This window comes from Massilimicrobiota sp. An105 (assembly GCF_002161155.1).
Lineage (GTDB): Bacteria > Bacillota_I > Bacilli_A > Erysipelotrichales > Coprobacillaceae > Allocoprobacillus > Allocoprobacillus merdigallinarum.
Genome location: NZ_NFLY01000015.1, coordinates 1 through 54,981 on the forward strand (window position 1 = coordinate 1; position 54,981 = coordinate 54,981).

The 54,981-nt window shown below is 30.3% G+C and carries 62 protein-coding genes; 40 read left to right on the forward strand and 22 right to left on the reverse strand.

Annotated features, from left to right (window positions below; translation table 11 throughout):
• The first annotated feature begins 125 nt into the window (after window positions 1–125).
• On the forward strand, window positions 126–1,592 hold the full coding sequence (locus B5E48_RS05695; protein WP_479684560.1) for an IS1182 family transposase: 1,467 nt from the start codon (window positions 126–128) through the stop codon (window positions 1,590–1,592).
• A gap of 143 nt (window positions 1,593–1,735) precedes the next feature.
• On the opposite strand, the gene B5E48_RS05700 is transcribed toward B5E48_RS05695, so the two are convergent.
• Entirely contained in the window at window positions 1,736–2,404 is a 669-nt protein-coding gene (locus B5E48_RS05700) for a MurR/RpiR family transcriptional regulator (protein ID WP_087304392.1), read from the reverse strand.
• A gap of 53 nt (window positions 2,405–2,457) precedes the next feature.
• Between B5E48_RS05700 and B5E48_RS05705 the strand changes: the two genes are divergently transcribed.
• Together B5E48_RS05705 and B5E48_RS05710 are read left to right on the forward strand one after the other, a co-directional pair.
• Window positions 2,458–3,069: an AAA family ATPase gene (locus B5E48_RS05705; RefSeq protein ID WP_087243606.1), complete on the forward strand. Its 612-nt coding sequence runs from the start codon at window positions 2,458–2,460 to the stop codon at window positions 3,067–3,069.
• Between the two features lie 15 nt (window positions 3,070–3,084).
• Complete coding sequence (locus B5E48_RS05710) at window positions 3,085–4,371, forward strand: PTS sugar transporter subunit IIC (protein WP_087304393.1); 1,287 nt, start codon at window positions 3,085–3,087, stop codon at window positions 4,369–4,371.
• Window positions 4,372–4,432: 61 nt separating this feature from the next.
• Here the strand turns inward: B5E48_RS05710 and B5E48_RS05715 are convergent, their stop codons facing one another.
• Window positions 4,433–4,954 carry a TetR/AcrR family transcriptional regulator gene (locus tag B5E48_RS05715; protein ID WP_087243608.1) on the reverse strand — a complete coding sequence of 174 codons (522 nt, stop codon included), beginning with the start codon at window positions 4,952–4,954 and terminating at the stop codon, window positions 4,433–4,435.
• Window positions 4,955–5,073: 119 nt separating this feature from the next.
• Here B5E48_RS05715 and B5E48_RS05720 point away from each other — a divergent pair, with 119 nt between their 5' ends.
• From B5E48_RS05720 to B5E48_RS05735, 4 genes are all read left to right on the forward strand, one after another.
• Window positions 5,074–5,943, forward strand: coding sequence for an SDR family oxidoreductase (locus B5E48_RS05720; RefSeq protein ID WP_087304394.1), 870 nt, complete (start codon window positions 5,074–5,076; stop codon window positions 5,941–5,943).
• A gap of 78 nt (window positions 5,944–6,021) precedes the next feature.
• A complete protein-coding gene (locus B5E48_RS05725; RefSeq protein WP_087304395.1) occupies window positions 6,022–6,762 on the forward strand; it encodes a MurR/RpiR family transcriptional regulator in 741 nt (246 codons plus the stop codon).
• Between the two features lie 69 nt (window positions 6,763–6,831).
• Entirely contained in the window at window positions 6,832–7,506 is a 675-nt protein-coding gene (locus B5E48_RS05730; RefSeq protein WP_087243611.1) for a DUF6198 family protein, read from the forward strand.
• Between the two features lie 13 nt (window positions 7,507–7,519).
• Window positions 7,520–8,941, forward strand: a complete 1,422-nt coding sequence (locus tag B5E48_RS05735; RefSeq protein WP_087304396.1) for a 6-phospho-beta-glucosidase — start codon at window positions 7,520–7,522, stop codon at window positions 8,939–8,941.
• Between the two features lie 26 nt (window positions 8,942–8,967).
• On the opposite strand, the gene B5E48_RS05740 is transcribed toward B5E48_RS05735, so the two are convergent.
• Complete coding sequence (locus tag B5E48_RS05740) at window positions 8,968–9,588, reverse strand: hypothetical protein (protein ID WP_087304397.1); 621 nt, start codon at window positions 9,586–9,588, stop codon at window positions 8,968–8,970.
• A gap of 140 nt (window positions 9,589–9,728) precedes the next feature.
• On the opposite strand from B5E48_RS05740, the gene B5E48_RS05745 reads away from it, so the two are divergent.
• From B5E48_RS05745 to B5E48_RS05755, 3 genes are all read left to right on the forward strand, one after another.
• Window positions 9,729–10,283 carry an ECF transporter S component gene (locus tag B5E48_RS05745; protein WP_087243614.1) on the forward strand — a complete coding sequence of 185 codons (555 nt, stop codon included), beginning with the start codon at window positions 9,729–9,731 and terminating at the stop codon, window positions 10,281–10,283.
• Window positions 10,252–10,674, forward strand: a complete 423-nt coding sequence (locus tag B5E48_RS05750; RefSeq protein ID WP_087243615.1) for a DUF1893 domain-containing protein — start codon at window positions 10,252–10,254, stop codon at window positions 10,672–10,674. Before B5E48_RS05745 ends, B5E48_RS05750 begins: the two co-directional genes overlap by 32 nt.
• A 159-nt stretch (window positions 10,675–10,833) precedes the next feature.
• Complete coding sequence (locus tag B5E48_RS05755; RefSeq protein ID WP_087304398.1) at window positions 10,834–12,471, forward strand: glycoside hydrolase family 2 protein; 1,638 nt, start codon at window positions 10,834–10,836, stop codon at window positions 12,469–12,471.
• Window positions 12,472–12,477: 6 nt separating this feature from the next.
• On the opposite strand, the gene B5E48_RS05760 is transcribed toward B5E48_RS05755, so the two are convergent.
• Together B5E48_RS05760 and B5E48_RS05765 are read right to left on the reverse strand one after the other, a co-directional pair.
• Window positions 12,478–12,945 (reverse strand): Rrf2 family transcriptional regulator, encoded by a 468-nt coding sequence (locus B5E48_RS05760; protein WP_087304399.1) that lies wholly within the window; start codon window positions 12,943–12,945, stop codon window positions 12,478–12,480.
• A 66-nt stretch (window positions 12,946–13,011) separates the two neighbouring features.
• The gene (locus B5E48_RS05765; RefSeq protein WP_087297644.1) at window positions 13,012–13,464 is read right to left on the reverse strand and encodes a GNAT family N-acetyltransferase; all 453 of its coding nucleotides are present in this window, start codon (window positions 13,462–13,464) and stop codon (window positions 13,012–13,014) included.
• Window positions 13,465–13,538: 74 nt separating this feature from the next.
• On the opposite strand from B5E48_RS05765, the gene B5E48_RS05770 reads away from it, so the two are divergent.
• From B5E48_RS05770 to B5E48_RS05780, 3 genes are all read left to right on the forward strand, one after another.
• A complete protein-coding gene (locus tag B5E48_RS05770; RefSeq protein WP_087304400.1) occupies window positions 13,539–14,102 on the forward strand; it encodes a GNAT family N-acetyltransferase in 564 nt (187 codons plus the stop codon).
• 111 nt (window positions 14,103–14,213) lie between these two features.
• Window positions 14,214–14,441 carry a helix-turn-helix transcriptional regulator gene (locus tag B5E48_RS05775; RefSeq protein ID WP_087243620.1) on the forward strand — a complete coding sequence of 76 codons (228 nt, stop codon included), beginning with the start codon at window positions 14,214–14,216 and terminating at the stop codon, window positions 14,439–14,441.
• A complete protein-coding gene (locus B5E48_RS05780; protein WP_087243621.1) occupies window positions 14,428–14,835 on the forward strand; it encodes a hypothetical protein in 408 nt (135 codons plus the stop codon). The genes B5E48_RS05775 and B5E48_RS05780 overlap by 14 nt, the downstream gene beginning before the upstream one ends.
• Before the next feature lie 13 nt (window positions 14,836–14,848).
• Here B5E48_RS05780 and B5E48_RS05785 read toward each other — a convergent pair whose 3' ends face one another.
• Entirely contained in the window at window positions 14,849–15,583 is a 735-nt protein-coding gene (locus tag B5E48_RS05785) for a nucleoside/nucleotide kinase family protein (RefSeq protein WP_087304401.1), read from the reverse strand.
• A gap of 8 nt (window positions 15,584–15,591) precedes the next feature.
• On the reverse strand, window positions 15,592–16,173 hold the full coding sequence (locus B5E48_RS05790) for a hypothetical protein (protein WP_087304402.1): 582 nt from the start codon (window positions 16,171–16,173) through the stop codon (window positions 15,592–15,594).
• A gap of 89 nt (window positions 16,174–16,262) precedes the next feature.
• On the opposite strand from B5E48_RS05790, the gene B5E48_RS05795 reads away from it, so the two are divergent.
• From B5E48_RS05795 to B5E48_RS05815, 5 genes are all read left to right on the forward strand, one after another.
• Complete coding sequence (locus B5E48_RS05795) at window positions 16,263–16,814, forward strand: SOS response-associated peptidase (RefSeq protein WP_087304403.1); 552 nt, start codon at window positions 16,263–16,265, stop codon at window positions 16,812–16,814.
• A 60-nt stretch (window positions 16,815–16,874) separates the two neighbouring features.
• A complete protein-coding gene (gene bcp, locus B5E48_RS05800; protein ID WP_087304404.1) occupies window positions 16,875–17,339 on the forward strand; it encodes a thioredoxin-dependent thiol peroxidase in 465 nt (154 codons plus the stop codon).
• A 75-nt stretch (window positions 17,340–17,414) separates the two neighbouring features.
• Window positions 17,415–18,233: a Cof-type HAD-IIB family hydrolase gene (locus B5E48_RS05805; protein WP_087304405.1), complete on the forward strand. Its 819-nt coding sequence runs from the start codon at window positions 17,415–17,417 to the stop codon at window positions 18,231–18,233.
• Window positions 18,227–18,403 (forward strand): TIGR04076 family protein, encoded by a 177-nt coding sequence (locus tag B5E48_RS05810; protein WP_087304406.1) that lies wholly within the window; start codon window positions 18,227–18,229, stop codon window positions 18,401–18,403. Before B5E48_RS05805 ends, B5E48_RS05810 begins: the two co-directional genes overlap by 7 nt.
• A 111-nt stretch (window positions 18,404–18,514) precedes the next feature.
• Window positions 18,515–18,778, forward strand: a complete 264-nt coding sequence (locus tag B5E48_RS05815) for a hypothetical protein (RefSeq protein ID WP_087243630.1) — start codon at window positions 18,515–18,517, stop codon at window positions 18,776–18,778.
• A 62-nt stretch (window positions 18,779–18,840) separates the two neighbouring features.
• Here the strand turns inward: B5E48_RS05815 and B5E48_RS05820 are convergent, their stop codons facing one another.
• The 9 genes from B5E48_RS05820 to B5E48_RS05860 form a co-directional block, all read right to left on the reverse strand.
• Window positions 18,841–19,701, reverse strand: coding sequence for a YitT family protein (locus B5E48_RS05820; RefSeq protein WP_087243631.1), 861 nt, complete (start codon window positions 19,699–19,701; stop codon window positions 18,841–18,843).
• Between the two features lies 1 nt (window position 19,702).
• Entirely contained in the window at window positions 19,703–21,100 is a 1,398-nt protein-coding gene (locus B5E48_RS05825; RefSeq protein WP_087243632.1) for an amidohydrolase, read from the reverse strand.
• A gap of 12 nt (window positions 21,101–21,112) precedes the next feature.
• Window positions 21,113–22,027: an AEC family transporter gene (locus B5E48_RS05830; protein ID WP_087304407.1), complete on the reverse strand. Its 915-nt coding sequence runs from the start codon at window positions 22,025–22,027 to the stop codon at window positions 21,113–21,115.
• Window positions 22,024–23,172, reverse strand: coding sequence for a M20/M25/M40 family metallo-hydrolase (locus B5E48_RS05835; RefSeq protein ID WP_087243634.1), 1,149 nt, complete (start codon window positions 23,170–23,172; stop codon window positions 22,024–22,026). Before B5E48_RS05835 ends, B5E48_RS05830 begins: the two co-directional genes overlap by 4 nt.
• 10 nt (window positions 23,173–23,182) lie before the next feature.
• Entirely contained in the window at window positions 23,183–23,674 is a 492-nt protein-coding gene (locus B5E48_RS05840; protein WP_087243635.1) for an RDD family protein, read from the reverse strand.
• Between the two features lie 48 nt (window positions 23,675–23,722).
• Complete coding sequence (locus B5E48_RS05845) at window positions 23,723–25,009, reverse strand: PTS sugar transporter subunit IIC (RefSeq protein WP_087243636.1); 1,287 nt, start codon at window positions 25,007–25,009, stop codon at window positions 23,723–23,725.
• A 17-nt stretch (window positions 25,010–25,026) separates the two neighbouring features.
• Entirely contained in the window at window positions 25,027–26,433 is a 1,407-nt protein-coding gene (locus B5E48_RS05850) for a 6-phospho-beta-glucosidase (protein WP_087304408.1), read from the reverse strand.
• A gap of 121 nt (window positions 26,434–26,554) precedes the next feature.
• Entirely contained in the window at window positions 26,555–27,448 is an 894-nt protein-coding gene (locus tag B5E48_RS05855) for a MurR/RpiR family transcriptional regulator (RefSeq protein ID WP_087243638.1), read from the reverse strand.
• Window positions 27,449–27,599: 151 nt separating this feature from the next.
• Window positions 27,600–28,925, reverse strand: a complete 1,326-nt coding sequence (locus B5E48_RS05860; protein ID WP_087243639.1) for an ATP-binding protein — start codon at window positions 28,923–28,925, stop codon at window positions 27,600–27,602.
• Window positions 28,926–29,378: 453 nt separating this feature from the next.
• Here B5E48_RS05860 and B5E48_RS05865 point away from each other — a divergent pair, with 453 nt between their 5' ends.
• From B5E48_RS05865 to B5E48_RS05875, 3 genes are all read left to right on the forward strand, one after another.
• Window positions 29,379–30,377, forward strand: coding sequence for an LTA glycolipid anchor biosynthesis glycosyltransferase, IagA/BgsA family (locus B5E48_RS05865; RefSeq protein ID WP_087304409.1), 999 nt, complete (start codon window positions 29,379–29,381; stop codon window positions 30,375–30,377).
• Between the two features lie 82 nt (window positions 30,378–30,459).
• A complete protein-coding gene (locus B5E48_RS05870) occupies window positions 30,460–31,281 on the forward strand; it encodes a Cof-type HAD-IIB family hydrolase (RefSeq protein WP_087304410.1) in 822 nt (273 codons plus the stop codon).
• The gene (locus B5E48_RS05875) at window positions 31,275–32,432 is read left to right on the forward strand and encodes a trans-sulfuration enzyme family protein (RefSeq protein ID WP_087304411.1); all 1,158 of its coding nucleotides are present in this window, start codon (window positions 31,275–31,277) and stop codon (window positions 32,430–32,432) included. The genes B5E48_RS05870 and B5E48_RS05875 overlap by 7 nt, the downstream gene beginning before the upstream one ends.
• Window positions 32,433–32,498: 66 nt before the next feature.
• On the opposite strand, the gene B5E48_RS05880 is transcribed toward B5E48_RS05875, so the two are convergent.
• Window positions 32,499–33,302: an MBL fold metallo-hydrolase gene (locus B5E48_RS05880; protein WP_087304412.1), complete on the reverse strand. Its 804-nt coding sequence runs from the start codon at window positions 33,300–33,302 to the stop codon at window positions 32,499–32,501.
• A gap of 125 nt (window positions 33,303–33,427) precedes the next feature.
• Between B5E48_RS05880 and B5E48_RS05885 the strand changes: the two genes are divergently transcribed.
• The 5 genes from B5E48_RS05885 (at window position 33,428) to B5E48_RS05905 (ending at window position 37,570) form a co-directional block, all read left to right on the forward strand.
• Window positions 33,428–34,231 (forward strand): Cof-type HAD-IIB family hydrolase, encoded by an 804-nt coding sequence (locus B5E48_RS05885; RefSeq protein WP_087304413.1) that lies wholly within the window; start codon window positions 33,428–33,430, stop codon window positions 34,229–34,231.
• Window positions 34,231–35,043 (forward strand): alpha/beta hydrolase, encoded by an 813-nt coding sequence (locus B5E48_RS05890; RefSeq protein ID WP_087304414.1) that lies wholly within the window; start codon window positions 34,231–34,233, stop codon window positions 35,041–35,043. Before B5E48_RS05885 ends, B5E48_RS05890 begins: the two co-directional genes overlap by 1 nt.
• Before the next feature lie 85 nt (window positions 35,044–35,128).
• The gene (locus B5E48_RS05895; RefSeq protein WP_087243646.1) at window positions 35,129–36,250 is read left to right on the forward strand and encodes an aldo/keto reductase; all 1,122 of its coding nucleotides are present in this window, start codon (window positions 35,129–35,131) and stop codon (window positions 36,248–36,250) included.
• 136 nt (window positions 36,251–36,386) lie between these two features.
• Window positions 36,387–37,082, forward strand: coding sequence for a gamma-glutamyl-gamma-aminobutyrate hydrolase family protein (locus B5E48_RS05900; protein WP_087304415.1), 696 nt, complete (start codon window positions 36,387–36,389; stop codon window positions 37,080–37,082).
• 92 nt (window positions 37,083–37,174) lie between these two features.
• Window positions 37,175–37,570 carry a cupin domain-containing protein gene (locus B5E48_RS05905; protein WP_087304416.1) on the forward strand — a complete coding sequence of 132 codons (396 nt, stop codon included), beginning with the start codon at window positions 37,175–37,177 and terminating at the stop codon, window positions 37,568–37,570.
• A gap of 58 nt (window positions 37,571–37,628) precedes the next feature.
• On the opposite strand, the gene B5E48_RS05910 is transcribed toward B5E48_RS05905, so the two are convergent.
• Window positions 37,629–38,468, reverse strand: coding sequence for a LysR family transcriptional regulator (locus tag B5E48_RS05910; protein ID WP_087304417.1), 840 nt, complete (start codon window positions 38,466–38,468; stop codon window positions 37,629–37,631).
• Between the two features lie 102 nt (window positions 38,469–38,570).
• Between B5E48_RS05910 and B5E48_RS05915 the strand changes: the two genes are divergently transcribed.
• The 6 genes from B5E48_RS05915 to B5E48_RS05940 all read left to right on the forward strand — a co-directional run bounded on the left by B5E48_RS05915 (window position 38,571) and on the right by B5E48_RS05940 (window position 43,683).
• The gene (locus tag B5E48_RS05915; RefSeq protein ID WP_087304418.1) at window positions 38,571–39,344 is read left to right on the forward strand and encodes an EFR1 family ferrodoxin; all 774 of its coding nucleotides are present in this window, start codon (window positions 38,571–38,573) and stop codon (window positions 39,342–39,344) included.
• Window positions 39,341–39,922: a histidine phosphatase family protein gene (locus B5E48_RS05920; RefSeq protein WP_087243651.1), complete on the forward strand. Its 582-nt coding sequence runs from the start codon at window positions 39,341–39,343 to the stop codon at window positions 39,920–39,922. The genes B5E48_RS05915 and B5E48_RS05920 overlap by 4 nt, the downstream gene beginning before the upstream one ends.
• 10 nt (window positions 39,923–39,932) lie before the next feature.
• Window positions 39,933–41,303, forward strand: a complete 1,371-nt coding sequence (locus B5E48_RS05925; RefSeq protein WP_087304419.1) for an MATE family efflux transporter — start codon at window positions 39,933–39,935, stop codon at window positions 41,301–41,303.
• 577 nt (window positions 41,304–41,880) lie between these two features.
• Entirely contained in the window at window positions 41,881–42,075 is a 195-nt protein-coding gene (locus B5E48_RS13795) for a DUF362 domain-containing protein (RefSeq protein ID WP_206407323.1), read from the forward strand.
• Window positions 42,072–42,941, forward strand: a complete 870-nt coding sequence (locus tag B5E48_RS05935) for an SIR2 family NAD-dependent protein deacylase (RefSeq protein WP_087304420.1) — start codon at window positions 42,072–42,074, stop codon at window positions 42,939–42,941. The genes B5E48_RS13795 and B5E48_RS05935 overlap by 4 nt, the downstream gene beginning before the upstream one ends.
• On the forward strand, window positions 42,928–43,683 hold the full coding sequence (locus tag B5E48_RS05940; RefSeq protein ID WP_087304421.1) for a protein-ADP-ribose hydrolase: 756 nt from the start codon (window positions 42,928–42,930) through the stop codon (window positions 43,681–43,683). The genes B5E48_RS05935 and B5E48_RS05940 overlap by 14 nt, the downstream gene beginning before the upstream one ends.
• A gap of 85 nt (window positions 43,684–43,768) precedes the next feature.
• On the opposite strand, the gene B5E48_RS05945 is transcribed toward B5E48_RS05940, so the two are convergent.
• Window positions 43,769–44,242 (reverse strand): glutathione peroxidase, encoded by a 474-nt coding sequence (locus tag B5E48_RS05945; RefSeq protein ID WP_087297615.1) that lies wholly within the window; start codon window positions 44,240–44,242, stop codon window positions 43,769–43,771.
• Between the two features lie 135 nt (window positions 44,243–44,377).
• On the opposite strand from B5E48_RS05945, the gene B5E48_RS05950 reads away from it, so the two are divergent.
• The 4 genes from B5E48_RS05950 to B5E48_RS05965 all read left to right on the forward strand — a co-directional run bounded on the left by B5E48_RS05950 (window position 44,378) and on the right by B5E48_RS05965 (window position 48,717).
• Window positions 44,378–44,836 (forward strand): MarR family winged helix-turn-helix transcriptional regulator, encoded by a 459-nt coding sequence (locus B5E48_RS05950; RefSeq protein WP_241146934.1) that lies wholly within the window; start codon window positions 44,378–44,380, stop codon window positions 44,834–44,836.
• Window positions 44,829–46,178, forward strand: coding sequence for an MATE family efflux transporter (locus B5E48_RS05955; protein ID WP_087304422.1), 1,350 nt, complete (start codon window positions 44,829–44,831; stop codon window positions 46,176–46,178). Before B5E48_RS05950 ends, B5E48_RS05955 begins: the two co-directional genes overlap by 8 nt.
• Before the next feature lie 59 nt (window positions 46,179–46,237).
• Window positions 46,238–46,888, forward strand: coding sequence for an HAD family hydrolase (locus B5E48_RS05960; protein WP_087304423.1), 651 nt, complete (start codon window positions 46,238–46,240; stop codon window positions 46,886–46,888).
• A 476-nt stretch (window positions 46,889–47,364) separates the two neighbouring features.
• Window positions 47,365–48,717 (forward strand): ATP-binding protein, encoded by a 1,353-nt coding sequence (locus B5E48_RS05965; RefSeq protein WP_087304424.1) that lies wholly within the window; start codon window positions 47,365–47,367, stop codon window positions 48,715–48,717.
• A gap of 160 nt (window positions 48,718–48,877) precedes the next feature.
• Here the strand turns inward: B5E48_RS05965 and B5E48_RS05970 are convergent, their stop codons facing one another.
• Window positions 48,878–49,048, reverse strand: coding sequence for an HAD hydrolase family protein (locus B5E48_RS05970; RefSeq protein ID WP_087243710.1), 171 nt, complete (start codon window positions 49,046–49,048; stop codon window positions 48,878–48,880).
• A 266-nt stretch (window positions 49,049–49,314) separates the two neighbouring features.
• On the reverse strand, window positions 49,315–50,070 hold the full coding sequence (locus tag B5E48_RS05975) for an HAD-IIB family hydrolase (RefSeq protein ID WP_158097262.1): 756 nt from the start codon (window positions 50,068–50,070) through the stop codon (window positions 49,315–49,317).
• A gap of 121 nt (window positions 50,071–50,191) precedes the next feature.
• On the opposite strand from B5E48_RS05975, the gene B5E48_RS05980 reads away from it, so the two are divergent.
• The 4 genes from B5E48_RS05980 to B5E48_RS05995 all read left to right on the forward strand — a co-directional run bounded on the left by B5E48_RS05980 (window position 50,192) and on the right by B5E48_RS05995 (window position 54,497).
• Entirely contained in the window at window positions 50,192–51,508 is a 1,317-nt protein-coding gene (locus tag B5E48_RS05980; protein ID WP_087304426.1) for a glycoside hydrolase family 32 protein, read from the forward strand.
• Window positions 51,509–51,660: 152 nt separating this feature from the next.
• Window positions 51,661–52,353, forward strand: coding sequence for an ABC transporter ATP-binding protein (locus B5E48_RS05985; RefSeq protein WP_087243664.1), 693 nt, complete (start codon window positions 51,661–51,663; stop codon window positions 52,351–52,353).
• Between the two features lies 1 nt (window position 52,354).
• The gene (locus B5E48_RS05990) at window positions 52,355–53,917 is read left to right on the forward strand and encodes a putative ABC exporter domain-containing protein (RefSeq protein ID WP_087297609.1); all 1,563 of its coding nucleotides are present in this window, start codon (window positions 52,355–52,357) and stop codon (window positions 53,915–53,917) included.
• The gene (locus B5E48_RS05995) at window positions 53,910–54,497 is read left to right on the forward strand and encodes a putative immunity protein (RefSeq protein ID WP_206407324.1); all 588 of its coding nucleotides are present in this window, start codon (window positions 53,910–53,912) and stop codon (window positions 54,495–54,497) included. Before B5E48_RS05990 ends, B5E48_RS05995 begins: the two co-directional genes overlap by 8 nt.
• Before the next feature lie 47 nt (window positions 54,498–54,544).
• On the opposite strand, the gene B5E48_RS06000 is transcribed toward B5E48_RS05995, so the two are convergent.
• The coding region (locus B5E48_RS06000; protein WP_143746775.1) for an ArsR/SmtB family transcription factor at window positions 54,545–54,981 on the reverse strand (437 nt) is incomplete at its 5' end.

The following is a 54,981-nucleotide window of genomic DNA, read 5'->3' on the forward strand; positions in this document are numbered from 1 at the left end:
ATTATATCCATTGTCGTGGATGACTTCTTTCCAAGTACGCAAACTTTGAGGCTCCACGACCTTTTTTTATCATCATGTCATGAAAATATGATATAATGTAAGTGCGTATTTGGAGGTAAAATATTATGGCAATGACATGTTTAAACAATCGTAAAAATGACAGCTTTATTTTGAGTACTATAGATGAATTAGTACCATCAGATCACAAGGTAAGAGAGCTTGAGGAAGCCATTGACTGGACATTTATTTATCCATTGGTCAGACCGCTCTACAGTTCTTTTGGAAGACCAAGTATCGATCCGGTGGTACTTTTTAAAATGCTTTTTATTAACTTTACATTTGGTATTCATTCCATGAGAAGAACATGTGAAGAAATCAAGGTCAACCTTGCCTACAGGTGGTTTTTAGGATTGTCCATTGATGATGAGGTTCCAAACTATTCAACCTGGTCACAGAACTATATCAGAAGATATGGAGATTCAGAAATTTTTGATGAGATTTTCAACAGGATCATCGAAGAAGCCATAGCATATGATTTTGTGGATCTTGATACAGTATTTGGAGATGGAACACATCGAAAAGCCAACGCCAATAGTAGAAAACACGAAAACAAGGTCGTGGAGATCGTCAAGAAACATTATGATGATGAACTTCTGGAAGAAATCAACAAGGATAGAGAAGAACATGGAAAAAAAGCATTAAAGGAAACAAAGGATATAGAGCTTGCATATGATGAAGAAACAGGAGAACTGATTGAAGGAAAAGGGACAAAATCAATAAAGGTAAGCAAGACAGACCCAGAAAGCGGATGCTTCCATAAGGGAGAAAAACAGAAATGCTTTGCATATACAAATCTGACATTCTGTGATAGACATGGATTTGTACTGCATAATACAGTAGCACCAGGCAATCAGCACGATAGTGTTGTTTTTCATGATGCGTATAGAGAGCTACTGAATACCTATGGAGATTCAATACATAACATCAGTCTGGATGCAGGATTCATAACACCTGCAATATGTCGAGAAATCATAGAGGATGGAATCAGACCTTATCTGCCATATAAAAGACCCATGACAAAAAAAGGATTCTTCAAGAAATATGAATATGTCTATGATGAAAAGCTAGATATTTATATATGTCCAAATAATAAGGACTTGAAATATACCACAACAAACAAATCAGGATACAGGGAATACAAATCAAATCCAAAGGATTGTGAAGGATGTCCATTCTTAGAGCAGTGTACACAGAGCAAGAATCACCAGAAGGTCATCACAAGACACGTATGGGAGGAATATAGAGAATTGGCGGATGAAATCAGATATACACCAGAATGGAAGGACATATACCCGTTAAGAAAAGAGACAATAGAAAGAGTCTATGCAGACTGCAAAGAAAAGCATGGATTAAGGTTTACGAGAATAAGAGGACTAAAGAAAAATCAACAGGAATCGTTGATTATTTTTGGCTGCCATAATTTAGGCAAATTGGCGAGAATGAAAAAAAGGAGAGGTCTCATAAATACGACCTCACCGAACAAAAAAGAAAGACATATAAGGAAAATAGTACAAATTTATCAATTTGCATAAAAAATAAAAAGAAGTGGTAGATTTAATAAAAAATTCTACCACTTTGTCAACAGCCTGAAACATGTTATAAATTCTATAACATGTTTTTTTCTTGGATAAATTAATATAATTTTATTGGTGTTATTTGTATAATATTGTCGGCTTTAAAATAATAATGTTTCAAAAGCAATAATAGCTTCGCCAAAGAAGGTATTAGGACGATTTAAATCATGTGAAAATGAGTCATATTGTTCAATAACGATTGGTAATGTAGAAAGCTGAATAATAGGGGATTGAGGATTACCAATAAAGCTAATAATAGGAACATGATTATGATAAGCCGTTTCAATCATTTCGTTTAAGCGTGGTGTTTTTCCTGAATAAGATACAACAATAAAAATGGTATTATCAAAAAAGTGCTGACTAAACATTTCCATATGGACAACACACATTGTAGAATAACCTAAAAGGGTTAAGCGTTGTTGCATGTATTCAGCAATAGGAGCAGAAAAGCCTAAACCAAAAACAATAATGCGTTTAGAATGATCTTGGAGTAAAGATTGGAATTGTTGATAAAAAGAACGATATTGTTCATGATAGTTGATAGTATGATTATCCTTGGTAGATGTCAGATGATAAATCATATCACTATAACCATCAAAACCAAACTTCTTACAAAGTTTATAAATAGTAGAAGTACTGGTATAATTATCTTTTGCCATTTGACGTATACCAATTGACTTGAGTTCAATAAGATGTTCTTGGATATAACTCACAATTTGTTTCTCTAGATTATTTAATTCAAATTTTTCTGATAAATGCTCAATATTCATAAAAACACCTCCAAAACTATTATGTCATATTCAAAAGAAAGGAGCAAGAATTCATGGCTAAAAAAATGTATGACCCATGGTCAAAAATTACAACAAGAAATGGTTATGCTGGAGATGAAGTAATTTCTGCTTTACAGAAATCTATTCGTAGAGGTTTAGAAGAACAGGCGTGTATGTTTGCTTATGAACTCTATATTTCATCACCTCAATTAGAAGAAAAATTATGGAGAAGATTATTAACAATTTCAGTAGAAGATATTGGTATGGGAAATCCAATGGCATCTGTTGTTGTGAATAATTTATATCAGATGAGTAGAGAATTTGATTATGCTGATGGAGATAGACCTATCTATTTTATTCATGCCATTAGATATATGTGCCAATCTGAAAAAGATCGTTCAAGTGATTTATTGAAAAATATTTGTATCAAATCTTTTGCAATGGGGAAATTACCAGAAATTCCTGATTATGCATTAGATAAACATACACAACGTGGACAGGCAATGGGAAGAGATTCATTCCATTTCTTAAATGAAGCGAGCCGTGTTTATCCACAAAAAGAAATTGATAATGATTATAAAGAAAGATATGCCAAAATCTTAGAAGAATATGATCCAGAAAATGTGGTAGATACAGCATTTACATTTAATGGATGGCAATTTTAAAAGGGAGAGTAAAAAATGATTAGTCGATTAGAACAGTTATTATCACCGCTTGGAAATAAGTTAGGAAATCAAAGACATTTACAGGCTATTTCTAATGGGATGATGATGTCACTTGCATTGATTGTTGTAGGATCAATATTTTTAATTATCGCCAATCCACCAATTAATTTAGATATCGTGGATATGAATACAGGAAATATTTTCCTAAAAGCGATGATTGCCTGGAAACAATGGGCAGTAGCGAATTATAATACCATTACCATTCCATATACAATGACTATGGGATTGATTGGTTTAGTGACAGCATTTGGAGTTGCTTATTCATTAGCTGAAACTTATCAAATGAAACCAGCAATCAATGGAATTATTTCTATGTGTGTATTCCTTATGATTTCTGCTCCTGTTACTGATGGACAATTATCAATGACTTATCTAGGAGCAGATGGTTTATTTGTCGCATTAATTATTGGTTTAATTTCAGTTGAAATTTGTCGTGTTGTTGGAAATAAAATTGTCTTTACATTTCCAGAAAGTGTACCAACAGCAGTCACAAACTTTGTGAATTCATTATTACCATTAGCAGCTAATATTATTATTATCTATGGTTTAAATCTTGTCTTAATGGGTGTCAGTGGTCAATCATTACCACAGTTTGTTATGAGTATTTTAACACCAGCTATTTCAGGTGTTGATAATGTTTGGGCTTATATGGGAATCTTTGCCTTTTCTAATATTTTATGGTTATTTGGAATCAATGGCTCATCTATCATTTTCCCAATTGTGTTCACATTAGGAATTACAAACTCTGGACTGAATGCCGATTTAATCAATGCTGGACAAAGTGCTGAACATATCATGAACTTACAGATGTATAGATATGCAGTTCTTGGTGGTGGAGGAAACACTTTAGGTCTTGTCTTATTAATGTGTTTTTCTCATGTGAAGCATTTAAAAACAATTGGTCGTTTAAGCCTAGTCCCAGGTATTTGCGGAATCAATGAACCAGTTATTTTTGGTGCGCCAATCGTCTTAAATCCTATTTTAGCGATACCATTTGTTTTCATGCCATGTATTTCTATTGGTTTAGGATATCTTGTTCAAAGCATTGGTCTTGTAAGCATGGGATATATTGTTGATCCTTCATTTACACCATTCTTTGCACAAGGATTCTTATCAGCATTAGATTTAAGAAATGTTATCTTTATGTGTGTATTGATTGTTATAAGTATGGTTGTGTATTATCCATTCTTTAAAGTCTATGAAAAATCAATAGCTCAAAAAGAAGGTATTGAAGAAAAATAATAAGAAAAGAGATTTCATTCATGATGCTCATGTTTGAAATCTCTTTTTCTATCATAATAGTTTATGACTGTTTTTGTAATTGTTTAATCATTTGAAATAATTCTTGAGGTGTTTCTTTTTTATCTGATAATATCCAATAATAACAGATTTGAAAATAAGGGATTGTATGATAAATCATAAAGTATTCTTTATATTGATGAATGAAAGGATTATTTGATTGTTCTAAACTGTTTAAGATACAATGCGTATTATATTTTGCAATATAGGGAAGTAAGTTCCACTTTTGTAATGCAAGTAAAAGAGCAGTATTTTTATCAAAGAATTGTATAAAATCTAAGATAGCCTCATCACTTGTAAAATAGGAAATATCAATATATTTATTTTGAAATGCTTTTTGATGAGCTTGTCGATAGGCTTCTTTTAAAACATCTTCAACAGATTGGTAATTATTATAAAAAGCATTTCTTGAAACATGAGCTTTTGTGACTAAAGATGTAATTGTGATATCCTCAATAGATGTCTTTTGTAATAAATCAATAAGTGCCTCAGTAATCTGTTGTTTAGAATAATTTGCTTTGTTCATGACAATCACCCATTTCATTATATCAAATAACAACAAAAATGCGAAGAATGTCCTTTTTGACTTATACTTATTGATAAAATATAAAGAAAGATTTATAGTGCATTTAGGAGGATAGAAAAATGAAAGATTATTTTGGATATCAAGGACAAATCGCAGTTGTGACAGGTGCAGCTTCTGGGATGGGAAAAGCAACAACAGAAATGTTAGTGGACTTAGGAGCAAAAGTTTATGCATTAGATTGGCAGAAAGTAGAGGTAGATGGAATAGAAAAATATATACATGTTGATTTAAGTCAAAAAGATTCTATAGATCAGGCATTTCAAGAGATTCCTGACCATATTCATGCTTTCTTTGGTATAGCAGGAGTTTCAGGAGCAAAAAATGATTTTATAACAACTTGTAAAATTGATTTATTATCTAATCAATATATTTGTGAAGAATATTTAATTCATAGAATGCAAAAAGGTGACGCTATTGCATTTATGACATCTACAGGTGGTAATGGATGGGAAAGAGAAGATAATAAAGATATTTATTTACCAGTTATTCAGGCATCTGGATGGGATGGAAAAGTTGCGGCTATAGAAAAAACAGGTATGAGTCGAATGCCTGGAACAATGGCATACCCATTTAGTAAATTAGCTATGAATTATTTAACAGTCTATTTACAATCTACATTTGCATCTCAAGGTATAAGAGTAAATGCTGTATTACCTGGGTCAACAGATACAGGTATGAAAGATGAATTTACACAAATGGCTGGTGGTGAAGAAGCTTTATTATCTCATTGTGGTTATGCAAAACGTCTGGCTACCAGTGAAGAAATGGCTATGCCTATCGTCTTTTTAAATAGTGTAATGGCTTCATATATTTCTGGTGAACATTTAATTGTTGATTTTAGTCAAACCAGTGAAGAAATTGCAGGAATTAAGCCAGTAGGACAAGTGATTTCTTTAAAAGGAATATTAGAATATATGAAAAATATGTAATCTTCATTTATAAATGTTATAATTGTAATGACAGTTATAGCATTTTATTTTTCGTTATATAAGTGAATGGTGATAATGATGATTATAGATAAGGTTAATGATATTATTAATGGACATACAAGTAAAAATTCATTATATGTTTTTTGTGTTTTTATTAAGGAAAATATTGCAAAGATTCCTAGAATGACTATTGAAGATATAGCAAAAGCATGTTATATATCAAAAGGACAAGTTTCAAAGTGTATTCGAAATCTAGATTATCAAAATTATGAGGAATTTATATATGAATGTTATTCATATTTAGATTCCTTAGAAAGAAGGCAGCTTTTCATTGATAAAAAATTATCTTTAAAGGAAAACATAAGCATTTTTTCTGATAATTTTCTTAAAAATATACAGTACACTCAAAAATATTTAGATTATACTCAAATAGAAGAACTTATTAAAAATATAAAAACTTCTCGTAAAATTTACTTATATGCTCAAGGGGATGCACGATCACTTATTTATAATATTCAAAGGGAATTGAATATATATCATATCAATACAATTATTTGTGACGTGGATTTAAAAAAAGAATATTCTTTTACAAATCAAGATTTACTTATTATTATAAGCATAAATGGAGATACTTTTCACTATGATAAAAGAATTATTCAAAGACTAAGAAAAACAAAAGTTAATAAATGGTTGATTACATGTCAGAATGATATCAATTTCTGTGAAAATCAAATTTTTATACACTGTTTGCATTTTTCTTATCATCTATATATGATGAGATATATTATTGATATTATTCTTCTTGGTTTACAAATGTGAGTTTCCTTTTTGGAAACTTTTTTTGATTGTGCTTATTTTTTTTATATGATGATTACAGGAGGATGTTATATGTATAAAATTTCAAGTGAATTACTCTATGTTTTCGCTATTTTGTTATTGGGGTTTGGTGTTAACTTAATGTCAATAGCTGATTGTGGCATGTCAATGATTGTTTGTCCAGCATATATTATTAGTCAAAAATATAATCATTTAACATATGGACAAGCAGAATATTTAGTTGCGGGATTTCTATTTGTTATTTTTTGTATCGTACTACGAAAGTTTCGATTAGCTTATTTAAGTTCGTTTATAACAGGTTTTTTATATGCAACTACGGCTGATATTTTAAAATTCATATTACCAATATTTCAAGTAACTATATCTTCTTTGGTAATACGTATGATTTGTTTCTTTTTGGGTATGATGATATCTGCTTTAGCAGTAGCTATGTTTTATGAAACATATTTTTATCCACAAATTTATGATTTCTTTTGTAAAGTATTATCTAAGAAATATAAAATATCATTGAAGTTATTCAAAACATGTTTTGATTGTACATTTTTAATGATTTCACTATTCATGTCTTTGATATTATTTAATGATTTTGTAGGTATAGGGTTAGGAACAATCATTATGGCAATATGCAATGGAGCATTGATACAATTTTTTCGTACAAAAGTTTTAAGTCATTTTATTTATATACCAAGATTTAAAAAATTATCATATTATTTAAACAATGCATAAAGGAGGAAAAGTTATGGGATTTAAAGAAGGATTTTTATGGGGTGGTGCAACAGCTGCCAATCAAGTTGAAGGTGGTATTTTCGAAGGTGGACGTGGTTTAGCTAATGTCGATTTGATGCCGTATGGTCAAGATCGATATGCTATTGGAACAGGAGAAAAATGGATTAATCATATTGACAATCACTATTTTCCAAGTCATCAAGCTGTTGATTTTTATTATCATTATAAAGAAGATATTGCATTAATGGCAGAAATGGGATTTAAAGTTTTTAGAATATCCATTGCATGGACACGCATTTTTCCACATGGTGATGAAGAATCACCTAATGAAGAAGGATTAAAATTTTATGAAGATGTATTTAAAGAGTGTCATAAATATCATATTGAACCATTAGTGACAATAAATCATTTTGATTGTCCTATGTATTTGATCAACAAATATGGAGGATGGAGAGATAGAAGAATGATTGATTGTTATGTTAAATTAGCAAAGGTTCTATTGATAAGATATAAACATTTTGTAAAATATTGGCTAACTTTTAATGAAATCAATATGATACTTCATTTTCCGTTTGTTGCAGCAGGACTAAGATTTAAGGATGATGAAAATAAAATACAGGCTATGATTACCTGTGCGCATCATGAATTAGTTGCTAGTGCACTCGTCACAAAACTGGCTCATGAGATTAATCCACAAAATCAAATTGGATGCATGTTAGCAGCAGGGTCTTATTATCCAGCAACATGTAAACCTGAAGATTATTGGAAAGCTATATGCGATAATCGAGAAAGCTATATGTTTATTGATGTTCAATCAAGAGGCTATTATCCTCCATATGCTTTAAAATGGATAGAAAAGAATCAAGCTACCATTCCATTTATGAATGATGATAAGAATTTATTGATGGAAAATACTGTTGATTTTATAAGTTTTTCATATTATTCATCAAGAGTTTCTAGTTCGACTCCTGATAGTAGCTGTCAAACTGAAAGTAATATATTTGCATCTGTTATAAATCCATATTTGAAATCGAGTGAATGGGGATGGCAAATTGATCCTTTAGGTTTAAGAATTACTATGAATGAACTTTATGATCGTTATCAAAAACCATTATTTATTGTTGAAAATGGTTTAGGAGCTAAAGATATTGTAGAAGAAGATGGAACAATTCAAGATGATTATCGCATTCATTATTTAAGAGAACATATTAAAGCGATGAAAGATGCTGTTGACAAAGATGGTGTTGATTTAATGGGATACACAACATGGGGATGTATAGATTTGATTTCCAATGGGACTGGTGAAATGGAAAAAAGATATGGATTTATATATGTAGATAGAGATAACAGGGGAAAGGGAACGTTCAAAAGGTTAAAGAAAAAATCGTTTGAATGGTATAAAAAAGTCATTACTACAAATGGGGAATTATTATAAAAAAACATGTCACTAGTACATGTTTTTTAATTATATAAAATACTTTGATAATATTCTTTTGTCTTTTGTTCAAAAGATTGATTCATATCCATTTGTTTTTCAATGATTTGTGATTCCATCTGTTGAATTTGATCTTCTTGAGGAGCATGGTCACTGGCAATGACGCTCACTGTAGATATTGTTGCTTGAGGAAATTGTTCTTGGAGATGACGAATCATTTCATTGATTTGATTTTGAATTGTACTTTTAACATCATTGAGTAAATTATCAATAATCAGTAAAATCATATGTATAAAAGGATAATCCTTATCCACCACAACATAAGCACCTAATGCTTGTTGGTGATTCATAGAATTTAATGAGAATTGTTGTGTCATGTCCATTTTTTCAACAAAGTATACTGGGCTATAAAAAACGTGGTCTTCTTTTCGTGTTAAAAATGGTTGATCTTGATCTGGCTGAAGAAATAACATGTCTTTATATAATGAAAAAATAACATTATCATTATAGATAGGTGTTAATTGCTTAAAATCCTCTATTCCTTTGGATAGAGTTGTATACATATCATTGCTGTATTTCATTTTTTCAACATAATCATGTATATCTTCTTGAGAAATCATATCAAGATATTCATAAAGTCTTTTCATAACCTCACCTCAATCATGGAGTATAGCATAAAAGTTATGTATATGAAAGAAAAAAACAGATATAAATTTTAAAAAATAATGATTGACTCTAAACTTCACTTTAGGGTTATGATAGAATAGAATAACAAGGAGGTTTTATCGTGAAAACAAAGAAATTAACATTTGGTGCTATGTGTTTAGCCATATCTTTATTACTACCACAAGTCTTTCATATCATTGGTATGCAACAGGCTGGTTCTGTTTTTCTTCCAATGCATTTGCCTGTTTTTATAGGGGGAATGCTTTTAGGTCCTATTTATGGTTTGTTTTTAGGAATCTTTGCTCCTTTGACAAGCTTTGTTGTGACTGGAATGCCTTCTGCGGATCGTGTTCTTTTTATGATGAGTGAACTTGCCACTTATGGAATGATGAGTGGACTTTTATTCCATCAGTTCCATTTCTCTAAACAAAAGTTTGGAGCATTATCAGCACTTATTATTTCGATGATTGCTGGTAGAGTTGTTTATGGTATTGTGATTTCTATAGCAACATACATTTTTGGCATTCCTCTTGGTGGTATTCCTGCTGTCATTGCAGCAACAACAACGGGTATTCCAGGTATTATTATTCAATTGATTTTTGTACCAACTATTGTCATGGCGATTGTTAAGGGAGGCTATTTTGATGAAGTTGCAGCAACTGCAAAAAAAGCTTAATGAAGAAGGATTATCATTAATTGCTGATAGACAGGGAGAACTCTATACATCAAAGCTTCATGGCATAGGACCTATTATAAATCCTATGAAGGAAGATATATATTATTTTGAAGATGCAATCGTAGTTGATAAAGTCATTGGAAAAGCAACTGCAATGTTACTGATTTTATCAAAAGTGAAATACATTTATGCCTATGTCTTAAGTGAAAAAGCCAAAGAAATATTGGAATATTATCATATCAGTTATGATTGTGAAAAAGTTGTTCCTTATATTATCAATAGAACACATGATGGTATGTGTCCTATGGAAAAGACTGTTTATGATATGAATGATTTAGATGAAGCTTTTATAGCTTTAAAACATAAACAAAGTGAATTAATGAAACAATAATGTAAAAGCATCCCATTTGGATGCTTTTTTCATATAGACGACATCACTCATAGTAAGCTTTCACGTCATGATAATCATCCTTTGTGAATAATATCGTATAAAATGATTTCAGACAAAACATATCTATTATATAATAGAAATATAAAGGAGTTGTTTCATATGAAAAATAAATATGACTATCCTCGTCCACAATTATATCGAGAAAGCTTTCAATCATTAGATGGAGAATGGTTATTAAACCAACAGATTATCCAAGTCCCTTATCCACCACAAGCTCCTTTGTCTTGTTATCAAGGGGAAATAGGGGAACATCTTCATTATCAAAAGACATTTATATTAGATGATTATATGCTTGGAAAAGAAAAAAGTATTCATTTGCATTTTGGTGCTGTGGATCAAATCGCAAAAGTCTATATAAACCATCAATGTGTAGGAGAACATCAAGGTGGATATTTACCATTCTGGTTTGACATTACATCGTTTATTCAAGATGGAGAAAACCTTTTAGAAGTTCAAGTCACTGATCAGCTATCTGATCTTTATCCTTATGGCAAACAAAAGAAAAAATCAGGTGGTATGTGGTACACACCAGTATCAGGCATTTGGCAATCTGTCTGGCTTGAAGCTGTACAATCACATTACATACAGGATTTAAAAATAACCCCATCTTTAGATCAGATACATCTTCATATTGAAACAACAGCTGATTACTATCAAGTCAGTATTGTCGCAGATGAATTATTTTTAAAAGAAACATTTCATGATAAAGATATTGATATAGACATACCATCTTCATATCGTCATTTATGGACTACAGAAAATCCATATCTATATAGAATATTTATAGATACGGATAATGATCATGTAGAAAGTTATTTTGCTTTAAGAACAGTAGAGGTTAAAAATCAGGATATTCTATTAAATGGAAAGCCTATATTTATACATGGGGTTTTAGATCAGGGCTATTTCCATGATGGACTATATTTGCCTCATCAAATGAATGAGTATGAAAAAGATATTTTAAGAATGAAAGAATTAGGATTTAATTGTCTAAGAAAACATATTAAAGTTGAACCTGAAGCTTTTTACTTTGCCTGTGATCAACTTGGAATGTTAGTCATACAAGATCATGTTAATAATGGGCAATATCATTATATCAGAGATACAGTTTTACCAAACTTAGGGTTCAAATATCGCTTGGATCATGTAAGAGGGAAACAACTTCAAAAATATATATTTCAAAAACATATGTTGGACACATTGAAGCATTTATATAATCATCCTTGTATTATTGGATATACTATTTTTAATGAAGGATGGGGTCAAATTCAAGCTGATAACATGTATCAATTATGTCAAGACTATGATTCATCTCGTTTTTATGATGCCACTTCTGGATGGTTTCATCAAAAATTAAGTGATGTTCAAAGTGAACATGTTTATTTTAGAAACAAGGTATTAAAAAATAAACAAAATCGACCTATATTATTAAGTGAATGTGGTGGTTATACAAGAATTGTTGATCAGCATGTCTATTCTTCTCGTTATTATGGTTATGGAACAACCCATAGTGAAGAAGAATTAACGAATCAGATGATAAAAATGTATGAAGAAATGGTGTTACCATCTATTGATCATGGCTTATGTGGATGTATTTATACACAATTATCAGATATAGAAGATGAAATCAATGGTTTATATACATATGATCGTCAAGTATGTAAAGTCAATAAACAGCGTTTATTGAAACTACAAAAACAAATTCAAAAAGCATTTGAGGAAAAGAAAAGAATATAATGATGTTTATTCATTATATTCTGATACATTTTCCTTTTTTTCATTTTGAATATAATATTGAGTATCTTTGATAATATCTGCGAGTGTGATGCTTTTCAATTCATTTTCTAAAGCCTTTTGAACCTGTATTAATTTGTTATCCAATATATGATGAATATTTCTACCTACTGGGCATTGTGGATTAGGGTTTTCATGAAAATGAAATAATTCACCATTTTCAATACAGTCAACAGCATGATAAATATCTAAAAATGTAATATCTTTTGGATCTTTAGCTATTGAGGCACCTCCACTACCACGTTGCACATGAACAAGACCAGCATTTCGTAACTGAGATAATATTTTTCTAATAATCACTGGATTTACATTGACACTTTCAGCTAAAAAATCACTTGTTATTTTGGTATCTTTTTCAAAAGTGTCGATACAAGAAAAAATATGTACAGCAATAGTAAAACGACTTGAAATTTGCATATCTACTCCCTCTTTCTTTTCTGTTTTGATTATATAGGGCATTTGATGTAATGTCAATGTTTACAATTACAATATTTGTTCCATCATGATTTTTAAAGGCGTCATACCACATTTTTCATAGAATTTCATTGCTGATTCATTTAAACACCAGACATTTAACGTCACATGATAATAATGTTGCGTTTTCGCATAGTTTAAAACATATTCATAAAGCTGTTTTCCAATATGCTGACCACGACATTTTTCATCTACACATAAATCATCAATATAAAGTGTTTTTTTATTTTCATAATGATGTTGTTCTATACAAAAGACGTATCCAAGTATTTGATGAAGATGATCTTCATAAACAAAGATTGGTCTTGTATCATCTTGTATGACTTGGATAAGTTGTTCATCTGTATATTTTTTACTTCCATGTTGGAATAAATCAGGTCGTCCATCAGCGTGTACATTATTAACTTGAAATAATAAATGATTAAGACTTGCTAAGTCTTGTATTGTTGCTTCTCTAATCATAAAAATCCTCCAATCTTTATTTCTGTTTGACAATATGATATTATGATTATTAATAAAAATCAAGGAGATATCATATGTTACATCAAGGAACAAAGCGATTAAAGAGTCAACGTTTTATTTTACGTCCATTTCAAAAAGATGATGCCAAAGCAATGTTTGAACGTTGGGCAAGTGATGAAGAAGTGACACATTTTTTAACTTGGAAACCACATCAGAATATTCAAGTCACACAACAGATTTTAGACGATTGGATTAAACAATATCAGAATTTGAATTATTATAATTGGGCTATTATTATCAAGGATTATGATCATTTACCTATTGGCAATATATCAGTTGTAGAAGTGAATGAGAAAACTCATTTAGCTGTTATTGGATATTGTCTTTCACGCCAATATTGGCATCAGGGAGTCATGAGTGAGGTTCTGGATAGAGTCATTGATTTTCTTTTCAATGAAGTGGGCTTTGAATGTATTCAATCTCATCATGATCCTTTAAATCCACATTCTGGACAAGTTATGTTGAAATGTGGAATGACATATGAAGGAACTTTGAGACATAGTGACTGGAATAATCAAGGGATTGTAGATGCATGTTATTATTCCATTTTAAAAGATGAGTATAAAAAGAAAGGTTAGACTTTCTTTTTATATATATTTTAAATATGAAGTAAACTTCATATTTCTATTGTATAATTATAAATAAGAATATATAATATATATGAAGTAAACTTCATATTGGAGGTGCTTATGAAAACAAGAGTTAAAGAATTTAGACTTCAAAAGGGAATGACACAACAGCAGTTAGCAAAGATGGTTCATGTTTCCAATAGAACCATTATTTCCATTGAAAAAGGACAATATAACCCATCACTTATGCTGGCATATCGTCTTTCTCAAGTCTTTCATGTTTCCATTGAAGAATTATGTTGTTTAGAAGATAATTTAAAGGAGGAAGAATCACATGATCAAAAATAAAAGAAATTTTTTCATAGCTATTATCATGACGCTATTATCTTTTGTTGCCTTCATTATTTATATGAAGACTAATGAATATCGTTATTTCATAACCATGCTAGTAGGTATATTTTATGCAATGATACAATATTATCAGGCATTTTCTACAAGCATCTTTGAAGAATTGAAGATATATAATGATGAAAGAGATGATTTCATTATCATGAAAACAAGTCATCTTCTTTTAAGAATAATGAATTATATTTTATTTATAATGGTTTTTATTTTTTTAATGAGTTATGCGTTATTTGGTATTGGCACATTGCTGATTATATCTTTAACATTGATTGGAATATTAGTCTTTATATTTTTAGGGACACTGTTTATCAATATTTATTTAGAAAAAAGAAATTAAAAACACAGAAATACTACTTCTGTGTATAAATATGATGATTTTCATATAAATGAATATGTGCCGGTAAAGAATGATTAAGGACTCTTTTGACATTGATGCCATCAGAGTTTTCATAGAATTGTTTGGCTAAATGATAAGGAATACCACCCATCATTTTACGTTGAATCAAGCGTTTCTTTAGCTCTTGAATAGGAGCTTCAATAAAAAGAGAATCATCAAATAAAGTGTGAATATCTTTCCATTTCTCTTCATTGAGCAATAAGTAATTACCTTCTAAAAGAACTATTTTTTGACAGATATGAATTTGATCTTCAACAGGATTATGCAAAACTCTGTCATATATAGGAAAATCAATATCATTTGTTTGCATATCTTTTATCTTATTAATGAGTCTATCCACATCAAAAGTTTCTGGACAACCTTTGACATCTTTCATGCATATTTTTTGTTGATCTTTAATGATATAATGCGTATCCAAATAATCCTGATAACGATGAAAACCATCCATGCCTAAAGCCTGTAAAGGTGTCACATTAGAAATATTTTGTGATAAATATTCAAGAAATAGTGAAAGTGTTGTTTTTCCAATTCCAGGCGGAGCAGCTAAAAGAATCAATAATCTTTGATTTTTTTCTTCTTGCACTTGCGTCCATTTTTTCAATAAAGGAATAAATATATTTTGAATGTTCTGTTCATCAAATTGAGCCTTTATAAGATGTCCATTGACATTAAGTTCATAAGTTTTCATAAGTCCTCCTAAGGAATAATAATTTTTCTTCTCTTTTTATGACAAGTTTTTTCATAGAGTAAAGATTGTATATTCATCTTGATGAGTTCATTACGACGAAAAGATAATGAATGGATTGTCTGTTTTTGAATATCAAAACAATAAAGTTTTGTGACACAATTGATAAAAAGATAATGATAGAAATCATGAGGAACATCTTTTTGGATTAAAAATGTTTTTAAGCTTTCTTGAGATAAATTATGACAGTGAGAAAAAATATAAAGTCCATTATGCAAATATCTTTCATACTTTTTACACTTGATAAGTTTACGTTCAATAGCATCATCTATTTTTTCAAAAACAAAAGAAATGTTTTGATCATCATGATCAAAGGGTGTCATATCCAATGTTTTATATAAAGTTTTTTTCATATCAGCAACCGCTTCTTCAGGTGTTAAAGCCTGAGTGACTTCTATGCCATGATGATAAAGAGGAATACGCAAATCAGGACGATCTGATAATAAGATGTCTTTTTCATCAATATCAAAGAAAGTAGCTAATGTTAATGCAGCATATTTTTCAAAATAATTTTTACTATAAGTTTCACTCATTTGGACACCATCCTTTCTTCTATTATCTCATAGAATACAGGAAAACTCTAGAATCTATGCTATAATAAAAAAAGATTGGAGATAAAAATATGTGTGGAAGATATTATTTAATTAAAAGGATATATGAAGTTTTAAAAGATATGGAGATGGATGTTGCTTCATCATTACAAGTGACAGGAGATTGTAGACCTCATCAGATGTTGCCAGTCATCATTCAAGAAGGAAATCATTGTCAGATAAAAATGATGCAATGGGGCTATACAATCAATTCAAAACTGATTATTAATGCCCGTAGTGAAACGATTTTAGATAAGACATTATTTCGAGAAGATATTCAAAATCGTCGTTGTCTTATTATAGCGAAAGGATTTTATGAGTGGGATATTCATAAACATCAGATATCTTTTGAACCAATGGAAGATATTTTATTGATGGCAGGCTGTTATAATAAACAAGGAGAATTTGTTATTATAACAAAAGAGGCTAATGATGTGATGCAACCTGTTCATTCACGTATGCCAGTTATGTTATCACCTCATCAAATCAATAGTTGGTTTGATCAACAAAGCTATCAAAAATATCTTCAGTGTGAAATACCTTTTCATATTGTATCAGGCATCTTACAGCAATCTTTATTTTAAGCAAATGGATTGCATTTTCATAGCAGAGGTATTATGATGAAACAAAGGAGTGAAGGATAGATGTTAGAAGTTGGAACAAAGGCCCCAGATTTTACTTTATTAAATCAAAATGGTGAAGAAATATCATTAAGTCAATATCGAGGACAGAAGGTTATTTTATATTTTTATCCAAAAGATAATACACCTGGATGTACAAAACAGGCTTGTGGATTTGCACAATTATATCCTGATTTTGTCAAAAAAGGAGCTGTTATTTTAGGTGTCAGTAAAGACAGTGTCAAATCTCATAAAAAGTTTGAAGAAAAATATCAGTTACCATTTACATTGTTATCAGATCCAGACTTAGTAGCTATACAAGCTTATGATGTATGGAAAGAAAAAAATATGTATGGTAAAAAAGTTATGGGAGTTGTTAGAACAACATATTTGATTAATGAAGAAGGGATTATCGAAAAGGCATATACAAAAGTCAAGGCTGCTCAAAATCCAAATGATATGTTAGAAGTTTTAAACGCATCTTTATAGATGTGTTTTTTTGTTATAGACTAGAAACAAGACTTGAATTTCTTTATAATAAAGCATATAAGGGGAGGAAGACAAATGATTCGATTAATTGCGACGGATATGGATGGCACTTTTTTAGATTCACAAAAAAAGTTTGATAAATCTTTTATAGATTTGTTTTATCAAATGAAAGAGAAAAATATAAAGTTTGTTATAGCGAGTGGGAATCAATATTATCGCTTATATCAAAAATTTTTACCTCTTAGTGATCAGATGTATTTCATTGCTGAAAATGGAAGTTATATTGCGAAAGGAACAACAGAATTGCATTGTGATGTGATTTCATATCAAAAAGTGAAAGAAATGGTACATATTTTATCACAATACCAACGTATTTTTATCATTTTATGTGGGAGAAAAGGTGCTTATATTTTAAAAGATTATTTTGCATATAAAAATGAAGTTAAAAAATATTATTGTGCTTATTCATTTATAGATTCTTATGATGAGATTCATGATGATATTATGAAGATTGCCATCTATGATAAAGAACAGCATATTCAAGATTTATTAGATGAGATTCGTCAACAGCTACCAGATGGCGTTAAGATTGTTACATCAGGAAATGAATGGATGGATATTCAAAATCAGCACATGCATAAAGGGGTAGGTATCAAATTTTTACAGGATACATACCAGATTAATCCAGATGAATGTGCAGCCTTTGGAGATCAAATGAACGATTATGAAATGTTGCAGGAAGTCAAATATGCTTATGCCATGTCAAATGCAGTAGAACCTATTAAAAATATTGCTTATGAGGTCATTGGATCAAATGATGAGCAAGCTGTGCTCAAAAAGATTCATGATATTTTAAAAGAAACTGAGGGAAAGATGATTTCTGGCATATGCTAGATGGCAAATTTTGTAGTGAAGCATGGGATTGTGTCAGTCGTTATATTTATGCTGGACTTCAGGGTGGTTCTATTATGAAAGATTGGATGAGACATGAAAACGAAATGATTGCCTGTTGTAATGATGGGACTAGACCAGTCATTTTTAAAATAGAAAGAATAGATGAATAAGCACTCTGTAGTGCTTATTTTCATAATATGAAAGGGTTTTTAACGATAAATATTTGGTATTTGATTTTGAAAGTATTATAATGATAGTAATAGAAAAGGAGGTTGGTTTATATGTTTAGTCTTTTTGATATTAATCATCATTTACAGAAATTGACTTTAAAAAGAATCAAGCAAATGTGTACTTCTAATAAAACTGACATTGATGATCAAAATCTCAAAGTCATTTTAAAAATTATTAAAGATAATCCACATGCTGTAATTGATGAAGATTATCATCCTTTGTTATTGGTAGAGATTAGTAAAGAAACCAACCTAGAGGTTTCCAACCGATTTAAGCCAATATTAGAAAACTATATAATGCGTGAAATTAAGTAGGATATTAAGCTCAGAAATGAGCTTTTTTCTTTTGGCTTAAAAGCAATAATTCATTATATTATTTATTCTAAAGGTTTCTGGTAAAATTGTCCTTTAATATCTTTTGAACAAATAATGTTGATAAAAACAGAAGAATCAAGTTTTTTACATAGATGACTGACATGTCTAACTTCATCAGCACCTATGACAGTATATAAAATAGTTTTTTGTTCGTGTGAATAACATCCTTCTCCTTGAATTAATGTAACGCCATGATGTGTTTGTTCCATTAATTTTTGACTTAAAAGATTAGGCTTTTGTGTAATGATAATAAGAGTAATCTTATGATCCTTTTGGTGAAACTTTTCAATGATCTGAGTCGAAACAAATTGAAAAATAATAGAATACATTGCAGCTTCAAAGCCAAATAGAAATCCAGCAATAATCAATATCAGCATATTAAAAATAAAAATGAAATTCCATGATGGCTTTTTAAGTTTATATGATAGATAGATGGCTACAAAGTCTGTCCCACCACTAGAAGCACCACCATATAAAGCAATCACAATAGCGATACCATTCATAATACCTCCAAATACAGAGACAAGTAATGAATCATAAGTTATAGGTGTACTTGGAATTATATCAACAAGAAAAGAATTAAAAATGATCATTAAAATAGAATAGCCTGTGAATTTTTTACCTATAAAATAAAAGCCAATAAGAGCAGGAAATACATTTAAAGATATATTGATAATAAAGTAAGGAATATTAATTTCAAAGAATTGATAAAAGGTTCTTTGCAACAATAAGGATAATCCATTAAAACCGCTTGGAATGAGACCAACAGCATTGACAAAAGTTTTAATATTAAAAGACATTATAAGTGATGCAAACAAAACACATAGAAAACAAAAAAGATGTTTTTTTAGAAAGTTATACATTTTATTGATTTAAATATTTTTTAGGGATTGGACATACGTATTCTTGATTTTGAGTACGTTTTTTTTGTTCATGTTTTGCTTGCAAAATAATATTTGTGTCTTCAAATAAACGAATGCATGTTTGATAAAGTACTTCACTGGCATATAACATCCCCTTAATCGCATAACTAGATGTCCCTTGTGCGACTTGAATCCAAGAATGAGGTTGTGTTCCTAAACAAAAACAGGCGCAATGAAGTTGGATAAGAGGAACTATTTGACTCACATCACCCATGTCTGAAGAAGCAGTTTCAATAACATCTTGTGGAGAATAGGGAAGAATAAAGTCTCCGTATGGATGATCTTGACATAATTTTTGTCTGTCATCTAATTGAAAAGCGGGGATTAATCCTAAATCTTGATACCAATCATCACCAATGATTTTACGATAATTATTAATATATTGTTTTTCTTCAGTGTTATATTGAGGTAAAGGAACCGTCTGCATAACATTATAAACAAGAGTTGCTAAAGTATCATTAGGAATAACATTGCTGACGGCTTTATCGAAAACAATATCAACAGTTGTATCAGTCATAAGAGCAGCACCCTTTGCAATATTTGAGACTCTTTCAAAAAGTTTTTGAACACTTTGATTATTTCGACTACGAATGAGATAGAGAACTTCAGCTTCTGATTGAACAACATTTGGAGATATTCCACCAGTATTTGTTATAGCGTAATGAATACGATCTGTCATCTCCATATGCTCTCTTAAATAATTAACTCCAATATCCATAAGTTCAACAGCATCTAGGGCACTTCTTCCTTTTTCAGGAGCCGCACCAGCATGACTACTTAATCCATGGAAACGAAAGTAATATTGACAATTAGCTAGCATGCTTCCCACCATAACAGTGTTCATAGTACTTGGATGCCATGTTAAAGCAACATCAATTTGATCAAAAACACCAGCTCCGGCTAAATAAGTTTTACCAGCTCCATTTTCTTCAGCTGGACAACCAAAAATAACGATTGATCCACAATCAGGATGAAGGTCAATATATTCTTTTATTAATAGAGCTGAGCCCACTATACCTGTTCCTATTAAATGGTGCCCACAACCATGACCATTATGTGTTTCCTCTCTAGGACAATATTTTAAATAATCAGCTTTTTGACTTAGACCACTTAATGCATCGTATTCAGCCAATAAGCCAATAACTGGTTTTTGGTGACCATAAGTAGCTTTAAACGCAGTCGCTATACCAGCAATATTTTTCTCTATTTTAAAACCATATGAAGCTAAAGTTCTTGTCAATAATTTAACGGTCTGAAATTCCTGATAACCTATTTCAGAAAAAGACCAAATTTGAGAATTGATAGACTGTAATAAATGTTTATATTGGTGAATACTCATAGAATCAACCTCCTATATTAAAAAGAAATAAACAAGTAAAGGAATAGTAATAACGGAAAGCAATGTAGAAATAAAAATTGTTTGTATAGCTAATTGTTCATTTTGATGATAAGTTTTAGCATATAATGCTGCACTGTTTGCTACAGGCATAGCCAATATAATTAATGCAATACCTTTAACAATATTATTCTGAATGAATTGAAATAAAGGCATAAAACAAATTGGTAATATAAAGTTAATAAAGATACAAAATAGATAAACACGGCCTTCAAATAACATTTGTTTAAGATGATATTGTGACATAGTAAGACCAATTATGAACATGGATAATGGAGTTGTCATATTTCCAATATTTGTACAAAAGTTAGCAATAGGCGAAGGAATGGTAATTGAGAAGGCATATATGAATAAAGCTAATAAGGAGGAAATAATACCTGGAGTTATTATTTTTTGAAAAGAAAAATGAAATTCATGCTTATTTTGATAGTTCATCATAAATATACCAATAGAAAATAAAGAAATATTAAAACCGATATTAATAATAGCAGTATATAGTAAAGCACCTTGTCCATAAATAGATTGAATTAAAGGAAAACCCATAAAACCCACATTAGGGTAACTTATCATAAACATATGTAAGGATGCATCTTTTTGGATATGGAATACTTTGATGATAATATAGGCAATAATAGGTAATAGAATAACTAATAAAAAACTAGCATAGAGAATATCTAAAATAGGCAATTGATCAAAATGAGATGTTGTTACAGAAGATAAAATCAAAAAAGGCATAGTGATATTCAAAACAAATTTTGTTAAATCATTAGAAAAATGATGATGAAAAAGGTGGCATTTACCAATGACAAATCCTAAACAGATCATCATTAATAATTGAAGCAATTGTAAGCAAATGATAGTTATACTCATATACGTAACTCCCAATCAACATATTGAAGAATCAATGCCATAGCAACTTGAAACCCAATAGGAATACTGTTAATGTCAATCCATTCATGATAAGTATGAGCATCACCGCCAATAATTGTTCCTATCGTATTTGCACAAATACCATATGATAGTGGGATATTGGAATCAGTAGAATTTTCACATAAAATAATATTCTTTTTATAAAAATGTTGAATTATATTAAGATTTCTACTTGTAAATTTTCTCATTTTTTCTTGTGATAAAGGTCCATTACCAGGACGCTCTCCTAATACTTTGATTTGAATATCAATATGTTTATCATTTATATTATTAATGATTTTTTGAAACGATTGTTCCATAATATTTAGGCATTGTTGACTTGATGAACGAAATTCATATGTTACAGAGGCATGATTAGCAATAACATTAATAGCACTTCCACCTTCTATTTTTCCAAAATTAAAAGTTGTTTTTGCTTCAGTTGGTAAAGAAATTTGATTTAATTGTGTAATAATCTTTGCAATCCAGGCAATTGCGTTTTCTTGACCAAAATTAACATAAGAATGCCCTCCATGTGTTTTTACATCAATCTGATAACGTTTTGAGCCAACTGCACAATAAGTACATTCATTGAGATAGCCATCCAAAGAAATAAATTCCTTAATCTTTGAATGATATTTTTCTATAATCTGACGGCAACCCATAGAATTACCTAATCCTTCTTCTCCTGAATTGATGACAAATAAGATTTGATATTTTGGTTGAAGTCTCATCTTGATAATATATTGTATGGTCATTAACATATTGACCATATTAGCCGTATCATCTCCAATACCAGGAGCAAAAAGTTTGTTATCAACTTGTTTGACTTGAATATTCTGAATATCAGGAAAAGCAATATCATTATGAGCCATAATAATGATTAATGTTTCATTATTTTCCCCATTAATTGGACAAATAACATTATTAACATTATCCATATAAGCATTCGCACCTATTGATTGCAGCCAATTCAAGCAAAAAGTAGCACGTTTTTTTTCATGAAAAGTAGGTGAAGGAATTTCTGTCAGTGTTTTTAATAATTGAATATTCTCTTCAAGATGTTGTTGAACATATTTTATTTCATTATGTGTTAAATAATCCATAAGCGACTCCTTATTGAATTTCTGTTTTAGCTAATTGATCATACAATGCAATGTGATTTCTATGACAAAGTATATAAATAATCATAACGAAAGATAAAATAAAAACGAAAGTGTTTATATAAGGTGTTAATGAAATGGAAGAAAATAAAGAGATAAACTGAATGATTAAAGATGTAAGAGAAGTTAAGCAAACCATATATATACATTGTCTAATACATAATGATGAAAAAGATGAGTAACAAATTTTATATTTCATAATTTTCTTTCCGATCGTTTGTCCATGAAAGAAATATGGGATAACTAGAAAATATAGGATTAATGCAAATATACTTAATAAGAGTAAAATAGAAGATATAGGTTTAGAAAATAACGTGATATCTTGAGATATTTGATGAAATTGATAATAAGTAGTAAGAGAAATAGGAATTGTAGATAAAAGTGTACCTAAATATAAATCAATCATATAGGCAATAGCTCTTTTTATAAGTGATATATTATTCATTTTTTTATTCCTCCTGTGAAAAAAGGCATGCTTTTCATGCCTTTTGTTTTATTGTTTTGTGGCAAGCTCTTCATTATCGTATTCTTGTTTATCTTGCATTTTAAAGAATGGATAGTAGATAGCCATACTCACAAGAATAAGAACAATTTGTAAAACAGCACCTTGCCAACCACATAATAAGAATCCTGAAATAATAGGTGGAGTTGTCCATGGAACTTCGACACCAATACTTACTGGAACTAATCCAAAGAATGTGGCAGCATAAGTTACTATAGCAACAGCAATATTAGCAACAATAAATGGAATAGCCATAATTGGATTGAGAACAATTGGTAATCCAAAGACAATTGGCTCATTAATATTGAATAAAGCAGGGACAATAGATAATTTTCCTAATGCTTTATATTGAGATGATTTAGCTGTGAGAAGAATAACAATAGCTAAACCTAAAGTTGCAGCAGTTCCTCCGATTTTGACAAAGTTAGCAATAAATTGATAATTAACAATATTAGTAGCAGCTTGTCCTAGTTCAAGTGCAGCAGCATTTTCTGCAGAGAGTGATCTCCAAATTGGATTCATAACAGCAGAAACAATAGAAGAACCATGTAAACCAAAACACCATAAAATAGCTTCAATGAATAAAACAATACAAGTTGCTGGTAAAGTACTACCAAGAGATTGTAAAGGTTGTTGTAACATTGTAAAGATAAAGTTTTGTGCACTACCAAAATCAGTATTTACAAAAATTAAACGAATAATATTAAAGATAATAAAGATAAAAGCAACTGGAATTAAAGCTTCAAATGGCTTAGCTACGTTTTGTGGAACAGCATCAGGAAGTTTGATTGTCCATCCTCTCTTTAAGATAAAACGATATATTTCAACTGCTAAACAAGATGAAATAATAGCTAAAAACAAACCAGAAGCACCGAAATTATCAATTGGTAAACCTTTAGCATTGTCTGCATCTACAATCAAAGGAGTTAACATAAAATAAGAGACGAAAGCAACGATGATAGATTCACGACTTCCTATTTGATAGTGATTTGCTAAAGACTTAGCAATCCCTACGACAACATATAGTGACATGAGTCCATAACTGATACGATATGGAAACATAAAGATATCATTCCAATTTTCTCCTAATATACCTGCCATAAACTCTTCATAACCATTTATTGGAATGCTTGTAAGTAGTAGGAATATAGATCCTACAATAATAATTGGCATAACACCGAAAAAGCCTTCTTTAATAGCTGTCAAATATCTATTACTACTAATTTTCATAGCAATAGGGACAAGCTTTTCGTTCATTTTTTCAAACACATTATTCATTTTTTTACCCTCTTTCCTTAATCGAATTTTGTTTGACCATTTGTTTCAATGACTTTCTTATACCAATAAAAAGATTTCTTTAAGTAACGTTTTAATGTTCCTTTTCCTTCATCATCTTTATCAACATAAATAAAACCATAACGTTTTCTCATTTCACCTGTTCCTACTGAAACAATATCAATAGGTCCCCAACAAGTATATCCAATCACATCTACATCATCTTCTTCAATAGCCTGTTTCAAAGCTTCAATATGACCTGCTAAATATTCAATACGATAATCATCTTGAATAGAGCCATCTTCTTCAATATGATCAATAGCTCCTAAACCATTTTCAACAACGAATAAAGGTAATTGATAGCGATCATACAACTCATTTAATGCAACTCTAAGTCCGGTTGGGTCGATTGGCCAATCCCAATCATTACGTTGAAGATATGGATTAGAACGTTCAACAATAAGTTCCTTACCATCAGGACTTGAAGCAATTGAAGAAAAATAATAACTAAAGGCAATAAAATCAACTTTTCCTTCCTTTAGGATGTCTTTATCTCCTTCTTCCATAGAAAGAGTCGCACCCATACGTTTTAATTGAGCTGTACATGTATTAGAATAATAGCCTTTACACATAACATCTCCATAGTAGAAATTCGGCATCATATGATATCTTCTTGCAAGAATATCATTTGGATGACAAGTTTTTGGATATGTTGTTGGATATTGGAACATACATCCTACTTTTAAAGTGGGATCAATACGATGCGCCAATATAACTGCTTTTGCACTTGCTACCATCATATTGTGAGAAACAAGTACTTTTACATCAGCTGGATTTTCATTATCTTGATAAATAATACCTGCTTGATGATATGGTTGTTTTTGATTCATAGTTTCATTGATTTCATTAAAAGTCATCCAATATTTGACTTTGTGATGATATCTACGGAAAATAACATCACAATAATGTTCAAAGAAATCAATCAACTTTCTATTTCTCCATGAACCATATTTCTGAACAAGATATAATGGTGTTTCATAATGAGAAATTGTGACGATAGGTTGAATACCATATTTAAGTAATTCATCAAAAACTTGATCATAAAAAGCTAAACCTTTTTCGTTAGGTGTCTTTTCATCACCATGTGGGAAGATTCTTGGCCAATTAATTGACATACGAAAACATTTGAATCCCATTTTTGCAAATAAAGCAATATCTTCTTTATAATGATGATAGAAATCAACACCTTCATGACTTGGATAATAGCAATCCTCATGAACATAGCTATGGATTTCTCTTGGAACACCATGACGGGCTCCCATTTCCACATCAGCAATGCTTAAACCTTTTCCATCTTCTAAATAAGCACCTTCATACTGATTCGCTGCTGTGGCTCCTCCCCATAAGAAATTGTCTCTTATTTTCATAAAAAAACCTCCTTGCATGTTTAAATATACATGCAAAGAGGCTTGAAAAAAATATTTATTGAACAACATTTAACACTGTTAAAAAATTTGTCAAAAAATTGAAATAGAAAACTGAACAGTGTTATTTTTTATGAGTATTATCAATTAAGATAGGATTAGTAGAACTACGCTTATTTTCAAATTTATGAGTAACATTCATTTTATATTCAAGATTGTCCATATAATTTAATGAAAAGTAAGTAGCGTATAAAATGTCTAAAAGAAAGAAAATTGATAAATTACTATTAAAATTTGCGATATTATGAGTTAATCGTTCTCTGGTAGAAATAAAGAGATTGATATCACTCATTTGACTTAATGTATTTTCTCCAAAAGATGTCATAGAAATAAAGGGAATCTTTTTTATAATACAGGTTTGGGCCATATCAATAATATTTCCTGTCTCACCAGAATATGAAATAAAGATCACACAATCACGATTGGTAATACAATTCATTTCATATCTTTGATAATTTAAATTGTTGGTGATATAAACATTTTTTCCTATTTTCATCATTTTTTCTTTAAACGATTCTGCAATATTAAGTGCGGTTCCAAAAGAGTAAATATGAATATTTTGAGCTTTGGATAATGTAAGGACAGCTTTTTGTAAGGAATCATGTTGTAATAAGGATAAAGTATCTTTAATAGTCTCTTCATATAGAGTTCCCATTTTATTAGCAATTATAAAAAAAGTATCATTTTCATGAAAAGGAATATTAGGATCAACGGTTCCAAACTGCTGATCAAGATATTGTATTTCTTTTAAATATGCACTTTTAAAATGATCAAATCCTTTAACACCAACTTTTTCACATAGATTTAAAACTGTTCCTGGGGAAGTATATGTTTCTCTTGCGATTTTTCTGGCTGAAATATCTTTGATATCTTCACCAAGATTAATAATATAATCAGCGATAATCATTTCACTTTTTGAAAAATTATCTTTTTGAATTAATTTATCAACTAAAAGCATAGCCTCACACTCCTTATATCATTATTGTAACATATTATTCTCAAAGAAATCATGTGATTTCAAGACTTATTATTTAGAGATATTTCAATTATTCATTTTGATAAGGAGAGATATCTTGTAAGTTATTCTTTTTTCTATTAAATAATAGATTTTATATAAATGGGGCTAAATATATGGGCATAAACTGTATACCATTTTCCTGTTTGTAGTCTTTTTGCGAAAAGATATAACAATTTTTTATATGTTTTGAATATTTTTTTTCAAATTCACATATAGAATCATGTTTACCCAAACCTGAAGATTTGACCTCAATAGCTGAAATTTTACTACCTTCAGAAATTAAAAAGTCTATCTCATAATAATGAGTGCTATTTTCTTTTTGCCATGTATGATAATATAATTCTCTATCTTTTGAAGCTAATAATTGTGCCATTAAGTTTTCATATAAATATCCTAAATTTGCTGGTAATTTATCAGAAAGAAGTTTAGCATATATTTCATTTTCTGTAATAGGTCGGTCTATAAACATAAGTGTTACGAATAATCCCGTATCAGATAAATAGAGTTTATAGCTATTTAAATCTTTCGTTGAAGTCAAACTCACTTTAGGATCGGTTGAATTGTAGCAGGGTAATACAGTTTTAGAATCAAATAAATCAAATAATAATTCTTCTTCTTTAATCGTCGTTCTCTTTTTTAGCGCAGTGGACATACGATATTTCTTTTGATCTTTAGCTAATTGAGCGGGGATTGAATGATAAAGCGCAGATATTTTTCCTGATGGATCTATTTTTTTGAAATCTTCTTCATAAAGATGAATAATTTGACGCTTTACATTATCTATAGTGGAAAAATTATTCCCATTCACATATGCTTCAACAGCTTGAGGCATACCACCGACTGCCATATATATCCTAATATCTCTCATGAGTTTTCTATTCACTTCTTGACCAATTGCTCTTTTCATATCAAACAATTGCTTTATTAAATTATAATTATTTCCTGTGGCATTGCAGAATTCTTCATAATCCATAGGATAGACTTCAATTTTCATTTCTTCAGAAGGGATTAAGATATCTTTCACATTTTTTTTAATGGATATTAAAGAACCAGTTTCAATATAATGATATCGTCCATCTTTTACCAAGTGCTTAATTGCTTGTCTGGCTTTAGGAAATAACTGTACTTCATCAAAAATAATAACTGACTCATGTTCATATAAATTAATTCCAGTGATTGCCTGTAACCTTAAAAAAAACATATCCAAATTATTAATATCATCAAAGCAGGATAATATATCAGCTGAAGCAATTGAAAAATCTATCAAAATGTATGATTTATACTCATTTTCAGCAAATAATTTAGCTATTGTTGATTTTCCTACACGTCTTGCACCTTCTAACAAAACAGCATAGTTATCAGCATAATTTGATTTCCAATCTATTAATTTATCGTAAGCTTTTCTTTTGAAATACACTGCCATCACTCCTTTTTACATTTCTTCAATATTGTTTTGTTCTAAATCATACATTTCTTCAATATTATTTTATGCTAAATCATACATTTCTTCAATATTATTTTATGCCAAATCATACATTTCTTCAAAATTATAGGTTATGAGATTGGGTATTAATATGTAATGTATATTTTATATTATGATTGATGAGATTATAATTATTCATTAATATAGGATTTTGAGTTATATTTTATAATTGATTTCAACTCATATATCTATGTATAAAATGAATATATCGTTTACTCAAATACTCACTCATGATGTCGAGTAGAACCGTTTTATATTAATCATAACAATAATATTTGTTTATTATTGTAAAGCTACGAATATAGAATGCTTTTTAGAAAATCTTTCATAATTTTTTTCATTATTCTTCTTTTTTTTATGTATAGTGAAGATAGGAAAGGTGATATTATGAAAGTTTTATTATATTTTGAAAATCAGAATATGATTAGAAAATCTGGTATCGGAAGAACACTTAAACATCAAATCATAGCATTGCAATCTCAAGGAATAGAATATACTTTAGATCCTCGAGAATCCTTTGATATTGCACATATCAACACAGTTGGACTTCAGAGTCAGTGGCTCATACATCGTTGTCATCAAATGCACAAAAAAGTCATTGTTCATGCGCATAGTACGGAAGAGGATTTTAAAAATTCATTTATTTTATCAAATCAGATGTCATCTCTATTTAGAAAACGATTAATGACAATCTATTCAAAAGCGGATTGTCTTATTACACCAACAGCATATTCAAAGAAACTTATTAGTCATTATGTCAATAAAGATATACCTATATATGCTATAAGTAATGGTGTTGATATTGAAGAATATAATGATAATGAAGAGAGAATTCAATTGTTTAAACAATATTTTCATCTTACTTCACAACAAAAAGTTATTATCTGTGTTGGCTTGTTTTTCCAAAGAAAAGGAATATTAGATTTTATTGAAATCGCTCAAAAACTCCCCCAATATACTTTTATATGGTTTGGAGATATCTCTTTATATACCATACCTCAACAAATTCGAAATGTGATTAAACATCATCCATCCAATGTGATTTTTCCTGGTTATATAACCGGTGATATTATTAAAGGTGCTTATTGTGGGGCAGATGCGTTTTTCTTCCCTAGTTATGAAGAAACAGAAGGAATAGTTGTTTTAGAAGCGTTGTCATCTTATCAACAGGTTATTTTGAGAGATATACCTGTTTATGAAGGTTGGCTTATACATGGAAAGAATTGTTATAAAGGAAAAGATAATGATGAGTTTATAGAATTGATACAAAATGTTGTAGAAAAGAAGCTTCCGTATTTAGGGAAAGAAGGGAGAAAAGTAGCTGAAGAACGTTCACTTGAAAGAGTAGGAAAACAACTAAAAACAGTATATCACTCACTTCTTTGATGTGCTTAGGCACATCTTTTTGATTAAGGGTTGCATTTTGGATTTTACCCATTGTACAATGGTTAGAAGAGGGAGGAAAACGATGAAAAATATAGATATGATTGTGATGGATATGGATGGGACATTGTTAACATCTCAACAAAAAATACTCCCATATACAAAAGATATTTTGATGAACCTTCAAAAACAGGGTGTAGCACTTGTTTTAGCAAGTGGCAGAGATATCAGTAGCTTAGAGTATTATGGGAAGCAGTTAGATATGGATCAATACCCTCAAAGTGGTTATATTGTTTTAAATGGATTAGAGATTTATAATTCAAAAAAAGAATGTCTGCATCGAGAACAAAGACTCACAAAAGATGATTTAATGATTTTGAATGAAATAGCACAAACATCTTTCTTTGATATGATTATTTTCTTTGAAACATGTTTATATATTTTTGATTATGGACATACAGGGATTATGGAAGACCATTTTATTGATAGAGAAAGACATATAGTTGATGATATTCATGAAATACCAGAACATCTTTTTTCTACAATAAAGAAAGTTGCATTTGTGCAAAGTGAAACAATGATGAGTGAAAAAATACCAATTCTTCAAAAACAGATGTCTTCACGTTTTAGTATATGTAGAGTAGAAAAAGATTGGGTAGAAATTAATCCAGTTCATGCTTCAAAAGGACAGGCTCTTTTGAAGTTAGCACAAATTAAAAATATATCATTAGATAATGTTATTGCTTTTGGTAATGGTGAAAACGATATAGATATGTTAAAAATAGCAGGAACTGGCATAGCTATGGATAACTCTTTTGATACAGTAAAAGAAGTTGCAGATGCTATTTGTGAAGATAATGAACATGATGGAATTGGGAAATATTTAGAGGGAGAAATAAAATGTTAGATCAAGAGAATATTTGTTTATCAGTAGAAAAAAAACAAAGAGAATATAAGAGTGTTGCGCCTGAGATTGTGCAAACATCTTCATTTCAATTTGATGATTTTCAACACTATGTTGATGTTAATATGAATAAGAAAAGTGCTTATACATATACAAGGGGAGAAAACCCAACATTAACAATTCTAGAAGAGAAACTAGCTCAATTAGAAAAAGGAGAATGTGCTAAAGTTTTTGCTTCAGGAATGGGAGCAATCAGCGCCACAATATTGAGCTTGGTTCAACAAAAGGATCATATTGTCATTGTGAATACTGTGTATGGATCAACTGTCAAATTCATTCAAAATCTTGAACGTTTTGGTGTTGAAAGTACAAAAATTGATGTATCTTCTACTGAAGATATATTCGCTTTTGTTAAGGACAATACAAGAATGATTTATTTTGAAAGTCCTTCTTCTCAAAAGTTTGAAATGCTTGATTTAGAGATGATCAGTCAATTTGCGAAAAAAAGAAATATTATCACAGTTATTGATAATACATGGGCAACACCATTATTTCAAAATCCTTTGGTGCATGGAATTGATATTGTTATACATTCTTGTTCAAAATATATTGGAGGACATAGTGATTTGGTTGGTGGCGTTGTCATTTCTAATCAAAAATATATACATGAAATCAATGAATTTGGTCAAATCTTTTTAGGAGCAACAATGTCCCCAATGAATGCCTGGTTAGCATTAAGAGGATTACGAACATTGCCTGTTCGTTTAAAATCTCAAGAACAAAGTGTTAAACAGATGATACAATTTTTACAACAAAGTCCATATGTTAAAAAAATATATCATCCTATGGTTCATACATCTACTGATTTAACAGATAAGTATTTAAAGGGATATGGAAGTTTATTAAGTTTTGTGTTAAAAGATGCAACCCCAGATGTTATTGAAAGATTTGTTGATTCTTTAAAACATTTTACTTTGGCCTATAGTTGGGGTGGCTTTGAAAGTTTAGTTATGCCTGTATGGAAAGGAAGCAACGAGGAAGAATTGAAAAAAAGAGGCTTAGATATTGGACATATCAGAATGTATATTGGATTAGAAGAAGTAGAACTTCTTATAGAAGATTTACAAAATGCTTTCAATCATGCCTACAAATAAATATCTTTGTTATATGATATAGAAAAGGAATTGAAATAAACTGCTTGCGTATTTCAATTCCTTTTTCTATTGAATGTTAATAATATCTAAATCATCAGGGATCCATATATTTCCCTGGAAATATTGTTTGGCTTCTTGCATGTAGAGAGAATGACGTTGTTTGATATTTTTATCTTCAGTGTGATACAAAAGAAGATTTTGAATATTTAAAGACTGAGCTAATTGACAGGCATCTTTCACTGTCGAATGATGTTTTTCATAAGGATGAAAAATATCAGCTTCACTATGTAAACAAAAAGCTTCATGAAGTAACCAATCACTATTTTGAATATAAGCTTCATTGATTTGATGACATGGTTCATCTCCACAACAAGATAACTTTTTATTGTGATCTAATTGCATTTGAAAACCAAATTGTTTTGTTTTTGTAGAATGGATATCAAAAAAAGTGACTTGATGATTGATAATCATATGACTATCATGATCTTGAATTTCAATCAAGTGAATGCGTTTGTTAATAAATTGTGTATGCTTTGCTTCTAAAACCAGATGAATCATTTGCATGATAATATCAATAAGTTCTTTATGAGCATATATACGCACTTCACCTTGATATTTTCCTTGACTCATATGTTGACCAATCATACGAATCATCCAGATAATTCCCATCAGATGATCAATATGTTTATGTGTGACAAAGATATCTTTAATATCCTGCCAATTAATATGCGCTTTTTCTAGCTGTGATAAAAGGGTATTTCCTCCACCACCATCTACTAAGAAATATTGATTTTGATTTTCAAATACAAAACAGGTATTATAACACTTTGTTACTAAAGCATTTCCTGTACCTAGCATAATTAATTTCATAGAAAACCTCCATTTCTTTTTTGATTTTACATAAATGAGAATCTTGAATCAAGATATTTTTCGTTGGATTTATATGGATTTTCAAAGAAGAGAAATGATATAATGATGGCAAGGAGAATGATAAAATGAAAATAGTTTTCTTTGATATTGATGGAACTTTAATAAATGCTCAAGAAGGTATGATGCAACCTCGTCATCAAACCAAACAGGTTTTAAAAGATTTTCAGAAACAAGGCAATAAGATCGTTATTGCTTCAGCAAGAGGCGCTATCCCTGAAGGATTAAAAGATATTCCATTTGATGGTTATGTTTTATGTGATGGACATTATATCATTTATAATAATGAGATTCTGGTTGATGAAGTTTTAACAACTCCTGAAATACAAAAACAAATGGAAGTTTATCAAAAATATCAAGGGCGACCTATGTTTTATGGACATCATGGAGAATGGTGTGATTGTTTGGATGATGAATTGATCGTTAAACATCGTGTAATGTTTCAGGGAACAGATCAAAGACCTGAGAATGTAGTAGAAAGATATGAGGCTCAGGATGTAGATGCTATCAGTTGCTGTGTTTTGTTTGAAACAGTGGAACAAATGTGGAAAGCATATCATGAATTAGAAAATGACATGACAATTGTTGCTTATGATCATGGATTGATTCGTATGGATGTTTATCATAAGGGATTTAAAAAAGGAACAGCCTGTAAGTATTTATATCAAAAATTAGGAATTGATCAAAAAGATACTTATGCTTTTGGTGATGGTGTGAATGATATGGAAATGTTTGAGTTGGTTGGACATGGTATTGCGATGGGAAATGCAGTAGATCGTTTAAAAAACATTGCAGAATTTGTTACTGATTATGTTGATTGTGCAGGTATTGATAAAGCATTTTATAAATATTTTGGAAAGGATTTATCATAATGGCATTAGTACAAGTTGATTTTTTCTCAGAAAAGTTAATGCGCACAGTCACAATTAATGCTATTATTCCTGTTGATAAAAAGTTAAACCAGCCAAATAAAAATTTCAAAACATTATACTTATTACATGGGATTTTTGGAAATTATACAGATTGGGTATGTGGTACACGTATTCAAAGGTGGGCACAGGATCATGATTTAGTTGTTATTATGCCTTCAGGAGAGAATAAATTTTATGTTGATAATGAAAACTCCCATGAATATTATTCACAATTTATTGGTGAAGAACTTGTTTCTATCACAAGAGCCATGTTCCCTTTATCACAACGTCGAGAAGATACATTTATTGCAGGGTTGTCTATGGGTGGATATGGAGCTATTATCAATGGACTCAAATATTATCAGACATTTGGTTATATTGCCGCATTGTCTTCAGCGTTATTGATTGACACTTTTATCAACGCTAAGGATGGTGACGACGTACCTTATATGTATAAAAGAAGTTATTTAACTTCTGTTTTTGGTGATTTACATAAGTTAAAAGGAAGTGACAAAGATTATAAGGCACTGATTCAAAATATGGCTATAAAAAATGTGCCTGCGATATATATGGCATGTGGCACTGATGATTCACTGATTAAAGAAAATCGTGATTACCGTGATTTTTTACTTCAACAGGGAATCAATGTCACTTATGAAGAAGGACCTGGTGCGCATGAATGGGATTTTTGGGATTGTTATATTGAACGTGTTTTAGAATGGTTACCACTTGATGAGAAGAATGAAGGACTCAGCAGTGGTCATATAGAATAAGATGAAGAAAGGTGATCCTTTCTTTTTTCTTGACCTAAAGTTAACTTTAGGGTGTATAATAAATAATCGAGTAGGAGGAAATGATATGACAAAGAAACTAGGTTTTGGATTAATGAGATTACCATCACTTGATGAAAACGATCCTTCAAAGATTGATATTGAACAAGTGAAACAAATGGTAGATACTTTTATAGAAAATGGATTTACTTATTTTGATACAGCGTGGATGTATTGTGGATTTAATAGTGAAAATGCAGCGAGAGAGGCATTAGTGAAACGTCATGATCGTCAGACTTATACACTTGCTACAAAATTACATTCAGGTTTTATTCAGACAAAAGAAGATAGAGATAAAATCTTTAATGAACAGTTAAAGAAAACTGGGGTAGAATACTTTGATTATTATCTTTTACACGATATTAATACACATAGTATTGAAACATATGAAAAGCTTGATTGTTTTACATGGATTCAAGAAAAGAAAAAACAAGGATTGGTTAAAACTATTGGATTTTCATTCCATGATGGACCAGAATTATTAGAAAAAGTATTACAGGAACATCCAGAGTTTGAATTTGTTCAATTACAAATTAATTATTTAGATTGGGATAGTGTAGGTGTTCAATCTCGTCAATGTTATGAGGTGGCAACAAAATATCATAAACCTGTTATTGTGATGGAACCTGTTAAAGGTGGAACATTAGCGAAAGTTCCTGAAAAAGTTGAAAATATGTATAAAGAATATCATCCAGATATGTCAGTACCTTCATGGGCTATTCGTTTTGCAGCAAGTCTTGATAATGTCATGATGGTATTAAGTGGGATGTCTAATATGGCTCAATTAGAAGATAATATAAGCTATATGAAAGATATGCAGCCACTTCATGATGATGAATATCAATTGATTCGTCAGGCTGTTGATATTATTAATTCTACGATTGCTATTCCATGTACAGGGTGTTCATATTGTACAGAAGGATGTCCAATGCATATAGCTATTCCTAAATATTTCTCATTATACAATGCTGATTTACAGGAAGTAGAAGAAAAAGGATGGACACCTCAAGGTGAATACTACAATAACTTGACAAAGACTTTTGGTAAAGCAAGTGAATGTATTGGATGTGGACAATGTGAAAATGTATGTCCACAACATTTACCAATTATTGAAGACTTACAAAAAGTAGCACAGCATTTTGAAAAATAAAAGTCAGCATTAGCTGGCTTTTTGCATGTATTCATATTCAAATAAAAAGTGAATAAAATATTGTAAATCATATTTATGTATAAGATATGATTTTTATGATATATTGAATTGATATAAAAGAAGAAAGGAGAAAAGTATGAAAAAGAGAATTGGAATAACATGTAGTGAAGAACTACAAAATGATAAATATATACATTTTATTAAACAAGATTATTTACAGGCTATTATTGCAGCACAAGGAATCCCAGTTTTATTGCCGCCTGTTCCTATTAAAGATATAGATATGCAATTAGATATGATTGATGGTTTAATGATTATTGGTGGTTGTGATGTCAATCCATTACTCTATCATGAAAATCCATTACCCTTATTAGGTGAAACAGATTATCCTAGAGATTTATATGAGATTGCCTTGATAAAAAAAGCAACACAAAAAAATATACCTATTTTCGGTGTATGTCGAGGACTTCAAGTAATCAATGTAGCTTTTGGTGGAACGCTTTATCAAGATTTATCTTATGCTCCACAGAAAATACTTTTACATTCTCAAAAAGAAAGAAGAGAATGTGCAAGTCATACAATAAACATTCAAGAAAATAGTTTTTTATATCCTATCTTTCAAGATAGAGGATATGTGAACAGTTTTCATCATCAAGCTATTGATCGATTAGGAAAGGGATTAAAAGCTGTCGCATACAGTGAAGATCAGATGATTGAAGCTATTGAACATATATCTTTACCGATTACAGCAGTTCAATTTCATCCTGAAGATATGTGTAAAACTGATCAAAAAATGCAGGAGATTTTTAATCAGTTTGTCGCCAAATGTTAATGCTTTTTAAGCATTGTTGACAATAAAAAATAGGTATTAGATATTTTTGTTTGGTGGATATATAATAGAAGCAGATAGGAGGTTAGAAGAGTATGAAAGATGTTAAAACATTATTTCCCGTTGGAGAAGAAAATACAGCGTTTGCTCAATATTTTATTGGTCAAAGTTATTTACAGCCCCTTGCTGAAAGTTTACCAGTAAGTCATGTCACATTCGAACCAGGTTGTCGCAATAATTGGCATATTCATCATAAAGGTGGACAAATTCTACTGGTTACTGATGGTAGAGGATGGTATCAGGAATGGGGGAAACCTGCTAGAGAATTAAAAGCAGGTGATACTGTGGATATTCCTCCAGAAGTGAAACATTGGCATGGTGCTGCTAAAGATAGCTGGTTTGCCCATATTGCCATTTCTGTACCAGCAGAAGGTGCTTCTAATGAATGGTTAGAACCAGTAAGTGACGAAGAATACAATAAGTTAAAATAAATATGATATTGAAAAGGATGAAATGAATTCCGTTATTTGGGAACTATTTCATCCTTTTTTATAGATGATATAATAAAGTTCTTAATTGAGATTCGTTTTCTCTAAGATACCAGCAGTAGAACGTCGCATGTGACTGGGCATCTGAAATAGGAATAATCACTCTATTTTGAGGCATGATTTCAGTTTTCATAACATAGTCAGATGTAAATGAAGGTAATGTAGACAGTTCTACCAAATCATAGAAAACAGAACGATCGTTTTGAATCAGAAATTTTGTATGGGGCATTGTTTTTTTATGCATATCATTCCAAAAACCAATATTTGACATTAATAACATTTTCTCTCCATCCATTTCCTTTAATGAGATGGATTTTTTATGAGCTAAAGGGTGATTTAAAGGTAAAGAAAAAAATAATTGTTCGTCCATAAATGGAATACTTTCAATCTGTTCATCTTCTATGTCATAAGGCATGATAATGATTGTATAGTCTTTTTCCTTTAGACCTTTGATTAAGATATGCATATCTTTAATTTCTGTTAATAATGTTCTTTGAGGATAGAACTGTGAAAATTTACGACTTAAATAAGATAATGGTGCTGGCGCACATGAACCAATCGCAAAAGTATGTAGCTTTCTATCAAAATCTACAAGTTGTTTTTTCATATCTTTTGTATCATCTAAAATACGTTTTGCTAGAGAAACAGCTAATAGACCTGTTTCATTAAAAGCAATTTTATTTTTAGTTCTGTTAAATAAATTGACTTCTAAATCTTCTTCTAATTTTTGCATAGAACGTGTTAAAACAGGTTGTGATATATGAAGCTGTTTAGCTGCCTTGGATAATGTCTGACATTCTTGAAATGTAACTAAATGTTGTAGTTGTTCTAATTCTATCATATGAGGACCTCACTATTCTATTTTATTATAGCAGATTTCCATATTGATATTGTACAAAAACAATAAAAATGCTTACAATATCATTGGAAAGAAGGTAGAAACATGATATTTTATTATACGGCAACAGGAAACTGCTTATATGTAGCAAGACAGATTGAAGAAGATCTTTACAGTATTCCACAGGAGTTGAAAAAAGAAGATTTACGATATAAAGCTGATAAGATTGGGATTGTCGCTCCTATTTATGCTGGAGAGCTTCCTCAAACTGTTAGACATTTTTTAGCAAAAGCCAAATTTGATACACCTTATTTTTATATGTTATTGACTTATGGAAATAGAGATACAGTAGCTGGTGTATGGAGTGAAAACTTTTGTAAAGAGCATGGAATACATGTTGATTTTATTCAAACGATTAAAATGGTTGATAATTATTTACCTTCATTCGATATGGAAGAACAGATGGCTATCAATAAGCATGTAGATGAGCAAATTCAAGAAGCGAAAGCTAGACTTGAAGCTCAAGAAAAGGATATACCTCAACCAACAAAAGAAAGCCAGGAAGCTTACCAAATGGTGACAAAAAGATTTACGGATCATCCTGAATTGAATAATGGAGAAACAATTCAAATAACAGATCAGTGTGCGGGATGTACAATATGTGAGCAAGTCTGCCCTACTGGTAATATTCAGATGGTTAATGGAAAAGCTCAAAGAAAGTCAAAAACATGTGATTTTTGTTTGGCATGTGTACAAAACTGCCCATTTCATGCGATTGCGTTGAAGTTCGATAAGAATCCAAATGCAAGATATCGTCATCCAAAAATCACATTAAAAGATATAGTGAAATCAAATCATCAGGGAGGAATAGAAAAATGAAAAAAACACTTTATTTAATGCGACATGGACAAACTTTATTTAATGTTCAACACAAGATACAAGGATGGTGTGATGCCCCTTTAACAGAACTTGGGATTAAACAAGCAAAGATTGCAGGTGAATATTTTAAAAATAATCATATTACATTTGATCATGCTTATTCTTCTACATCAGAAAGAGCTTGTGATACTTTAGAAATCGTTACTGATTATCAGATGCCTTATACAAGAGTGAAAGGTTTAAAAGAATGGAATTTTGGTGTTTTTGAAGGAAAAGATGAATGTTTGAATCCACCTTTACCATATGGAGATTTCTTCAAAGGATTTGGTGGAGATGGTGAAATGGAATTAAGAGAAAGAATGTCAAAGACATTAACTGAAATCATGAATAAAGAAGATCATGAAGTCGTTTTAGCCGTTTCTCATGGTGGGGCTTGTGCTCAGTTCTATCGTGCATGGGAAGAATATGCAAAAGTAAAGAAAACAGAAAGATTTTATAACTGCTGTATTTTAAAATATGAATACGAAGATGGAATTTTTACATTAGTAGAAATTATCAATCGTAATGTGACTGAATAGAGGTAGACATATGGAAGGTGCAAAAAGAAAAAGCTTTTTTCAGGCTGATGTTGATCTGATTCATGGACCTATATTTCAATCATTGATTACTTTTGCTCTTCCATTACTTGTTTCTAATGTATTCCAACAATTATATAATACTGTTGATACAATGGTTGTTGGAAATTATTTAGGTGATGTATCATTAGCTGCTATTGGATCATGTACATCTATTTATGACTTATTAGTAGGGTTTGCATTAGGAATAGGTAATGGATTGGCAATTGTTACAGCTAGAAGTTTTGGATCACAAAATCGAGAACTATTAAAAAAATCAGTAGCAAGTTCTATTGTTATTGGATTGATTGTTTCTATCGCTTTAACAACAATAGGAATGATATGCTTACATCCTTTATTAGAATTATTAAATACACCAGTAGATATTATTCAGGAAGCATATAGCTATATTTCAGTTATCGTGTTATTCATTGTTGTTATGTTTGCTTATAATCTCTGTGCTGGTTTAATGAGAGCCATTGGAAATAGTGTGATGCCACTTGTTTTCCTTATCGTTTCGTCTTTATTAAATATTGTATTAGATATTTTCTTTATTACACAACTCAATATGGGAATTCAGGGTGCAGCTGTCGCAACGGTTATTTCTCAAGGTGTATCAGTTATATTATGTATTATTTATATTTTCAAAAAGACACAGATCTTATTACCATCCAAAAAACATTTTGTAGTCGATAAAGAATTATATAAAGAATTATTAGGACAAGGCTTTTCAATGGGATTTATGAGCAGTATTGTTTCTGCAGGATCAGTCATTCTTCAGTATGGAATCAACAATTTAGGATATCTGATTATTGCAGGACATACAGCAGCCAGAAAACTCTACATGTTCTTTAATATGCCTTTTACAGCTATGGCGCTTGCAATCTCAACATTTGTCTCACAAAATAGAGGAGCAAATCAGCGCGAAAGAATTCAAAAAGCGATGAAATATGCTTATATTTATGATGTTGTTATGGCAGCTATTGTGACTATCATTATTCTATTATTTGGGTCATCACTTGTAAAATTAATTTCAGGTTCTAGTGAAAGTGCAGTTTTAGATAATGGAACACTTTATTTAACAATTGTGGGACCATTCTATGCAGTATTAGGAGTTTTGATGCAAACACGTTATGCATTGCAAGGATTAGGACAGAAATTATTACCATTGATATCAAGTATTATTGAATTTGTAGGAAAAATTATATTTGTATTTATTTTTATCCCTCAATTCCAATATATGGCAGTTATATTCTGTGAACCCGTTATATGGTGTGTGATGTGCATACAGCTTGTTTATTCTTTATATACAAATCCATATATGCGAGGAATCAAAGAAGATTAGAGGAAATGCTATCAGGCATTTCTTTTTTTTGTTATAGTTGTAACTATTGACATTACAACTAAAGAGTGATATATTTTGTGTGAGCGTTGTAATGATTTAAGTTACATTAAAAGTGTTATACATTTTAAAATCATAAAGGAGTTTCAATATGACGACACATGAAATACTGAAAATTTTACAGGAAGATATTCATACAACTGTTATAGCAACTATAGATGATTAGGGAATACCGTATACCTGTGCTATTGATATGATGTTGTTAGAGGATGATTATTGATATTTCTTAACCGCAAAAGGGAAGTCTTTTTATCAAAGATTAATGAAACATCCCCATATTGCTTTAACAGGAATCAAAGGTAAAGATACGTTATCTGCAGTTGCTATTTCTTTAAATGGAAAGGTCAAAAATATAGGTCATGATAAATGAGAGGATATTTTTGTAAAGAATCCTTATATGAATCAGATTTATACTCCTGAATCAAGGGATGTTTGAGAGGTCTTTCAAATATATGAAAGCAAAGGAGAATACTTTGATTTAAGTCGAAAACCTATATATAGGCAAAGCTTTACGGTAGGAATGACGATAGAAAATGAAGGCTATATAATTACAGACAAGTGCATCAATTGTCAAATGTGTTATGATATCTGTCCCCAAAAATGTATTCATTTATCAAGTCAATCTTTTATGATTGAACAACATCATTGTTTACATTGTAGAAAATGTCAGGAAGTCTGTCCCGTACATGCGATTATCAAAAGGTGGAGAAAATGAAAAATAAAGATATGCTTATCAAACAAATTGTTAAAATCATGACATCATGTGATGCTATTGTTATAGGGGCGGGATCAGGTTTATCATCTTCAGCTGGACTCACATATTCTGGAGAAAGATTTGAAACTTATTTTAAGGATTTTATTGATACATATCATTTGCGTGATATGTATTCAGCAGGATTTTATCCGTATGAGACATTAGAAGAATATTGGGCTTATTGGTCTAGACATATTTATTATAATCGCTATATTGATTCTCCTAAAAAGACTTATCAGATTCTTTTAGAACTCGTTAAAGACAAAGACTATTTTGTTATAACGACAAATGTAGATCATCAGTTTCAAAAAAATGGTTTTGATAAGACAAGATTATTTTATACACAAGGAGATTATGGTTTATGGCAATGTTCTAAGCCTTGTCATCAGCAGACTTATGATAATGAAGATATAGTAAAAGCTATGTTAAAGCAACAAATCAATATGAAGATTCCATCTCAACTCATTCCATGTTGTCCTCGTTGTGGAGCACCAATGACAATGAATTTAAGATGTGATCAGACATTTGTACAAGATGAAGGATGGTATCAGGCACAACAACGTTATCAAAACTTTCTTCAAAAACATCAACATACAAAGGTATTATATTTAGAATTAGGTGTAGGATCCAATACACCAGTGATTATAAAATATCCATTTTGGAATTATGTATCTCAAAATAAGAATGCAGTATATATCAGTATAAATTTAGATGATCTCTATTGCCCTGAAAACATTCACAAACAATCTATCTTAATTCAAGGAGATATCCATAATATTTTAAATTCTGTAGCGAATGAAATGAGGAATGACCATGACACAAAATGAAAGATTAATCTATTTAATTCAATATTTATTAGATGAAAACAATATGCATATAGACTTACCTCAAGGTCATGATGAGTTATTTGCGCTTTATCGTGCTTTAGTGAATATCAGGGAAGCTAAATCAGTTTCACAGACATTCTTAAATATTCAAGATGCTATGTTACAAGAAGAAAATGCGAAAAAGGGCGTTGTTTCTTTTGACGAGGCTTCTGATCGTATTCTTTTATGGAGAGGGGATATTACAAGATTAAAAGTAGATGCCATTGTTAATGCTGCTAATAATCAGATGGAAGGATGCTTCGTACCTGGACATCAATGCATTGATAATGCCATACATACATTTGCTGGAGTACAACTCAGGAATGAATGTCATCATCTTATGCAAAGACAAGGCTATTTAGAACCAACAGGTCAAGCTAAAATAACAAAATCTTATAATTTGCCTTCTCGCTATATTTTGCATACTGTAGGTCCAATAGTAACAGGAGCGGTTACCCATAAAGATGAGGTTTTACTGGCATCATGTTATGAAAGCTGTCTAAGATTAGCAAAAAAGTATCAGCTTCAATCAATAGCATTTTGTTGTATTTCAACGGGTGTTTTTCATTTTCCTAATGAACATGCAGCGAAAATCGCATTCAAGACAGTTCATGAATATCTTAAACATTCTACAATTGAAAAAGTTATTTTTAATGTTTTTAAAGAGTGTGATGAAAAAATTTATTTAAAATTATTTGATTGAAAAGATAAATCTGATATTTAAAAGGCTTACTTGTGTTTAAGTAAACCTTTTTAACGTTGAATAATATCTTTTTAAACTGTTTGTATTAAAGAAGTTCAATGATTTTATCTTCAATTTCATAGGGTGTGACTAATGGTTCAAATCTTTCAACAACATGACCGTTTCGATCAAGTAAGAATTTTGTAAAATTCCATTCAATCCTTTTTGATAACTCAGGTTTTTGTTGTTCTTTCAAATATGTATATACGGGAGATTCTAATGGACCATTCACATCAATTTTAGCAAATTGAGGGAAACTGACACCATAAGTATCGGCACAAAAAGACATGATTTCTTCCATTGTACCTGGGGCCTGTTCACCAAACTGATTACATGGAAAATCTAAGATTGTAAAGCCTTTTTCATGATACTTTTCATATAAATCTTCTAAATGATCATACTGTTCTGTAAATTCACATTCTGTGGCAGTATTGACAATTAACAAAACTTGACCTTTATATTTTGATAAGGATTCTTTTTGATTATGACTATTTATAACTTCTATATCATATAAATTCATTTTTATCACCATTTTTACTATAACAAGTTCAATATCAAAAGTCAAAGCATGTGTTTTGTTAAAAAGATATTGACAGGCATGGAATAATAGGTTTATTATATAACTGTTCAAAATAAAACAGTTAAGGAGAAAACTATGAAAATCAAAACAAAAAAGGGCATCCAAAAGTTTTTTTCACTGGGAATGCACCCTTATATCATTAAAAAGTATAATTCATTGTTTGATGAATTGTTAAAAGAATATCAGATGACACAAGTTGAAATTGATGTCTTGGCTTTTTTAGCAAATAATCCAGAATATAATCATGCACAAGATATTGTCAATGTGCGTGGTATTTCTAAAGGACATGTCTCATTAGCTATTGAAAAGTTGGTGAAACGAGGTTTAGTAACAAGAAATCCTGATCCTGTCAATAGACGTTGGAATATTTTATGTGTTGAAAAAAAGGCAGATGAGTTAGTTAAAAAAATTCAAAATATTCAACATGCTTTTGATGAACAGGCATATCAGAATATTTCACAGGAAGATATTGTCAAATATCATGAAATTTTACAACAGGTTTATCATAATTTAGGAGGTGGACAACATGAATGAAAGACTGGAAAATGAGAAAATATCAAAATTATTACTTTCACTTGCTTTGCCCTCTATTCTTGCTCAACTGGCAACGCTTATCTATAATATGGTAGATAGAATATATATTGGACAGTTAGCTGATGGTGCTTTAGCCATTGCAGGGATTGGATTATGTACATCTATTATTACAATTATTACAGCTTTTACCAATTTATTTGGAAGAGGCGGAGCTCCTTTGGCATCTATTAGAATGGGTGAAAAGAGAATGGATATTGCTGAAAAGATACTTGGAAACTGTGTCTTTAGTTTGGTGATTTCTTCACTTATTATTATGGCAGCCCTGTTAATTTTTGGTGAAGATATTTTAATGTTATTTGGAGCCAGTGAGAATACATTGCCTTATGCTATGGACTATCTTTCTATTTATTGTTTAGGAACGGTCTTTGTTCAATTGAGTGTTGGTCTAAATTATTTTATCAATGCACAGGGTTTTGCAAAATATGGAATGTTTACATTACTTATTGGTGGTGTTTTGAATATTATTCTTGATCCTATCTTTATTTTTGGTTTACACATGGATGTTGCAGGAGCTGCAATTGCAACTGTGATTTCTCAATTTGTTTCATGTGTTTGGGTTATGAAGTTTTTATTAGGAAAGAAAACAACTATCCAAATCAAAAAAGAATATTTTAAATTTGATTTAGATATCATGAAAAGAGTCTTAGGTTTAGGTTTTTCTCCTTTCTTTATGAGTGCAACTGAAGGCATACTGCAAGTTTCCTTTAATCGTCAACTTTTATTCTTTGGGGGAGATTTAGCAGTCAGTTCTATGACAATTATGCTATCTATGAATCAGATTCTCCAATTACCAATGGAAGGTATTGCACAAGGAACACAGCCTATCATCAGTTATAATTATGGGGCTAAACAATATGATCGTGTTAAAAAAGCTATCTCTTTAGCTATGAAAGTATCATTAATTTATTCTATTGTGGGTGTTTTGTTGATGGAATTTGTACCACAAGTATTTGTACAGTTATTCTCTAATGATCCAGAGTTAATTGAATTAGCAAGTCGTATGTTAAGAGTTTATATCTTTGGTTTCATTATTATGGGAGCGAACTCAACTTATCAACAATCATATACATCACTTGGATTTGGTAAGATTTCATTTTTCTTTGCTTTTTATCGAAAGATTATCTTATTAATACCACTCATCTATATCTTACCAATATTTATATCAGATGGTGTTTTTGCGGTTATGTTAGCTGAACCTCTTTCAGATTTAATCACAACAATAACAAATACATTCTCATTTAGAAGATTTATGCATAAGCATTTAAAACAGAGTAGTTCATAACTTTTCTTGTTCTTGAATATGAAGATATGCTAGAATAAGGAAAGAGGAAGTGAATGTAGATGAAAAAAGCAGTTATATTTGATATGGATGGTTTGATGATTGATAGTGAAAGAGTGACATATAATGAATATGTAAAAAAATTGGCGCAATTAGGACACCATGATTTTACAGAAGAATTATATAGAAATTGCTTGGGTAAAAATAAGCAGGGAATCTGTCAGGTATTTATTGATCATTATGGTCAAGATTTTCCAATGGATGAAGTATGGGATGATGTTCATGTATGGATTGATGAAAGTTTAAGACAATATGTTCCTAAGAAAAAAGGATTAGTAGAATTATTAGAATACTTAAAAGCCAATAATTATAAAACAATTGTGGCAACATCAAGTGGGAGAGCACGTGTTGATGAAATCTTAAAAAATGCAGATCTAACAAAATATTTTGATGATACAATTTGTGGAGATGAAGTGACTCATGGTAAACCTCATCCAGAAATCTTTTTAACAGCATGTCAAAAACTCGATGTCAAACCAGAAGAAGCTTTGGTTTTAGAAGATAGTGAGGCAGGTATTTTAGCAGCTTATGATGGACATATTGATGTGATTTGTGTCCCTGATATGAAATATCCGGAACCTCAGTTTGTTGAAAAAGTGACAAAAATTGTTGATTCATTAGATGAAGTGATTGATTATTTAAAAGCACAATAAAAGAAAATGTCATAAAGTAGAGTTAATGTAAATGGACATCTAGAATGACAAAGGCTATACAATGACTGGAATCTATATTATTGTGAGGTCAATCACACACCAAATAATTGAGGAGTTATGAAGATAGAGATTTACAAAGGACGTTAATAAATGCGTCCTTTTTATATTAATGAAAACATATTTCATGAAAAACTATTTAGAATTAATCTTGAAATGTGCTTGATTTGAAGAAAAATATATAAGATGTATTAGAAGATAATAAGAACTATCTACATTGAATAAACTCGTATTTTTAACGACACTATCAAAAATAGAGAGGAGGGACAAAATCCAACACTCAAATTTCTTTTTTAGCAGGAGAAAATAAGTGCGATTTTTGGAGGTTTATGTAGAAATTTTATTGCGATTTTTGGATATATAGCCATTGAGCTAGTTGCGATTTTTGGATATAATAAATTTATAGGAGGAATTTGCCAATGTTTAAGCGAAAAATTTATGAAAAAATAAAAGAGTGGAAAAGAGAATCAAATGGGAAGACAGCCCTACTTATTGAAGGAGCACGCCGTGTTGGGAAATCAACTATAGTAGAAGAATTTGCAAAGATGGAATATGATAGTTATATCCTCATTGATTTTTCTGTTGCTTCTGCACAAATTAGAGAGTTATTCGATGATATGTCTGATTTGAATTATTTTTTTCTTCAACTTCAATTGCAATATAAAGTAGACCTAACCGAAAGAAAGTCTGTTATTATTTTTGATGAAGTACAGCTTTGCCCTTATGCAAGACAAGCAATCAAGACATTAGTAAAGGATGGAAGATATGATTATATTGAAACTGGCTCATTGATTTCAATCAAAAAAAATGTGAAAGATATTCTCATTCCGAGTGAAGAAAGAAAACTGCAAATGCATCCAATGGATTTTGAAGAATTTCTTTGGGCTTTGAATGATAATTCTACTATGAAGTTATTGAAAAGCGTATTTGATAATAAGAAGAATTTTGGAGACAGGCTGAATCGAAAGTTGATGCGTGATTTTCGTTTATATATGCTGGTAGGTGGAATGCCACAATCTGTCAATGAATACATTACAACGAATAATTTTAGAAAAGTAGATATGGTAAAAAGAGATATTCTAAATTTGTATGAGGATGATTTTAGAAAAATTGATTCTACTGGAAGATTGGCAATGCTTTTTGAAGCAATTCCATCCCAGTTAAACAAGAACACCAGAGGATTTCAAACGAAGAAGGTGTTGAATTCATATAAAACGACTGATAACTCTATTTTAAGTATGATTTCAGAGCTAAAGGATTCTAAGGTCGTGAGTGTTGCATATCATGCAAATGACCCTAATGTAGGATTGTCTGCATATAAAGATTTAAACAAATTCAAGTTGTATCTGGCCGATACAGGACTGTTTGTTACACTTCAATTTAAGGATAAAGACTTTACAGATAATATTATCTATGAAAAATTATTGAATGACAAACTTTCTGCAAATTTAGGCTATTTATATGAAAATGCAGTTGCACAGATATTAACGTCAACAGGAAATGAATTATTTTATTATACTTTTTCTAATGTTAAGCAAAAGAAAAATTATGAGATTGATTTTATACTATCTAGGAAAAATAAGATTTGCCCTATTGAAGTCAAATCATCAAATTATAAGGTTCATACTTCTATTGATGAATTTTATGTTAAATTTTCTGACAGAATTCTTAATCGCTATATTATTCACTCAAAAGATGTATCTAAAGACAAAGATATATTATGTATTCCATTTTATTTGACACAGTTTATTGCTCAAAAAGAAGATATATAAACTAGGGTATTAACTAAAGGGTCAAATCAAAAATAAGTTCATCTAAAAAAGTAAGATGAATCAATTATTTTGATATAATCAAAAAGGTACCAATTTTCAATTGAACCAGTATCTTAACTTAATCCTTAAAATCTTATATCATTCTTATTGACTATAATTATCATTTCATAGCTTTGATTTCTTCACCACCACTACCCATGGCTACACCAACGTGGCAATATTCTAACATTGGGATATCAATTTTAGCATCTCCAAAAGCTAGGGTATCTTCTATACTGGCATGAAGATGTTTCAGAAGTTCATCAATTACATGAGCTTGTTGGATGGCAATGGCAGCAGATTCAGGTAATTTGTTTTCATAGTTTCATAATGTTCCATCAACATTAATAAATACGATTTTATTCATTTTTTCACTCGTTTGCTTGATACCTTTATTATAGAAAACAATACACGTAAAGCTATATGCTTTTATGAAATCAAAAAAATATGCAGAAATAAGATATGAACTTTAATTTTCATGAAAAAAATTATCATTTAGAAAAGTATATCTCTCATTATAAAAGAGATATATTTTGCTAAACATATAACAAGAAGTCATCATTCTATTTTGTTATAACATTTTAAATTGGCAATCGCTTCAGCAACACTATGAACATGAAACTGGGTAATATCTTTTAATGTTTGAGGTGCGTCTACAAAAGTGATAGGAATATCAACATTTGTCAGCATTGATAAATCATTATAAGAATCGCCAATACCCGCTAAAGAAGTTATTTGATAATAGTCTTTAACTCTTTTTAATGCCTCTCCTTTAGAACAGCCCTTTGGCACAATATCTATAGAATCTTTGTTTTGAAAGGCTTCTATATCTTTAAATGTTTGATTTATTTTTTGTGTTTCTTGTAATGCTGTTGTTTCATCATGAAAAACCAAAGAAATTCCATAAGCAGAATCCTCAAAATCTTGAAGGTCAGATATTAAATAACAATCATCTTCTACAAATTCTTTATCTGTTTTATATGTAAGATGATGACTAGCATGAATAATAATCAGAGCGTACTGCTTATATTGATAAAATAACTGATGTAATATTTGATGATCTATAAACTTTTCATAAATTATATGTAAAGCATGATCTAAAATAAGAGAACCACTTGTGATAATATAGAAATCAGGGTGAATCTGGTCAGATAGGTGTACAACACCCTGATAAGGACGACCACTACATAAACCAAAGAGATGCCCTTGATTTTGATAATTTTGTATAGCTTGACAGTCTTGAATTGAAATTTGTGGATTTCTTTCTTGGAAAAATAAAGTGTGATCAATATCACTTGCTAGAGCCTGCAACATCATAACCTCCTTTTGAATCGTTTCTACTTTATAAAATAATGTATCAAATCAGTCTTGTCAAAAATAAATCTTTTTCATGTCAATCAAAACATGATATGATAAATATAAGGAGGAAAACATCATGAAACCAAAAATACATTTTACAGCACCATATCATTGGATTAATGATCCTAATGGTTTAATTTATTATAAAGGAAATTATCATATTTTTTATCAGCATTTTCCATATGAAAATTTTTGGGGAACAATGCATTGGGGACATGCAACGACAAAAGATTTTATTCATTTTCAGCATTACCCTATTGCCCTATATCCATCAAAAATTTATGATCGCAATGGTTGTTTTTCAGGTTCAGCTATTGAAAAAGATGGAAAATTATATCTTTATTATACGGCTATTCGCTATGCGAAAGAAAATCCTGAGTATGTACATATCCAATATAGTGATGATGATTTGATTGCATCACAGGCATTAATGATATCTGATGATGGTTTTCATTTTGATAATAAGGATGGAAAACAAAAGATTATTGATGTCATAGAAGATAAAACTTTAGGAGATGTGAGACATACAAGAGATCCTAAAGTGTGGAAAATGAAAAATGGGAAATATGCTTTAATTGTAGGTAGTAAAGTTCCAAGTGAAACAGGCTATTGTGGAGAAGTTTTATTATATGAAAGTGAAGATGCTATTCATTTTACATATAAGAATCGCTTTTTAGATGATCGTATTGGTGATATGTGGGAATGTCCTGATTTATTTGAAATCAATGGACAATACTTTATGATTTTTTCGCCAGAACATATTCGTGATTCACAGCCAGATAGTGTTGCCGTTATAATGCCAGTCAAATTTGATGAAGATACAATGACAATAACTCAACAAGGAGATTTCATGTATTTAGATTATGGGTTGGATTTTTATGCGCCTCAAACTTTTCTGGATGAGAATGGTCAACGCACAATGCTAGCTTGGATGCGTATGCGAGAACCAGTTGAAAATGAATCATGGACAGGATTATATATATTGCCAAGGGTTTTTGAATATAAAAATGATCATGTTTATCAGTTAGTACAGCCACATGTTCAACAATACTTCCATCGTCAGGTAGATAGTGTCAGTTTGAAAGAGCCGTTTTATATGCGTGTCAAATTATACTCAAATAGTCAAATTTGTTTGGGTGGCATGAAGCTTTTTATACAGGATGATTGCTTATGTTGTGATAGAACGGAAGTTTCTATTCAACATGATAAAGTTTGTAATGTGAATAAAACACCACCATTAAGTGGACATTATGATTTAGAAATTTATTATGATTATCATATTTTTGAAATTTATATCAATGGTGGATACTATGTATTGAGTCAAATTGTCTATGACATCAATGATCATATTGATTATCAAAATGTAGATATCATAGAGATGAAAATGAATTAATGAAAAAAAGATTCTAACGATGAGTTAGGATTTTTTTATATGATAATCAATGACATTTGATTTATGATAGCTTATAATAAAATTATCAGCTTGCCCCTTGCAAAAATATCGGGGAGGGGGGTATATAATAAAAAAGAAAGAGGAGGGATGATATGATAGAAATACGACACCTGACAAAAAAATATGGAGATTTTAAAGCAGTCGATGATGTTGAACTGATTGCTGAAAGTGGAAAGATTACTATCCTATTAGGACCTAATGGAGCAGGAAAATCAACCACAATTAAGAGTATAGCGAATCTTTTAAAGTTTGAGGGGAGTATTGACATTTGTGGTTATGATAATGCCTCAATTGAGGCGAAACGATGTTTTGGATATGTGCCAGAAACACCAGTTCTCTATGATTTATTAACTGTTGAAGAACATATTGATTTTATTGGTCATGCCTATCAGATTGAAAACTATAAACAAAAAGCAGAAAAATATTTAGAATTATTTCAATTGACTGAAAAAAGAAAGAAGATGGCCAAAGAATTAAGTAAAGGTATGACACAGAAATTAAGTATGTTATTGGCCTTTATGATTGAACCAAAAGCATTATTGGTTGATGAACCAATGGTGGGGTTAGATCCAGCAAGTATTGAAGAAACACTTAAATTATTAAGAAATATAGCTGATAATGGATGCGCCGTTTTAATCAGTACACATATTATTGATATTGTCAGTGATATTTTTGATGAAGCATATATTATGAAAGAAGGACATATTATCAAAAGAATCAAAAAAGATGAACTTCAAGAAGAGAGCTTAAAAGATTACTTCTTTGAATTAACTGAAGGAGAATAGTATGAAATCATTATGTTTATTATGGTTTATGAAAACAAAAGCGACAGTGAGAAATCTCTTTAAGAAGCCATCAAGTGCAATCTTTACGATCTTTATTGTTCTTTTATATGGTTTTGTATTTTATAGTTTCTTATTTTTGCCAAAAGATCAAAGTTATATGGCTGTGAATTTTGAATTGCATTCATCTATTTTACTATTTGTTGGATTTTTGGCTTTAATGTTATTTTCTACGATGCTTTCTTCAAGAAAAGCTTTGTTTTCTGGAGAAGATGCTTATTTCTTATTTAGTGGACCCTTTCATAAAAAGCAAATTATGACATTCTTAACATTTCAAACCTTTTTGCAATCCATATTGTTATCATTTTTTGCATTGATTTTCTTTATTGGTATGAATATGGGAATGAGTGTAGATTTTGGATTTATAGGACTAGCATTATTAGGTAGTATGTTAACTATTATGATCTTTCTTGTTTTTATTGATTATAGCTATATTTTATCAATAGGTGATCAAAAATATAAAAAGATAAATTATATAATCGCAGGAATATTTGGGATTGTGCTGGTGATTATTTTAGGACTGACATATTTAGAAACAGGAAGGATTCAAACAATTATGATTGATTTTATTGAATCACCACTGTTTTATTTTGTACCTGTTTTTGGTTGGTTAAAGTTGACTTTGATTTCTTATGTGACCTCTCAAATGGGGATGGTTTGTTTAGGATTATTGCTTTTGGTTATAAGTTTAGTCATTATCTATCTATTATTTATTACTTACAAAGGTGATTTTTATGAACAGGCATTACAAGATTCATTAGAGTTATCTAAACAATTAAAAGAATTTAAAGCAGGTAATCAGGATGCTTTAAGAAATGTGAAAGTGAAAAAAACCAGTGTAAAAAGGTTTTATGATGGTGCTTATGCAGTGTTATCAAAAAATCTATTATTGATGAAAAAGAAAGGGAATATAATCTCATGGAATGATATTATTTCCATAGGTATTTATTTGGTTATAACTATTTTTTCTGATTTAGGATTTGGTTTCTTTATCTATATGATGATAATCTGGTTATTTATGATGATGCAAACCAGTGATTTAGTAGGTGAATTAAAAAATTATCAGATCTATCTTATACCTGATAAACCTTATAAAAAGCTTATTGCTGTGATGATTCCAACTTTTATGAAAGTATCCATCATTGGAACTTTGTCTTTTATTGTTGTGGGAATGTATTATCATGAAACATTTTTAACCATTTTCATGTATCTGATCAATATGTTTGGTTATATTTTTATCTTTATGAGTGCCAGTGTGCTGACAATACGATTGTTAAAAAGTCGTACAACACAAGTCTTTGAAAACATGATGCGTATGTTGATTATGATTGTCAGTGCTTTACCAAGTGTTATATTAACAGTGATTTTTATGATGACAAATGCATTAACGCCAACGGTTCTTACTATGCTTTCAATGGCCTCATTAGCAATGAATTTTATATTAGCGCTTATTATTCTATGGGCATGTCAAGGTATGATGAATGGCAGGGAGTTAAAGAGTGAATAAAATAGATTTAACAGATATGAAAATCAAATGGAAAAGAAAAAATCAAATTCTTTTTTCAAGGGAAAGTGCCTGTTTACAGGACTTACTGGCAGATATCAAAAAGCAATCTCATCAGGCCCTCGTTTTGTGGGCATTGAAATTTGTAGAAGAAATCGTCATCACATTAGAAAATAAATATCCAGATGACAATCGACCTAGAGTCGCTATTGAAAAAACACGTCAATGGGCAAGAGGAGATATCAAAATGCTAGAAGCCAAAAAAGCTATACTTGCTGTACATGCAATGGCTAAAGATATAACAGATGTATCAGATCAGGCTTTATGCCATGCTGTTGGACAGGGTTGTGGAACAGTTCATGTAGAAACACATGCAATTGGACTGGTTGTCTATGAATTAACAGCTATTGTCAGAAGGTATGGTATTGATGATTGTGAGCAGATGTTAATCAAAAGAATCAATGAATATCAGACATATCTTCTAGAATGTGCTAAAAAGACACATCAGTATCAATGGGCAAAATTTATTAGTGATGATCCTCATGCGAATAAGGAATATTTATTAGGACTAAAAAAAGGATAAGTTTAAAATACCCCGTTATGAAAATAGACAAATAACGGGGTTTACTCTTATTCTTTTAATAGTTTTTGATGTAAATATTGAATCATATGTTCAATTTCTGCTTCATTTAATGAATAATAAATACGATTATTTTCTTTTCTAATACGAATAAAATCTCCATCCAATAAGGCATCCATATGATAAGAGATTGTTGGAGTTTTGAGATTCATAGCTTTCGCAAGTTCATGACCATACATAGATTTCTTTTTCAACAAAGTTAAAATTTCAAACTTGGATTTATCACTTAAGACTTTTAAAAAGTATTCTAATTTTTGTTGTTCACTACGTGATTCATGATATGAAGTTAATGCTGTATTTTCTAGACCTGCTCCTATCAATAAAATATAATGATAATCTTCAACCATTAATATAAGCTTATTGTAATTAACAAAAGTAGGATAAATAGAGATAGGTGTTTCATCTATTTTTAAACCAATATGTCCAA

Excerpts from the sequence above, each read along its gene's own strand:
- B5E48_RS05695 (WP_479684560.1), top strand. The coding sequence starts at position 126 with ATGGCAATGACATGTTTAAACAATCGTAAAAATGACAGCTTTATTTTG.
- B5E48_RS05700 (WP_087304392.1), bottom strand. The coding sequence starts at position 2,404 with ATGAATATTGAGCATTTATCAGAAAAATTTGAATTAAATAATCTAGAG.
- B5E48_RS05705 (WP_087243606.1), top strand. The coding sequence starts at position 2,458 with ATGGCTAAAAAAATGTATGACCCATGGTCAAAAATTACAACAAGAAAT.
- B5E48_RS05710 (WP_087304393.1), top strand. The coding sequence starts at position 3,085 with ATGATTAGTCGATTAGAACAGTTATTATCACCGCTTGGAAATAAGTTA.
- B5E48_RS05715 (WP_087243608.1), bottom strand. The coding sequence starts at position 4,954 with ATGAACAAAGCAAATTATTCTAAACAACAGATTACTGAGGCACTTATT.
- B5E48_RS05720 (WP_087304394.1), top strand. The coding sequence starts at position 5,074 with ATGAAAGATTATTTTGGATATCAAGGACAAATCGCAGTTGTGACAGGT.
- B5E48_RS05725 (WP_087304395.1), top strand. The coding sequence starts at position 6,022 with ATGATTATAGATAAGGTTAATGATATTATTAATGGACATACAAGTAAA.
- B5E48_RS05730 (WP_087243611.1), top strand. The coding sequence starts at position 6,832 with ATGTATAAAATTTCAAGTGAATTACTCTATGTTTTCGCTATTTTGTTA.
- B5E48_RS05735 (WP_087304396.1), top strand. The coding sequence starts at position 7,520 with ATGGGATTTAAAGAAGGATTTTTATGGGGTGGTGCAACAGCTGCCAAT.
- B5E48_RS05740 (WP_087304397.1), bottom strand. The coding sequence starts at position 9,588 with ATGAAAAGACTTTATGAATATCTTGATATGATTTCTCAAGAAGATATA.
- B5E48_RS05750 (WP_087243615.1), top strand. The coding sequence starts at position 10,252 with ATGAAGTTGCAGCAACTGCAAAAAAAGCTTAATGAAGAAGGATTATCA.
- B5E48_RS05755 (WP_087304398.1), top strand. The coding sequence starts at position 10,834 with ATGAAAAATAAATATGACTATCCTCGTCCACAATTATATCGAGAAAGC.
- B5E48_RS05760 (WP_087304399.1), bottom strand. The coding sequence starts at position 12,945 with ATGCAAATTTCAAGTCGTTTTACTATTGCTGTACATATTTTTTCTTGT.
- B5E48_RS05765 (WP_087297644.1), bottom strand. The coding sequence starts at position 13,464 with ATGATTAGAGAAGCAACAATACAAGACTTAGCAAGTCTTAATCATTTA.
- B5E48_RS05770 (WP_087304400.1), top strand. The coding sequence starts at position 13,539 with ATGTTACATCAAGGAACAAAGCGATTAAAGAGTCAACGTTTTATTTTA.
- B5E48_RS05775 (WP_087243620.1), top strand. The coding sequence starts at position 14,214 with ATGAAAACAAGAGTTAAAGAATTTAGACTTCAAAAGGGAATGACACAA.
- B5E48_RS05780 (WP_087243621.1), top strand. The coding sequence starts at position 14,428 with ATGATCAAAAATAAAAGAAATTTTTTCATAGCTATTATCATGACGCTA.
- B5E48_RS05785 (WP_087304401.1), bottom strand. The coding sequence starts at position 15,583 with ATGAAAACTTATGAACTTAATGTCAATGGACATCTTATAAAGGCTCAA.
- B5E48_RS05790 (WP_087304402.1), bottom strand. The coding sequence starts at position 16,173 with ATGAGTGAAACTTATAGTAAAAATTATTTTGAAAAATATGCTGCATTA.
- B5E48_RS05795 (WP_087304403.1), top strand. The coding sequence starts at position 16,263 with ATGTGTGGAAGATATTATTTAATTAAAAGGATATATGAAGTTTTAAAA.
- bcp (WP_087304404.1), top strand. The coding sequence starts at position 16,875 with ATGTTAGAAGTTGGAACAAAGGCCCCAGATTTTACTTTATTAAATCAA.
- B5E48_RS05805 (WP_087304405.1), top strand. The coding sequence starts at position 17,415 with ATGATTCGATTAATTGCGACGGATATGGATGGCACTTTTTTAGATTCA.
- B5E48_RS05810 (WP_087304406.1), top strand. The coding sequence starts at position 18,227 with ATGCTAGATGGCAAATTTTGTAGTGAAGCATGGGATTGTGTCAGTCGT.
- B5E48_RS05815 (WP_087243630.1), top strand. The coding sequence starts at position 18,515 with ATGTTTAGTCTTTTTGATATTAATCATCATTTACAGAAATTGACTTTA.
- B5E48_RS05820 (WP_087243631.1), bottom strand. The coding sequence starts at position 19,701 with ATGTATAACTTTCTAAAAAAACATCTTTTTTGTTTTCTATGTGTTTTG.
- B5E48_RS05825 (WP_087243632.1), bottom strand. The coding sequence starts at position 21,100 with ATGAGTATTCACCAATATAAACATTTATTACAGTCTATCAATTCTCAA.
- B5E48_RS05830 (WP_087304407.1), bottom strand. The coding sequence starts at position 22,027 with ATGAGTATAACTATCATTTGCTTACAATTGCTTCAATTATTAATGATG.
- B5E48_RS05835 (WP_087243634.1), bottom strand. The coding sequence starts at position 23,172 with ATGGATTATTTAACACATAATGAAATAAAATATGTTCAACAACATCTT.
- B5E48_RS05840 (WP_087243635.1), bottom strand. The coding sequence starts at position 23,674 with ATGAATAATATATCACTTATAAAAAGAGCTATTGCCTATATGATTGAT.
- B5E48_RS05845 (WP_087243636.1), bottom strand. The coding sequence starts at position 25,009 with ATGAATAATGTGTTTGAAAAAATGAACGAAAAGCTTGTCCCTATTGCT.
- B5E48_RS05850 (WP_087304408.1), bottom strand. The coding sequence starts at position 26,433 with ATGAAAATAAGAGACAATTTCTTATGGGGAGGAGCCACAGCAGCGAAT.
- B5E48_RS05855 (WP_087243638.1), bottom strand. The coding sequence starts at position 27,448 with ATGCTTTTAGTTGATAAATTAATTCAAAAAGATAATTTTTCAAAAAGT.
- B5E48_RS05865 (WP_087304409.1), top strand. The coding sequence starts at position 29,379 with ATGAAAGTTTTATTATATTTTGAAAATCAGAATATGATTAGAAAATCT.
- B5E48_RS05870 (WP_087304410.1), top strand. The coding sequence starts at position 30,460 with ATGAAAAATATAGATATGATTGTGATGGATATGGATGGGACATTGTTA.
- B5E48_RS05875 (WP_087304411.1), top strand. The coding sequence starts at position 31,275 with ATGTTAGATCAAGAGAATATTTGTTTATCAGTAGAAAAAAAACAAAGA.
- B5E48_RS05880 (WP_087304412.1), bottom strand. The coding sequence starts at position 33,302 with ATGAAATTAATTATGCTAGGTACAGGAAATGCTTTAGTAACAAAGTGT.
- B5E48_RS05885 (WP_087304413.1), top strand. The coding sequence starts at position 33,428 with ATGAAAATAGTTTTCTTTGATATTGATGGAACTTTAATAAATGCTCAA.
- B5E48_RS05890 (WP_087304414.1), top strand. The coding sequence starts at position 34,231 with ATGGCATTAGTACAAGTTGATTTTTTCTCAGAAAAGTTAATGCGCACA.
- B5E48_RS05895 (WP_087243646.1), top strand. The coding sequence starts at position 35,129 with ATGACAAAGAAACTAGGTTTTGGATTAATGAGATTACCATCACTTGAT.
- B5E48_RS05900 (WP_087304415.1), top strand. The coding sequence starts at position 36,387 with ATGAAAAAGAGAATTGGAATAACATGTAGTGAAGAACTACAAAATGAT.
- B5E48_RS05905 (WP_087304416.1), top strand. The coding sequence starts at position 37,175 with ATGAAAGATGTTAAAACATTATTTCCCGTTGGAGAAGAAAATACAGCG.
- B5E48_RS05910 (WP_087304417.1), bottom strand. The coding sequence starts at position 38,468 with ATGATAGAATTAGAACAACTACAACATTTAGTTACATTTCAAGAATGT.
- B5E48_RS05915 (WP_087304418.1), top strand. The coding sequence starts at position 38,571 with ATGATATTTTATTATACGGCAACAGGAAACTGCTTATATGTAGCAAGA.
- B5E48_RS05920 (WP_087243651.1), top strand. The coding sequence starts at position 39,341 with ATGAAAAAAACACTTTATTTAATGCGACATGGACAAACTTTATTTAAT.
- B5E48_RS05925 (WP_087304419.1), top strand. The coding sequence starts at position 39,933 with ATGGAAGGTGCAAAAAGAAAAAGCTTTTTTCAGGCTGATGTTGATCTG.
- B5E48_RS13795 (WP_206407323.1), top strand. The coding sequence starts at position 41,881 with ATGACGATAGAAAATGAAGGCTATATAATTACAGACAAGTGCATCAAT.
- B5E48_RS05935 (WP_087304420.1), top strand. The coding sequence starts at position 42,072 with ATGAAAAATAAAGATATGCTTATCAAACAAATTGTTAAAATCATGACA.
- B5E48_RS05940 (WP_087304421.1), top strand. The coding sequence starts at position 42,928 with ATGACACAAAATGAAAGATTAATCTATTTAATTCAATATTTATTAGAT.
- B5E48_RS05945 (WP_087297615.1), bottom strand. The coding sequence starts at position 44,242 with ATGAATTTATATGATATAGAAGTTATAAATAGTCATAATCAAAAAGAA.
- B5E48_RS05950 (WP_241146934.1), top strand. The coding sequence starts at position 44,378 with ATGAAAATCAAAACAAAAAAGGGCATCCAAAAGTTTTTTTCACTGGGA.
- B5E48_RS05955 (WP_087304422.1), top strand. The coding sequence starts at position 44,829 with ATGAATGAAAGACTGGAAAATGAGAAAATATCAAAATTATTACTTTCA.
- B5E48_RS05960 (WP_087304423.1), top strand. The coding sequence starts at position 46,238 with ATGAAAAAAGCAGTTATATTTGATATGGATGGTTTGATGATTGATAGT.
- B5E48_RS05965 (WP_087304424.1), top strand. The coding sequence starts at position 47,365 with ATGTTTAAGCGAAAAATTTATGAAAAAATAAAAGAGTGGAAAAGAGAA.
- B5E48_RS05975 (WP_158097262.1), bottom strand. The coding sequence starts at position 50,070 with ATGTTGCAGGCTCTAGCAAGTGATATTGATCACACTTTATTTTTCCAA.
- B5E48_RS05980 (WP_087304426.1), top strand. The coding sequence starts at position 50,192 with ATGAAACCAAAAATACATTTTACAGCACCATATCATTGGATTAATGAT.
- B5E48_RS05985 (WP_087243664.1), top strand. The coding sequence starts at position 51,661 with ATGATAGAAATACGACACCTGACAAAAAAATATGGAGATTTTAAAGCA.
- B5E48_RS05990 (WP_087297609.1), top strand. The coding sequence starts at position 52,355 with ATGAAATCATTATGTTTATTATGGTTTATGAAAACAAAAGCGACAGTG.